Below are 57671 nucleotides of genomic sequence, written 5' to 3' on the forward strand. Positions count from 1 at the left end.
TGCAACGTATTCACATATCGTTCGATAATTTTAGGCAGCTTCTCCAGAAAAGGGAGTTTCTCATCAATAATAATACCCAGGTCAGGCAGCAGGCTGTCCATCAACTGGTCGAAAATCGCATCGAACAGCATATCCTTTGTGCGATAATAATAATGTAAAGCCGTACGCCCGATTCCTGCCTCGGCAGCCACGTCACCCATCTTGGTCGCTTCGTATCCTTTCCTCACAAAGACTATCTTTGCCGCTTCCAGGATTCGGTTCTCCATTGTGATTACTTCTTCTGTACCCATTGTATATCTTGTTTTTACTTCATTTGTCAATAGTGTCTGCCAAATATGTCTGACATTATTGTTTGACAGATATGTCAAATGTAGTATAAAAAAATAAGGGTGCAACTATTACACCCTTATTTTAATATATTTTACAGAATCTTATTCTCCGTACTTCTTGGCAAGACCGCCTTCGGAAGTCTCTTTATACAAGCTGGGCAGGTCGTTACCGGTCTGACGCATTACTTCCACCACCTGGTCGAAACTAACCCGGTGCTTTCCGTCCGAGAAGTTCGAGAATGTATTTGCATCCAGCGCACGTGCTGCGGCAAAAGCATTACGTTCGATACACGGAATCTGTACCAGTCCGCAAACGGGATCACAAGTCAGCCCGAGGTGATGTTCCAATCCCATTTCGGCAGCATACTCGATCTGGGCAGGTGTTCCACCGAACAGCTGACTGGCAGCTCCGGCAGCCATTGCACAAGCCACTCCGACTTCACCCTGGCAGCCTACTTCCGCTCCTGAGACGGAAGCATTCGTACGAACCACATTCCCGAACAGTCCGGCAGTCGCCAATGCTCGCAGGATACGGGAGTCGCGGAACTCACGCGTATCTTTCAGATGATACAATACAGCCGGCATAACCCCGCAGGAACCACAAGTCGGTGCCGTCACGATCTTACCGCCGCAGGCATTCTCTTCGGAAACAGCCAGAGCGAAAGCATACACCATGCCACGGCTTTTAATACTGCTGCCATATCCCTTGGCACGTATCAGATAATCCGAAGCTTTCCGGCGTATTCCCAGACCTCCCGGCAGGATACCTTCCGCTTCCAGACCGTTCTGTACGGCTTTCTGCATCACCTCCCAAACTTCCGCCAGGTAATCCCATATCTCAGGACCTTCACATTGCTCCACATATTCCCAGTAAGAATGTCCGGTCTTTTCACACCAGGCCTGAATATCCTTAATGGTACTCATCTCATAGACCTGAGCTGTTTTAAGCTCGTTAAAACTTTCATTCGCCAGTGTTCCGCCACCGATACTGTACACCGTCCATGATTCCAGCTCTTCATCTCTTTCATTGAACGATTCGAATAACATACCGTTCGGATGGAACGGCAGGAAGACTTTAGGCTCCCAGATAATATTCGTTTTAGCAACAGGCTGCAGCACTTCCAGAATGGCAGCATCGGTCATGTGACCTTTTCCGGTAGCAGCAAGACTACCATATAATGTTACGTTAAAGCGCACAGCTCCCCTGTTACGTTCCAGAAACATTTGTGCAGCACGCATCGGTCCCATCGTATGACTACTCGACGGACCATGACCGATCCGGTATATCTGTCTGATTGATTCCATTTCTCTTTTTCCCTAATTTTGTGTTTTCTATACTTTAAGAAATATGTTACGTTTATATAGCAGCCACAAAATTACATAAATAACCGATACGTTTGACAAGCTGATCAAAAAGGAATAATAATTGCCGAGATATTGCTCCAAACCATAAAATAAGGATTGCCCCAGGCAGCTGAAATTAATGACATTTGCCAGCATATAAGCGACGATCGAGTTCATTCCGTACACTTTCAGCCAGGTGATATTCTTATTATATCCTTTATAATCTATCAGATAATAGAACAACCCCATCAACAAGAAGCAATAGCCGCTGCTCACCAGCACCATCGAACTGGTCCAGATCGTCTTGATCACCGGCATCTGCAATCCCCATAGCCATCCGGCAGCAACCATCGCCGCACCTGCTCCGAAATACCATTTCAGTTTATAGATATCGCTTGTTTTATCTTTGGCAATATAGCCTGCAAACAAACCGGTCAGCACCGTCACCCCAAAGTTCAGCGTACTTAATATCCAGGTATAGTAATATCCTCCGACAAAAACGACTTCACCGTCCACCACTTTCGCTCCATCGCGGAAACGTCCCAGTACGGTACGGTCTATCCATTCCGCCAGGTTTCCTTCGGGTGTATAATTACCTCCGCCATAACCGCCGACCGTGATAAACTGCATCGCCGCCCAATAGACAAGCAGCAAAGCTACCGCCACTCCTATCTGCGTCCGCCGGCTGGTATACAGAAACAATACAGCCGTGATCAGATAGCCGGCAGCGATCGACTGCAACGTATTTGAATATAGATAAATCCGGTCCGGATCGAATCCCAGCAAATTACCCTGGCACATCATACCGAATATCCACAGTAACAGGATACGTTTTCCCAGACGACGGAAAAGAGCTTTCTTATCGGAAACTCCTTTGTAGCGCGACAGCGCAAAAGGCATGGAAGCTCCTGACATAAAAAGGAATAACGGCATGATCAAATCCCAGGGAGAGAAACCCTCCCAATGTACATGGCTAAATGCCCACATACAATCGTTCAACCATCCCACATCAGCAGCCCTTGCCAATGAATGAGCCAACGGTCCCAATGCGACCAGAAAGAATAAATCAAATCCGCGTAAAGCATCAAGCGACTCCAATCGCTTGTAAGTAGTTTTTTCCATTTGTTATTATTTTAGACCTTTAAGAAAATACGTTGACGATACAGGAAATACAGGAATCCCCAGCAGACGGCAATATAGGCAACCGCCCCTAACAATGGCTGTGCCGTTTCAGGGAACAAACCGATGAAACCTCCGAAAATGGCATTCGCTGTAAAAGTGAAGTTAATGAATACTTGTGCCAGATAGATAGTAATCGAATTAGTTCCGATCACCGTAAAGAAAAGCGTCCATCCCCGGCATTCTTTCACATCGACAATATAATAGAATAGCGCAAACAAGATGGCAGAAATGCCTCCTACCGTACAAACGAACGAGCTGGTCCACAAATATTTATTAATCGGAAAGAATAATCCCCACAACAGACCGACCACCAACAGGCAGCCACCTGCAACCAACATATATCCTACTTTCTTCGTTTCGCTCAATCCTTCTTTACGTAGTTTTATAAATTCGCCGGTAAACATCCCCAACAAGGCGGTACCGATAGCCGGCAAAGTAGACAAAATACCTTCCGGATCATAATTACCTCCATGCAAACGTCCCGGCAACAGCAGCCGGTCGATATAGCAAGCCAGATTTCCTTCGCGCGTAAACAGTTCTGCCCCATTCCCGTCAGGTGCCGGAATAAACAGCAACAACCAGTAGCCGATCAAGATAGCCGCCACGATCCATACTCGTGTGATTGTCCGTGTATTGACAAAGATCAATGCACCGAACATCCATCCCAGACCGATACGGGCGAGTACACTGGCATAGCGTTGGGTCTCAAAATTCAGATTCAGCAATCCGTTATAAACGAATCCCAATACGACAAGCGTAATTCCACGCCGGACAATCTTCTTATAGATAGCCGCTTCCGACATGCCCCGCTCCCGCTGCTTCTCCAGTGAAAAAGGAAAAGAGATACCGGCAATGAACAAAAACAAAGGAAAGATAATATCCTCGAAAGTGAATCCCGCTCCCCATTTGGCATGGTTCATCTGGTCCGCCAGCGATTGAAAGAAAGGAGTAGGTATCAATGTCGCCAGCCCGACAAACAGGGCCCCGCCTCCCATAATAAAAAACATATCAAATCCCCGTAAAGCGTCCAGCGACTGAAGCCGCTGGCTCTGTTTCTGTTTTTCCATGGTATTTAATTTAAATCGTATATAATTTAGAAATAAGTAAGCGCAAATATAGAAAATAATATAAGAACTGTCCTGCTTTTTCATTAGTTTTGCAGCCATTATGAAACAGCACTTAAAACCGATCATGTTCGTTGGCACTTGTTCCGATGCAGGAAAGAGTGTGATCAACGCTGCTTTTTGCCGCATCTTTAAACAAGATGGATATCAACCTGCTCCCTTCAAGGCGCAGAATATGTCGCTGAACTCCTTTTCCACCCCTGAAGGCGGTGAGATGGGGCGTGCCCAGGTGGTACAGGCGGAAGCGTGCGGTATTGTCCCGCATACGGATATGAACCCGGTTTTACTGAAACCGACCAACGATAAAAGCTCGCAGGTGGTCCTGAACGGTCGTCCGGTCGGCAACATGTCCGCCAAGGACTATTTCGGTGTGCAGAATCAGAAAGAAGCTCTTTTCAGAGAGGCCATCGAGGCATTCAAACGTCTGGAAGCCCGCTATAACCCGATCGTACTGGAGGGAGCCGGAAGTATCTCCGAACTGAACCTCCGCGACCGCGATATCACCAATATGCGCATGGCGATACAGGCGGATGCCTCTACCTATCTGGTAGCCGACATCGACCGCGGCGGCGTATTCGGTTCCGTTTACGGCACGATCGCCTTACTCAAACCTGAGGAACGGGCACAGATGAAGGGGATCATCATCAATAAGTTCCGCGGAGACGCATCTCTGTTCGAAGAAGGACGGACACTGTTGAAAGAGCTGACAGGAATCCCGGTCGTGGGTGTCATCCCCTGGTTCCGGGATATCAAAATAGAGGAAGAAGATTCGGTAGCGCTGGATATGAAAACGAATACCTGGCAGGACGGCAAGATCAATGTCGCCATTATCCTGTTGAAGCGTATGTCAAACTTCACGGATTTCGACGTACTGGATATGGACCCACGTTTCAATCCTTACTACACAAGCAATATAGACGAAATAGAAAAAGCGGACATTATCCTGTTGCCAGGGTCAAAGAATACTCTCGCCGACCTCCAAAGCATCCGCGCCAACGGTATTGCCGATGCTGTCGTTCGTGCATTCAAGAAAGGGAAAAAAGTGATCGGTATCTGCGGCGGCTACCAGATGATGGGTGCCCGCCTGGAAGATCCGGAAGGAATAGAAGGGAACATTCCTGCCGTGCCGGGATTAGGGTTACTCCCCCAATGCACCGTTATCGAGCAGGAAAAAGTAACGAAACAAAGCCGTTTCACCTTCCGTTCCGGTTCTCCAATGGCATGCAAAGGATACGAGATACATATGGGACAGACTGTACTTTTCGGAAATGCTCCCGAAAGCCCGGTCGCTTTGCTCGAAGACGGCAGGAAAGACGGTTATTATCTGAACGACCGCTGCTGGGGCAGTTATATGCACGGCATCCTCGACAACCCGGAAGTACTCGACAACCTCGCCGAAGGTTTCAACAAGGAAACCGATTCCGTCCCATTCGATTATGCGGCATTCAAAGAAGAACAGTACGACAAATTAGCAGAACTGGTCAGGAGACATGTGGATATGGAGTATATTTATAGTACTTTATAATCTATATAAAATATCACCTCCATAACCCGTCATTTCCATGCACTAATTTCTCCACCTCTCCATATTGATCTTTTTTGAGTTGAAGGGAGTTGTAAGAACGGCGATAATTCAGGGAATGGATATCTGAACCGACAAAATCATAATGGCTGTTTTTCAGTAGAGAAACAGCTGTCTTATGAGATAACGGGCCATAGAAGCCCATTAAGGAAAAAATATTCAATTGAAATTTACATCCGTGCTCTTTTAGTTTCAGCAACTCGTTTATATTCCAAAAACCATAACGCTCAGGATGCGCCATTACAGGAATATAACCATTCAGTTGCATATCATACAGCTTCTCAAACAAATCTCCCGGAGCCTGCAAGCAGGAGACTTCCACAAGGACATGTTGCCCGTCATACGATAACAGCCCCTCCTCCATCCGCTCGTAGAAACATTCATCCAGCATATATTCGGCAGCCAGACGCATATCCACATGTATCTGCGCACAACTTTCCCTGAAAGCCCCGAACCGTTCTTTCAAACTTACAGCACGGTTTTTCGTCAAATCAGCCATGATATGAGGCGTAAGGAATATACGTTCCACACCACGCTCTTCCAGGAAAGTCAGCATTTCCCTACTGTCATCCAAAGAGGAAAACCCATCATCCACCCCCGGCAACAAATGCGTATGAACATCTGTCATACCAGGCCATAACTCCTTCTTTCCGAAAAAAAGAGAAGAAAACAATGCACACATAAATATTTACTCTTATTGAATAATGAATCATACAAAAGTAATCTAAAATAAACATTTAGCAAATTATTCTCAAACCAAGAACCTAACTTCTCTAATGTCACACCAAATGTCCACTGGCGGTATTTTATCCAATCACCGTATTTTCAAAATCTTTATATTTGTACCGATGCATTTAGTTAGTATCATAATAACTATAGATAATTATTATTTTACTGTTTATAAAGGAAAATGTCCAAAATGGTATTACTTGTGAAAGTGATACCATTTTATTTTGTAGAAACTTTCCGGATATGCATCATTCCCAATACGATCCACACAGAAAGAACAAAGGGGGCAGTCAGTGTTGTCAAACCAGCCTTCATACCTGCAATCTGTAGTAAGACTGACAATAAGATCGCAATCGTAGCCCATCCTGCACTTTGCCAGTTATTTCTTCCAAGCGCAATCCCGCACAAAACTCCATTATACCCTAATAAGCCGGCATTCAATACCTCATAATCCGTCCAAAACGGCAAAACAATTCCTATCGGCAGCAAGGCACCCCAAACCGTATACAAAGCATCCCAACGGGAATTCACACAGATGGCTGCCAGGAAAAATAAGCCCGACAAGACCGTTCCCCCCTGAAACATCACCTGCCCTATATTCAAGCTGAAAGCACGGAAAAGGTCAGCATGCGATTCTGCATCTGACGCTGCGGAAAGGAATAATAATGAAGGAAACAGAAACCTGCAGCCAACCAGCAGCAACCAGACGGAAAGAATAAAAGGCGCAGTAAAACCCGGTATTTTATTTCGGCAATTAAACCCATGAGCAATCCAGGTCGAAAGCACAGACCCAAATAACAGCAGCAACACAGAGCTCACCGTCACCGGCATAAATACACCTACGGCAATTCCCACGAGGGTTCCGTTAAATCCATATAAACCATCCTCAATCTCCTGTCGGTCGTATCCGAACAACCAGGCAGTCAGCGTACTGATAAGATTCCCAACTACGGCCAAAACTGCCAACAGCCATGAATTACAAGCTATTCCGATCAGCATCAATAAACCGGAAAGCGCATTGTTCTGAAACATCACTTGCCCAATACCACGAGCTAAAACAAAAAAATACTGATACATAATTATTTAAGACGATTCACTCGGGCTACCTCATCCAGCTTCACGCATACGGTAGCTCCCAACTGTTCCAAATATAGTAATAAATGATTCTTCTTTATCTTCTTGACCTTTCCGGATACATGCTTCATGGCTCCCGCCAAAATTTCAACCTCTTCACCGGGGCAAAGGGCATGTTCGGCTGCCTGGTCCAGAAACTCCTGAATGGCATCTATCTCTTTCTGGCGGACTATCGCCGGTTTCTTGTTATAAAAGACAATACGGACAACGCCATAGACACGAAGCAAATCGCGCAATACATCATCGGGGCAACGGACAAAAATATAGGAATTAAACAATGGGACTTCAACTATTTTTACCCGGTCAGACCATACACGGGGTGTACGGTGCAATGGCAAAAAACATTCAACACCTAAAGCTTCAATGCGTTCTTTCACCTGTTTTTCTGCCCGGGGAGCAGTATATAGTACATTCCAGTTTGTAGTATTCAAAGGGGGTGTCATTATCTTTTTTTTGTTTAAAGGCACAAATATAGGACTATTTTTCGTATAATTGCAAAACTGTTTGCGAACACAAGAATTTAATACCATGAATAGAAGAAGTTTTTTACAGAAATCAGCCATATCAGCGGCTGGCCTCGGTTTATCACCGTTATTCGGAAGCGCTTACGGAACTGTTTACGGACAGGCGGCTCCGAGTAACAAAGTAAAAGTAGCCCTGATCGGATGTCGTTCGATGGGATTCTCCAACCTGAGCAATTTTCTGAAATATCCGGAAGTAGAATGTGTCGCCCTTTGCGATATCGATGACGAATGGCTGAACAAACGGGCTGCCGATGTGGAAAAAAGTACCGGAAAGAAGGTGCCCCACCTATATAAGGACTGGCGCAAGGTGATCGACAATAAGGATGTAGATGCAGTCATCATCGGAACGCCCGACCATTGGCATTGCCTTCCGACCGTTTATGCCTGCCAGGCAGGTAAAGATGTCTACGTCGAAAAGCCGCTCTCCAATACGATCGAAGAATGTAACCTGATGGAAAAAGCCGCCCGCAAATATAACCGGATCGTCCAGGTCGGACAATGGCAGCGCAGCGACCCGCACTGGGACGAAGCAGCCAACTACCTGAAAGCCGGAAATATCGGTCGTATCCGTACGGTAAAAGTATGGGCTTACCAGGACAGCAAACCGACATTGCCTGTTATTGCCGACAGCCCTGTTCCTGCCGGAGTAGATTATGACATGTGGCTCGGACCGGCTCCGAAACGTCCGTTCAATATCTACCGTTTCCATTATAACTTCCGTTTCTTCTGGGATTATGCCGGAGGACTGATGTCCGACTGGGGTGTCCATCTGCTGGATTATGCACTGGAAGGTATGGGAGCCGACCTGCCTGCTCGTGTTTGTTCCGGAGGCGGCAAGTTCGCTTATCCCGACGATGCGATGGAGACTCCCGATACATTGATGGCAACTTATGCTTACAAGGATTTCAATATAATCTGGGATCATGCCTGCGGAATCAATCACGGTCCGTTCGATAAGAAAGAGGGACTGGCGTTCTTCGGCGAAAACGGTACGCTGGTGCTCACCCGTGCCGGTTGGGAAGTTCTTCCCGTTATTGCCGGAAAAGAAGCACGCATGGAAGCTGTTCCGTTCAAAAAAGGCGAAGGGAAAGGACTGTATAACCATGTCGGGAACTTCCTGAGTTGCATCAAGAGCCGGGAATTGCCCCATGCCGATATTGCCATCGGCGCACGGGTTGCCAAGATGTCTCATCTGGCAAATATATCCTGCCGGCTGCAACGTGAAGTGCATTGGGATGATACCAATAGCGTGTTTATCGGTGATAATGAAGCGACTGCCTTATCAAAGGCTTATTACAGGGCTCCGTGGGAATTGCCTAAATTGTAAAGAGGGAAAATATAATTAGCAGAAAACGTTCAGTATCTTTTGAAAATCAATTATTATATGTACATTTGTTCCATATACACGAACATATAAAATTGATATACCTAAATGAACAGCGTATATGCTAATTATTCGAGAGAAGACCTGATCGGCGAAATCGAGAGGTTGAAAGCGACAGGCTCCTCCGTTACTGATGAAAAAGCATATAGAAATCGTATTCTGACCAATGCTATTGCATTGAGGAAAACCTTCTCGGATGTTTTGTCATTATTAATGAAACCAGGAGAAAAGGACATTATCGACCGGTCTCTACTGATTGTCCTGAAGTTTTTTGATGTAGACAGGGTCTATATCGGAAATTACAAAAATGACGAATCGACTTTCGGCTTCACGCATGAAGTTACCCGCCAGGGTATTATCTCCATGCGTGAAGATCTTTTAGTCGGTATGTCCAAGGATGATTTTCCCTGGTGGATAAAAACAATCGACGATAAGAAAGACATTGTCATCAACGACATTGCTCAAATGCCGGAGGAGGCTGCTGCCGAACAAAAAATAGTCATGCTTCAGGATGTAAAATCACTGCTCGTGATTCCTATTTTTTTCGAAGGGAATATCAATGGTTTCATTGGTCTTGATTCAGTAAAAAAGTATCGCAACTGGACTGCACTGGATATTGAAAACCTGAGAATGCTTACCGATATCATATCGATCGCCATCGAACGCGAGATGGCGCAAGGGATGATGGAACATTCTATGAAACAGGTTTTGAAAAGTGAAGCCAAGTTTCAGATCATCTTCGACAAACTGCCCTGGGGGGTCGAGTTGTATGATGAAAAAGGCATTTTGCTGGATATCAATAATGCCGACCTGGAGATATTCGGAACGACACGCGAGGCTGCAATCGGTCTGAATGCGTTTGAGAATCCTAATATACCGGAATGGGCGAACGTTAAACTGAAAAACGGAGAAGATGTTGAATTTCTTCTGGAATATAACTTCGGCAAAGTGGCTGAAAAGAAATATTTCTCCAGCACGGTAACCAACCAAATCAAACATTTAAGGGTGAAGGGCGTTGTGCTGAAAGACCAGCAGGGCGAACAGCTCGGTTTTTTCTACATCGTCTTCGATGATACCGAAAATTACCACAAGACAGAGGAAATACAATATAACCTGACCAAGCTGAAAGCTGCCGTAGATACCGGCGAATCAGTTATTTGGGAATATGATATCGCAACAGATAGACTGTCGGTCGATTTCAGCCTGAACGACGATGTGGAAAGCAGTCTCTTCCTGACTTATCTGAAACAGGACAGATTCGGCTGTATTGCGGACTTTATCGAGACGTTGCATCCGGACGACAAGTACAAGGTTTACGACCGGCAGTTCAAACGTCTTCTCACCGGAGAGATCGATAAATACGTGTCGGTATATCGCAGGATATTCGATGGCAAGGTGTACTGGCTTAATTCAAATGTTCGTGCTTACAGATATTCTGAAGACGGGAAACCCAGTAAGATTATCAGCTATACATCCAACATTACGGATCAGCGCGAAATAGAATTGGAGTTGCTGAAAGTGAAGGAAGCCGACAAGCTGAAATCCGCTTTCCTGGCAAACATGAGCCACGAAATACGTACACCGCTGAACGCAATCGTCGGCTTCTCCGACCTGGTGGCAGAAACGGACGATCCGGAGGATCAGGCTACTTACCTCGACATTATCCATAAAAATAATGACCTGCTGCTTAACCTGATCGGAGATATCCTGGACTTCTCCAAAATAGAATCGGGCATGCTGAAATACAATATCGAAGATGTCAACATCAGAGAGTTGTGCATGGAAGTATATATGGGAGCTACATTAAAGGTGAAGCCCGGAGTAAAACTTGTCTTCGACAGGAATTTACCACAGATTATCATACGAACAGACCCCCAACGGATCACACAGGTAATCACGAACTTCCTCAACAATGCGATTAAATTTACCGAGGAGGGCAGTATTACTATTTATTACGAGAAGATAATGGATACACTGAAGGTCAGCGTCCGGGATACCGGTATCGGTATTTCTGAAGAGAACAGGACACGTGTATTCGAGCGTTTCATCAAGATCAATGATTTTCATCAAGGGACAGGTCTTGGTCTGACCATCAGCAAAACGATCGTTGAATATCTAGGAGGTACCATAGGGGTAGACTCCGTGCAAGGCGAAGGTTCCACTTTTTGGTTTACTTTACCTTTACATTATAAAGGAACTCCCGTGAACTGAAAATAGAAAAGCCGGTTGAAGCAATTTTCAACCGGCTTTTCCATTTATACGGATATCTTTTTATTGAGGCATCGGAGCAGCTGAAGGAGGAGGTGTCTTTGTTCCCCATTCCTTATTGGCTTTCGGGCCCATCTCCAGTTCCAGCAAACCACCCTGTGCAATGTCACTATGATTGAACCACGGCTGGTTCAGCACTTCACCGTTCAGGCGGGCAGACTGTACATATTTGTTTTCCGGAGAGGCATTATTCGCTTTGACCTCGAAGGTATTGCCATTACCCAGGTCGACCTTTACATCCGTAAATACCGGGCTACCGACATTATAAGTCGGAGAACCTGGAGTAACCGGATAGAATCCCATCTGGCTGAATACCACGAAAGCAGACATACCGCCACCGTCTTCATCACCCGGAACACCCATCACGTCGTTACGGAACCATTGGTTCAACAGTGTACGGATACGTTTCTGCGTCTTCCAGGGTTGGCCGGCATAGTTATACAGATACGGGATATGCAGGCTCGGTTCGTTCGCCATCGAGAACATTCCCACGTTACCGGTATGGTCGGGCAGGAATGAATAGAAACTCCATTTAGACATTCCCAGCGGTTCGTTGAACATAGAATCGAGCGCCGAAGTGAAGACTTTGTCTCCGCCGATCATGGAAATCAGGTCGCCGATATTATGCTGTACGTCCCAGCGGTATACATAGCCGTTGTTTTCATCGTAGTAATCACGTGCACCCAGTCCACCGTCGTAACGGTAATCCATCGGTTCGATGAACTTGCCGTCCTTATCTTTCGGGTGGAAGAAACGGGTTTCCGGATTGAACACATTACGATAGTTGTACGATTCGCGCAGATAATGTTTAGCTTCGTCTGTCTTGCCCAGTTCGGCTGCGATCTGTGAAAGACACCACTGGTCGTAAGCAGTACCCAAGGTAACGGCTACCGGCTGGCGTTTCTCCCAGATAGAGACATTGGCTACGGTTTCTTTTTCGCCGGGCTTCAATGCCGGGATATAACCGTGTTCCTTATAGAAATCGTCCAGCCATCCGGCAGGAGCAGCAGACCAGGGGATCAGTGTTTTCTCTTCGATACCTTTCTTTGAGGCTATATAAGCCTTTTCGAGGTCGAAACCGCGTACGCCTTTCTTCCAGGCATCGATCACGGTAGCTACGGCATGATTAGAGTTCATACGACGGGAATCACCGGTTACTTCGGGGAAGGTAGGCATCCAGTTCGTACCCATCTGTTCCGCCATCAGCAGGAAGGAATTGATCATATCGCTTTCACGTTCGTTATCGATCAGGATACGCAACGGGTGGGTTGCACGGTAGGTATCCCAAATCCAGTCGTCGGTATAGAACGGACGACCGCCGTCTTCATGTATCTTACCGTCGAAAGCACTGTAATAGCGTCCGTCTTCGCTCAGGTTGACCGGACGTTCGTAGCAACGGTACAGGGAAGTATAGAACACCACCTTGTCGTCTTCCGTTCCGCCTTGTGCCTGTATCTTGCCGAGGGCTTCGTTCCAGTCGTTACGGGCGATCTTGGCTACCACATCGACATCATAGGCTGCTATTTCACGTTCGAGGTTCTTCTTTGCCTGTTCTTCGCTGATAAACGAGATACCGTAGCGGACACCCAGCTTCTTCACATCGTTTCCGTAAGAGAGAACAAGAGCCGCATCCTTTCCTTCTACCGACGTTTCACCGTATTTCACGGTGCCCACGCTTACTACGCCACATTGCTGCGGGGTCTTATCGGTTTCAGCATACAGGTAAACTTTCGTTTTCCGGTCGACAAACTGGTAACCGCTGACGCTTTTGCCATCGCTCTTCAACTGTCCGTTACGGCTGTTGAAGATCAGATAGGCAGGACCTTCTCCTTCAAACGTAATGCCATATACGGCACTCTGGTGAGACGGGGCAAAGTCGACATCGATATTGTTGTCGTCCAGGTATACCTGATAACGATACGGATAGATCTTTTCCTGGTCATAGCTGTAGTTGATCACCGGCTTCAGTCCGGATTCTTCTCCCTGGTACGGGCTCAGGTTAAAAGCGGAACTTCCGCGATGGCTGGTCACGATGACAGGCAGTCCGCTTAACATATCGCCGGTAAAGTCGGCACGCTCCGGATATACGCGCAGCATGCTGTTAGGCAGATGTACGGTCGGATAGGTCGGAACCAGCAGGTGACTGATATTTCCCATATACGGGTTCACATAGTCCACCGGACTTTTTTGCGAGGAAGACATTTCCCCGCCGGGGGTACAGGATGCCAGCAAGAATACAGAAGCCAGCAAAGCTATACCCGTTTTCACATTTTTGTTTACATTCATATACGTTTATTTCTTCTTTGTTTTACCGATCAGTTTGCTCAACCCCTCTTCATTGACAGAGAATGAATAAGGCAGATCTTCCGGATTGACACCTCTGTTCAGGTTAGGCTTGTCGCCCATTCTGATATCGAGTACGCCGCCTTTCAGCAGTTCGTTATGGTCGAGGTAGTTCTTGGTATAGTTCACACCGTTGAACGACATAGATTCGATATAGATATTCTTGTCGCTGTTCTCCGGTGCGTTGATCACCAGGTTCTTGCCGTTTTCGAAATGCAATGTCGCCTTTTTAAATAACGGAGCGCCCAACACATACTGGGTCGTTCCCGGAGCAACCGGATAGAAACCGAGAGCAGAGAATACATACCAGGCAGAAGTCTGACCGTTATCTTCGTCACCGCAATAACCGTCCGGTGTCGGAGTGTACATCTTGTTCATCACTTCACGCAACCAATACTGAGCTTTCCAGGGTTGTCCGGCATAGTTATACAGGTAGATCATATGCTGGATCGGCTGGTTACCGTGAGCGTAGTTACCCATGTTCATGATCTGCATTTCGCGGATTTCATGGATCACCTGACCGTAATAGCTGTCGTCGAACAAAGGCGGAACGGCAAATACGGAGTCGAGCATCATAACGAAAGAATCTTTACCACCCATCAGGTCGATCAGTCCCTGCGGATCGTGGAAAACAGACCAAGTATAATGCCAGCTGTTTCCTTCTGTAAAGGCATCCCCCCATTTCAACGGAGAGAACGGAGCCTGGAAAGTACCGTCGGCATTCTTGCCACGCATCAGCTTGGTTTCCTTATCGTACAGGTTCTTATAGTTCATGGCACGTTTAGCGTACAGCTCAAGTTCTTTTTTCGGACGGCCCAGTTCTTTCGCGATCTGGTAGATACACCAGTCGTTGTAAGCATATTCCAGCGTACGGGCTGCGTTCTCATGGATCTTCACGTCGTAAGGCACATACCCCAGTTTGTTGTAATATTCATGTCCCAGGCGACCGGTAGAAGAGACAGTCGGATGTACATTCTCCGTACCATGGATCAGGCCTTTGTACATCGTTTCCAAATCGTCGACCTTCACACCTTTCACATAAGCATCCACCAGAATGGAAGCCGAATTGTTACCCACCATGCAACCACGATGTCCCGGACTTGCCCATTCAGGGAAGAAGCCGCTTTCCTTATAGGTATTGATCAAACCTTCCTGCATCTCCTTGTTCATCGACGGATACATCAGGTTCAGGAACGGAAACAGGGCACGGAACGTATCCCAAAAGCCGGTATCCGTAAACATATATCCCGGCAATACTTCACCGTTGTACGGGCTATAATGAACGACGTTTCCGGCTGCATCTATTTCATAGAATTTACGCGGGAACAACAGAGAACGGTACATGCAGGAATAGAATGTACGGTACTGGTCTAACGTACCGCCTTCCACTTCGATCTTACCCAGCACATCGTTCCAGGCTTGTTTACCTTTGGATACCAGGGTTTCGAAATTGTCGTTATCCAGCTCTTTCATATTGACGGCAGCCTGGTCGAAGCTGATGAACGAAGAAGCTACTTTGGCATGAACGATTTCTCCTTTCCTGGTCTTGAAACCGATCACGGCTCCCACATGCTTCGAAGTCTGTTCTTTTGCGCCTTCTTTCAATGAATTGTCGGCAAAAGTAGCTTCGTATGTGAAAGGTTTATCGAACTCGATAATGAAATAGTTCTTGAAATTATCAGGTACACCACCGCTGTTCTTGGTCGAATAGCCGATGATCTTGTTCTCTTCCGGAACGACTTTGATATAAGAACCGTTATCCAGCGCATCGACAACGATGTAGGAATGGTCGTTTTCCGGGAATGTGAAACGGAACAGAGCCGCACGGTCGGTCGGTGTCAGTTCGGTTATCACGTCATGGTCTGCCAGATAGGCTTTATAATAATAGGGTTTAGCCACCTCGCTCTTATGAGAGAACCAGCTGGCGCGTTTATCCTGGTCGAACTCGGGAGCACCTACTACCGGCATAATAGCAAACTGTCCGTAATCATTGATCCAGGGACTGGGTTGGTGGGTTTGCTTGAACCCGCGGATTTTATTTGCCGTATAGGTATACTGCCATCCGTCTCCCATCTTTCCTGTCTGTGGCGTCCAGAAGTTCATACCCCAGGGGCGGGCAATAGCAGGATAGGTATTTCCCGTCGACAACTCAAAACTGGACTGAGTTCCCATCAACGGCATTGCATACTCTACCGGATCGAAAGCATTCGTACCGGAAGCTGCCATAGCAGGCTTCCCTACCCACGCCATCATCGTGACCAAAGCGAGAGCCAATACATTTTTCTTATTCATGTTTTTTGGGTTTTAAATACATTATTCACACAAATATAAAGACAATCCGGTACAGATGGTACACAAATATATTTAATTCGCATACAAAATCACTGAAAGGGGCTCTTTTTATGAAAAAAGGAGGAGTAAACCTACTCCTCCCCTCCCTATCCGGATGATCCGGATACTCAAATACCAACTAAAATGAAAACACTTTTTATCCTATTTTATTACCAGGATAATTTTATAAACTTATTCTCCCACGGAGCAAAGTCTGTCGATCCGTTACCTGAAACCGGATCTCCTACGACATCACATACAGTGATTTTCGTAAAGTTGACCTTGTCGGATTTAACGGCAAAGGCAGCCGGTTTACCATCTACCTCACGCAACTGGAGCATGACGGCTTTTTCTCCTTCGACCGGCTTCATATTTACCAGCAACAGGTTCGCAGGGGTAATCGTAAAGATGGATGCCGGGGTTATCACTTCGGTTCCTTTGGCTCCTGCCGGTAAGACACGGGTCAGGAACGGAATACGGTTCTCCCAGGCAAAACGGGTGGCATAGCCGATAGAGTTGTCTTTATCGGAATTGATGAAATAGCTCCATTGTAACTCACCCATCTGGTCGGCATTGAAATTGGTTACCCAATAGTTGTTCATCGGCCAGGAGTACATGTTGGTCGACTGAGGAACGGCCCCCGCTTTATAACGTCCCGTATTGATCGCACCGAACTGCATCAAAGGGATCTCAGGGCTACCCATAACAACCTGCGACTCGCTGTTGCGTGCCGTGGCAAAGTTCTGCACCGTATACCAGTCGTTCGATGATCCGGGGATCTGGTCGACACCAGCTTCGATGGTACCGCCGGGAACGTCGAGCATGATCTTCCCCTGATTTACCTCAAACGGGAACGAGATATAGACTGCTTCCGGATCGGTAATAGCTTTCTTACGGAGGCGGTACACGATTTCAATCTTCTTGGTCACGTTGAAGACACGGAACTCTACCATCAGGTTGTTCGGCTCGCGACCTGCCACTGTCTCACCACGGAAGCGGTAAGTATCCCAAATATCTCCCTTTTCGTAACGCTCGAAACGGATCCGTTCCGGACGACGACGGAGGAATTGCGGAACGCGGTATTGTTCCATCGGGTGACGGCTGTCGATGATCTCGTAGATGAACTCTCCCATCTCCCACTCTGCATTGGGAGTCGTCAGTTCCTTATTCAATTCTTTGTCGAAGAGTTTGCCGATAGTCCCCTTGCGCGGATTGAAGTCGATGGCATACCAGGGATTTTCCACATGTGCATTCTCCAACTTCTCTGCAGACTGTATGGCAGGACGAGGAGCGTCCTTTACCTTAATATAATACTGGGCATATCCCAAAGCCGGTACGTCTTTCACATAAAGAGACCAGTACGTTCCGTCCGAACGGCTTTCCGCCGGTTGGGCGGGAATGACATTACCCGAAGCATCCACTATCTCGAATGCCTTTTCACGCGGCAGGATCTGGTGGTCAATATAAACTTTGGCTATGCCGCTATAGGTCCAGTTCAACGTGTTGAAGACGGCGACGGACGGGTATTCGGCTTTCGGCACGAAAGACTGCAACAATCCCATCGTCACCTCTCCCAGCAGACCGGAATGGCGGTAAGCTTCCCAGGCATACGATTGCTTCAGGGAACGTTGTTCCCAGGTCTCCTTGCAGTAGGCATCACGCACACTTTCACTGTAGCCGAAGGTGTGTTCGTCATAAAACAACAGGGCTTTGTTGATATCATATATCTGATCGTCTATCTGCGCAGGAAGTTTGGCTCCGAGCATACCGGCAAAAGACAATCCTGCCTGATTGGCGATGATGTCTGAATGGGTGATACGGGAAATAGCTGCTTCACGTGCACCGGATCCAAAGCCGTCGGTCCACCAGTCGGGCCATGCGCCACGGATGGTTTGTATTTTATCGGCATAGTTCGATTCCACCTCTTTGATGAACTCGCTGGCTACGGCTGTACGTATTTTAGGCCATTCGTATTTCTCGTTCCACTTCATCAGCATCTCGCAACTCTTTGTCGAAGGGGGCGAGTTGTCCGTGAAATAACCGGAGTGCTGGGCGGCAACGATATCGTACGGATAGTTTTTCGCTTCCATCTCTCCCAGATAATTCAGTACACGTTCTTCGAACTGTTCGAAGTTATCGGTATGGATACCGAAGAAATTACCCTGGTTATAATGTTCGGCACGGTAGGTTAAGACCTTCTTTCCCGAAGGAGACTGCCACCAGAAGACAGTCGGGATATCGAAACAGATCAGGGCACGGTGACCATGTGTTCCCATATTGACATACTTCACACCGGCATCGGCAAAGAACTCGCTGAAACACCAGCCGATACCGTTCACATCGTTCTGCATGGCGACTTCCGCCTTCAAACCGGCATCACGGAATTGTTTCAGTGGATACAAGGAAGCGGCCAATGTCTGCTCGTCCGGCAGTTCGTCGAAGTTCAGATACATAGCAGCCAGTTCGATACGTCCTTCCGCTACCCGTTTCTTTAACCGGGCGATTTGTTCGGCCGGACGGCATTTCAGGTATTCACTGACAGCCCAGGCGATCTCGCAAGTCCAGCGGAACTTGGCAAAGTCTGGGTAATTGTCGGTTGCATCGCAATAGTCGAGGGCATAGTCGATGTAGCGGAGGTGTTCCGCCAGAATCTCGGTCTGCGAACGGGTGTAACCGATATCGGTATGGGTATGCTGTACCATATTCATCTGCCAATGGCGGACAGGTTTCACTTCTACCTGAGCAGACTTTTTTTCTTTTCCAACCGTTACCGTCAGAGGCAGTTGCACGGCAGACTGCACAGCCGGTATCTCAAAAAAGAATTGGTTAGTACCGTCATTCAGTTTTTCCTTTCGCGACTGGTTCCCCAACGTAAGTGTTGCAGTAACAGGCGCACCGCTATGCTTCACGGTTACCCGTACTTTCTGTACCGGACCTTTCGCCGTTTTATATAAGGCAGGGAAAAGATGAGTTTCGATCCCCGGAGGTGCGGTCGATGCACTCCACACGGCGGAAGACATCGTAAACAATGCCAGCCCTGCCAGGAACAAGTTTTTTAATGTTTTCATAAGCATCTATTTTTTATCTATTCGAAAAGAGATAAGACAAATATAAAGGAGACAGAGCAGGAGGATGGATAATCCCGCAACCTGCCCGAAGCCATCTGCTACGACTCCCATCAGCGGAGTAATCAGCGCACCTCCGGATACTCCCATGATCATCAGAGCCGATATTTCGTTTGCCCGTTCCGGTTTATGCTGAAGGGCGAACGAGAAGATGATCGAAAAGACATTCGCACAGGCCAGTCCTACAATAACGATCATCACGAACATGCTCCATGTAGCAGGGACAGCCAGCAACAGGATAAATGCCACGATTGCCACAAACATGCTATATTTCAGGAAGCGGCTTGCCGAAAGTTTTGCCAGCAGGAGAGCACCGACAAACGATCCGATCGTACGGGCTGCGAAGTACAGGCTGGTTCCCAATCCGGCTTCCGAAAGAGGCATACCCGTACGGTCTATCAATAATTTAGGGATAGTCGTATTCAGACCCACATCTATGCCGACAATAAAAAGGATTCCGAGGAACAAGGATACAATATATTTATCATTGAAAAGGGATACTGTCGTACCAAAGGTCACATGGGCTTCCTCCAGCTTTTCCTTTCCCGGAATAATGGAGATAAGCCAGATTGTAGAGATCAGTGTCGTTACAGCATATACGGCAAAGATTAGTTTCCAATCCCCACAGAAAGAAGCGGCAACACCGGCAATGATCGGGCCCAGGAAAGAAGAGATCGCCTTGATGAACTGCCCCAGGGTCAGTACACTGGTTATGCGGTCCGGATTGACGACATTGGCGACCATCGGGTTCAGGGAAACCTGAAGGATCGTATTGCCGATACCCAACAGCGCAAAAGTCAATAAAATACAGGGGAAGTCATAAAAGAACAAAGGCAGCAGCATGGCGAGGGCGGTTATGGCCAACGCTATCACTACGGTATTACGCCGTCCGACTTTCCCCATCAGGATACCTGTCGGAATGGAAAACAGGACAAACCAAAGGAAGACCATCATCGGCAACAGGTTGGCAAGCGTATCGGAAAGGGAAAAGTCCACCTTTACGTAATTAGTCGCAATGCCTACAACATCTGCAAAGCCCATCACAAAGAATCCGAAGAGGATGGGGTAAATGGCTTTTGAATTTTGTTTATTCATGGTATATATTCTTTATTTGTAATCATCCACTGCACGATTACCCATATCCATCTCCAGACGCCCTCCGGCAGTGATTGTTTCAAAAGGAATACGAATGGCAGGATACACCTCGCCATTCAGGCGGTATTGCTGCACATAGACATTTTCCTTACTATTGTTCTTTGCTTCGATAACGAACTCTTTTCCTTTATAATATTGGTTGTTGAGTTGGATGGTTATCTTGTCAAATACCGGACTGCCCAAAGCAAAGGAAGGCGTTGAATCCGTCAGGCCTTTCACGTCGAACATTCCCAGCGAAGCGATCACGTACCAGGCACCTAACTGGCCCTGATCTTCATCCTGTCCGTAACCGTAGCCATGTATTCCGTCCGTACCGTAGAACTCATCGAGGATGGCACGTACCCATTTCTGGGTTAGCGAAGGGCGGCCGGCTTCATTGAACAACCAGGAGATATGCAGGCAAGGCTGGTTACCATGGTTATACAGGGTTTGCAAGCCGGCAAAGGCACCTACTTCCGTACCACCGCTGAATATCAGTTTTTGAGAAACCGTAAAGATGCTATCCAGGCGCTGATTGAATACGTCCGCTCCTACCTTGCCGGCTAATGCTTCCGCATCATGAGGCACATAGAATGTGTACTGCCAGGCATTTCCTTCCTGGAAACCGCGCCAGACCTGCATCGGGTTAAAATCACCGATAAACTGTCCGTCTGCCTTTTTCGGGCGTACGAAATTGGTCGAAGGGTCGTAGATACGTTCCCAGCCTTTGGACAGCCACATCAGCCGATCGTAATCTTCCGTCTTACCGAGTTTCTTTGCCCACTGGGCTACGGCCCAGGCGCTATAAGAATACTCCAGGGTGTGGGAAGCTGAGAACATAAACGCTTCGTCCGGTCCGTCACCTTTATCCATGTGGGGGACATAACCGTATTTGAGGAACATGTCCGTATCGACCTTACCGGCACCCAGCGGACGGTTGGTTCCGTCGAGTTCATTCTTGAGGGAGGCTTCGTAGGCCAGGTCTACGTCAAAGTCGCGGATACCGCATTGGTAAGCACCTGCTACAATCGTACTCAGCAGGTTCGTGCCGACACCCGATACGTAACGGCTGTTGGCAATACCGTCCGCCAGCCATCCGGCATCTTTATAGACCAACAAATGGCTGCTGATGTAATCGGAAGCGTATTCAGGATAAGCCAATACCCATACCTGCGATAGGTTCCACTGGGCACCCCAGGCGGCATCGGTATTATACAGGTTATGCACCGGCTTGCCGTCTTTCACAGGAATCTGTCCGACACTGCCGTCGTTGCGGGGATAAGCTCCGTTCACGTCGCTCGCCAGCCCGCGTCCGAGCAGGGCATGATAGAGGCCGGTGTAGAATTTCACCTTGTCTTCTTTCACAGGAGTTTCTACGCGGATACGTCCGAGGTAGTTTTCCCATTGCTGATGGGCAGCTTCTTTCGCCTGGTCGAAGGTGAGTGTAGGTGCTTCCGTCGCCAGGTTCAGGCGGGCATTCGCTACGGAAGTGTATGAGAGGCCGACCTTGGCCGTAATACTTTCGCCTTCGTTCGTTTTATAAGTGAGGTACAAACCGGAGCCAATACCTGAAATATGCCGGGCGTCCGGCTGCACCTTTTCTCCGATAAATGTACCGTAACCTTCCGGCTGTTTATCCAGCCGAGCGAAGAAATAGAGAGGTACTTCTGCTCCAGGCTGATATTTCTTTACGTATCCCGGCAGAGTGATTACCCAGCCTTCTACTGTTCCATCTTCGTTCAGGGTGACGGAGGCATCTTTCACAGCACCGCTCTCCCCCTGCCTGTTACCGATATCGAATAGAATACGGCTCTCGTCGGATGCCGGGAAGGTATAACGCTGGAAAGCCACACGGGGCGTAGCGGTCAGTTCTGCACGTATATCGTAATCCTGTAGATTCACGGAATAATAGCCGGCCGTTGCGATCTCTTCCGAATGGTCGAAACGGGAACGATAGCCAGTTCCGGTTGAATCGTCCACAGCACCGGGGACAGTCTTCAACTCGCCCACTGTCGGCATCAGAACGATACCGCCTACCTGGAACTCATGCAGGCAGGGGAAACCTTCGATCGAAGTATCCCGATAATCATAGCCGGTAGCTTCCCAGCCGGAGTTATTCCCCAGATGCCCGTTAGTCGACGGGGCAGGCTTTGCCATTCCGAAAGGATAAGCTCCCGGAGTGAAATGGAACCAGCGGCAATGGGCTGTCCCGATACGCGGCTCCACATATTGGGACAGTTCTTCGGCAGCTTTCTCCTCCTTTACCGACGAACAGGCAATAACCAGTCCACCTGCCAGCAAACAAAGGGCCGCACTTAATAGATTGTTTTTATTCATGACGTAACTTGTTTATTATTTTAGTTGACAGTTGACAAGTGACAGTTGACAGATATTTTGGCTTTCAGCCGATTTATTTATCGAGCGCAAAGCTCATCTGTCAACTGTCATCTGTCAACTATCAACTGATTTAGAGCGTAAACATAAGCACCCAAAGCTACCGAACGGCTGGCTCCCTGCTTACTGATCATGACTCCGATACGTTTACAAGGGTCATAGTCCACTTCACGGCCTGAACCGGGGACACGTATCTTCACGGCTTCTCCTTTTGCAAACTGGTTGAACTCAGCCTCGTCATCCAGATTATAGGCTTTACTTTGCAAGCGACAGAAACGACTGCCGTCCATCATACCGGTCTGGCTGTTCATCTCCTGTAAAAGTGCAGGAAGGATATATTTGGCTGCACCGGTCAGACCACCGCCAATCACGACCAGGCCGTCGATCAACGTGATAGCTTGTGCAATGGCATCTCCTGCCATCTCTCCCAACTCGGCAAAAGCACGAAGGGCTGCTTCCTGATTACCCGGGCGGATACCTTCTGCCATATCGAATATATCTTTCGGAGTATAAACATGGGGGTCCCCGGAAAGCTCCCGGAACACACGTTGTACAGCACGGATACTCACGCTTTCTTCCACGATATAGGGGTGATATTTCTTATTGCGGAAACACCAGATGTCACCTCCGGCAGCATTATCGCCCATCAGCAGATTTCCGTCGATAACGACTCCGGCTCCGAAGCCTGTGCCCAGTGTGAGACCCAGCAGGTTTTTATAACGTTTGATACTGCCTGCTTTTTCCAGACGGTTGTTTATCTCCGGTAAAGCACCGGTCAATGCTTCCCCGTAGGCAAAAAGGTCACCGTCATTATTTATGAAGACAGGGATATTGAATATATCTTCCAAATACGGGCCTAACGCCACACCTCCCCGGAAAGAAGGGAAATTCGGCAGGTCACCGATGATACCTGCCGGATAGTCTGCCGGACCGGGAAAAGCGAAGCTGATAGCGACCGGTGGTTCCGGTAGTTGCTCGCGGATACGGGTAAAACCTGTTGCCAGTTGTCCCAGGCATTGTTCCTGACTACAGGCACAGGAGGGTAAAGTGATCGGGGTCACGATCTCGTCGCCCCCGCGGATAGCCGAGAAGACCAGGTTGGTTCCTCCGGCGTCGAGGGTCATTACTATGCGGTTATCGTTACTATACATAATTATATATGTGTGTGTGTTTAATATATGTGTTTTATTTTTGAAGTTGACAGTTGACAAGTGACAGTTGACAGATATTTCGGCTTTCAGCCGATTGATTGACCGAACGCGAAGCCCAACTGTCACTTATCAACTGTCATCTGTCAACTAAAATAGGTTTATCCTTTCACCCGGACATACGCTTTAATCGTTCCACAGGTTTTCCCTTCGGAAATACCATACGGGCGAATGGTGTAATCGCCGACGATGGCAGGAACGATAAACGTTTCGGCGTAATGGACAATGAAAGGTTCGAACGCATTCGTCGGACTTTCCACGATCAGCTCATCCCCTTCGATCACATTAAAAACGTTGACTCCCCCACCCGTATTGTGCGGTACCTTTCCGGTAAACCAGTGACGACGGGTTTCGATAAACTCATTCTCATGCAGGCCGGTACGTTCTTCCACCCAACCTTCGCCTTCTGCACGAGGTTCGAAATGGTTGACCAGCTGATCGCGTACGAAATCGGTCTGCCGTTCCCACTGGATCACATGGGAGCCGTGTTTGATATTGATTGGACGCGGCTTACCGTCCAGTCCCAAACGCCCCCAATCCCACAGTTTGAAGGTGAAAAGGCTGGGTGTCGCACTGATCTCAAGCACCATCGCATTCGAACCCGAACAATGGATAGTCCCGTTCGGGATCAGGTAATGGTCATGTTTCTTTGCCGGCCATTTGTTCACATACTTCTCCGTATCGAAGGGTTCGCCCGATACCTGTGCTTCATTCAAAGCGGCGATCATCTCTTCCGGATCGACACCGGTTTTCAGTCCGAGATAAACGGTTGCATCCTCTCCGGCATCCAACAGGTAGTAACTCTCGTCCTGCGTATAATAAATACCGAACGTATCACGTATATATTGAGTTGTCGGGTGAACCTGTAAACTCAGATTACCCCCTCCCATCGTATCGAGGAAGTCGAAACGTATCGGGAAGTCCTGTCCGAAACGCGATTCTACCGGACCACCCAATAAGTTACGAGTCTGATAGAACACCAGGTTATTGGAAGCCATCTCGAACAGTTCGCCTGCGACTTTCAGATACAGACTATTCTCTTCCGGCACACAGTCGAAGCACCAGCCAAAATTCTCCTGTTCCTTATCCAGGTCGCATACTTCTTTCATCCACTGGCCGCCCCAGGGTGCAGGGTCGAAGAAGGGAACCACACGGAACGGCTGATGGGCAGTCTTTTCCAGACCGGCGCGCATCGTCTCACCGGTGATCATCTTCGGCATATCAGGAATATGGGTATCCAACCAGTAATCGACCTTAGGCAGTAATTCTTTCTTCAGGGCATCACAGACATTCCAGTCGATGAAATACCCCCGTTTATAATGGTATGAAGGAGCCTCTTCACGGTTCTTCACGCCTAGTCCGTCGATCTCGCCCCGACGGAAACGCTGCTGGATCTCCCAGCGTGCCATATCGACATAGACCAAGACATCGGCTTCGCGGACAATCTCCGCCGCAGCATGTCCGTAAACAATAATCAGGCCGGTAGCCGCTGCAATCTTTTCGCGGCATTCTTTTACTTTGTCTGCATCCAGGAAGTCCGCATAGTAAAACGGTGCGCGACGTCCAAAAAGGCGATCGTCTGTCAGATAAGGATAAGTCATCTTCTCAATGTCTCTTACGCCTTTAAAACACTGATCCGAATGAATCATCAATGAAGGTTCCAACGCTACCAGGTGTTCAGCCAGTTTATCTGTATACACACCATGATAACACTCGATAACAACGACCTTTCGTGCCAACTCTTCCGGGACGTTGCATACTTCCTTCAACTTATCCAGAACAGACTCCCAACCTTTCCAAAGAGCCCCGTCGACTGTTGTCGAGGGACTTTTATCGTAATTACTCTTTCTCATTATTTTATTTATTTTCTTCTGACCATTCATTAAACATCTCGATAGCTTTCGCCAGTACTCCTGCCGATCCTTTGAAATGACCGGAACCACTGGGCACACCACCCATGCCGTACCATTCATAGAAACCCTTATTTTTGATCACCCGGTCGATCATCGGTCGTACCTCCTCGTAGGCTTCCTTTACCATACCGTTAGCAATAAGCTGCTGGATCATACGGCCACCGAACCAGGTCCAGTCGCCACCATTCTGATAGATATAGACTTTCGACATTCCTCCACGGAAAAAGTTTTCCGGATAAGTAGGATACAGGGTCAAACCGATACTCGGCATACCTGACAGGCGGACATTTTCCAACATCTGTGCATTGACAGTTGCTATCTCTTCCGGTGACAAAAGTCCGGCTTCGATGGCAATGGCAGTGCCTCCGTGATAATGCACGTCCAGCTCATTGAAACCTTCGGGTATCGGGGAGTTTTCAGGATAGATATGCGGGATAAACTTCTGCCGCTGTGCATCCCAAAGGTGCTTACGTACATTCGCTGAGATATGCTGGCGGAGTTCTTTCCAACGGAGCTTATCGGCTTCATCGGTAGTCATCTCATCCATATAGTTGAGAGCGATGATGAACATGGCATTATCGTATACGTCGATAGCCGGGTCGGACAGTTCGTTCATATCACAACCAAAATCGTCGTTAGGTTGAACGTCTCCCCAGTCCGCCGTCATAGCACCGTAGAGAAGGCCGTATTGTTCATTATACCGTTCCCGCATCAGATAGTCGATCATTCCGACCATACGCTGGTAGACGGTACGACCGGCAACCGTTTCATTCAGGATAGAGGTATCACCGGTCTTACGGATATACTTTCCTACGATATGGATCAAAGAGGATTCCTGGTCGGTCTCTACCGTATTCTTAAAAGCGACATGATCGGGGGCTGCCTCCGAATAATACGGATGGTCATCACCCCAGTTGAAGTCTGTTTTCAGGACATAACCGTCTATCATTTCGTCGTTCGGCTGCTGCAATGCAAAGAACAGCAGGATGGCATTACGCAGGTCGGACGGGTTGCTTTCCTCGCAGGCTACTTCGATAAAAGTGTTCATATCGCGTGCCCAGATTTGGGAGTAACCGCTTCCGGCGTTAAAACCGCTACGGATAACTGAACGGGCCATACTGTCGACCACATGGAAACTCTGATCGGCAAGAATTTCTTTGGCTAACTGCTGTGTCTCCGTAGGGGCTGTACAAGATAAAAGTCCCCCACAAAACAGGGTAAATAGTAAGTGTCTCTTCTTCATGAATCTGTTGTATAAATATATTGCAAAGATAGAGAGGTTGCTTCTGATTAAAGCATTCATTTGTTTCGATATACTTATACTATCTTACGATTCTTATAACTATAAAAAAAGACTTACGGCTTTTGAGTAAAAACCGTAAGTCTTTTTCCTGATTTCCCGGCAGTATTTTATTCAACGACTACCTCTTTCCCTTCCGTATTCGCCCGGATCAGATTATCATACATCGCTTCACAATAGACCGGCGGCAGATAGAACCGTCCCGGATAGACGGCACAAAGGTTGATCTTGACCGTCACCTGGCGACCGGAAGGCAGCTGATCGATATAACTATATACCTTGTCATCGCGGATATCCTGATAGTTGATACCGGCTGTCTTGCTGTCGGCTGCCCCTTCGTTAAGGAAGCGGGTATTGAGGATTTCCCAACCGGCAGGGAAGATTTCTGTCAACACCAGGTTGTTGTAACCACGTGCAGACGGGTTCTTTACGGTGACTACGCAGGCGAAGTTCGTTCCCTGCGGCAGCTTGGTGATATCTACCGCACGACCATTCGGATCGGTATAGCTGACTGCCATCGACAGACCGTTGGCATAGGCTTCCTCCTTGCCTTGTGCCGGAATGCCTTCGGTAATGACACGGGCGAACAAGGTCGATTTACCCGTATTCTTCAATTCCAGAGAAGCAGATACTCCGGCTTTGTCGAGCAAGACTTCCGTCCAGATATTTTTAGTTGTACTTACTTGGCTCGCCGTACTGCCATAAGCATAGGTAAACTCCATCGTTCCGGATACCTTATATTTAGTCATATACTCAGAAAGCGAAACGAGGGCAAAGGCTGTCGACTGCGTACTCAGCCAGTCGTCCGATGAAAGCACTTTCGAGATACCGCGGGTCAATATGGCGGCCTCTTTGCCGTCACCCAATAAGGTTAATGTCATCAGCCGGATGGCTTGATCGCGCAGGTCGCTACCGAAAGTCAGGTCGTAATCGGAATAATCCGTTTTCACTTCCGTTGTTTTCTCGATCAGGCCTTTCGCCACATCGGTACGGCCCACCAACGCATAGGCGGAAGCCAATAGCCAACGGCTCATCGGAGCCAGCGATTTGTTTTCCTTCAGACGGTTCATCGCCCCTACTTCGGGCACCTGTCCCAGAGCCAATACATATAAACGATAAGCCTGTGTCATTTCTTCCGAACGGGAATAGTAAGAGCTTACCGGCTTCCAGTCGCGGGCAACGCGGCGCAGGTTGTTCAAGACGTTACGCTTCATTCCGTCGGGAACCAGATATCCTTTTGCTTCGGCCGACAACAGGAAGTGGGTTGCATAGACTGTTCCCCATCCGTTGCTGCTCGTACCACCGGGCCAGTAAGAGAATGCTCCATCTACGGTCTGATAAGAACGCAGGCGGCGGATCACCTCTTTCACTGCATTTTCGGTCGTATTCTGTTGCTGCTTCGTCAAGGCGGCAAACTCACCTACATAGAGTTGCGGGAAACCCTTCGATGTGATCTGCTCCACACATCCGTGCGGATATCCGATCAGGTATGACAGGCGGGAAGAAAGATTCAACGGCGGCACATCCGACATTTCCAGCGACAAGGAGTTGGTTCCTGCCATGCCAGGGAGCTTAACGGTTTCTTTCCAGGACTTGCCGGCTTCGAGGGTAACAGGCAGTACCTTCACCTGCGGACGGCTGACGGAACGTATCTCGATATCGGTCGTGTAGACGGACTTGTCGCCCTTACCCGAGGCCGTAATAGTCACCCGACCGGCACCAGGCTGGTCTTTTACCCGAATGCGGAACAGGGCCTGTTTGTCACTCTTCTCCGTAAAGTGAAGCTGCTGGCTGGGGGCTCCTATCACTTCCATATTAGCGGAACAGGTGATGGAGACATCGACATTACCTACCCCATTTTCAGTAGCAAAGACAGTGGCCGGAACAACCATCTCCTCTCCTACACCGATCACACGCGGCAAAGTGCCCAGCAGCATGACCGGCTTACGTACGAATACGCTCTTGTCGGCATGCCCGTAAGCCTCACCGTTTCCGGCTACGACCATTACTTTGACACGACCGTTATAATTCGGCATCGTATAGATATGACGCTGCTGCTTTCCCTTCCGCAACAGGAACGGGCCTTCGAACTGCACCACCGGTTTGAAACGGTTGACGATGGCTTTCGGCCCTTTGTTCAGGGCATCGTCGCCACCGATACTGAACAGTTGCTCGATGCGTCCGCCGTAAGCACCGACTACATAGTTATACATATCCCAGGTACTTACGCCCAATGCTTCACGGGCATTAAAGGCTTTCCAGGGTTCGGGTGTGCGGAAGCGGGTAAGGTCGAGCAGGCCTTCATCGACGATAGCCAGCGTATAAGCCATTTCGCGACCGTCCTTTTCCGAGACGACCACTTCGTATTTGGCTTCCGGCTTGATCTCGTCAGGCACACTGATCTGTGGATACAGATGGCTTTCAGGAGAAGTCACCGTGAAAGGTACAACGCCGTACATACGGATCGGCAGGTCGTTCTGCGTAAGCCCGTGAGGCTGCAACAACGTGACGTAGACGTATGCATTCGGCTGCATCTCTTTAGTTACATCCAGCTTGATCGTTGTCTGCTGGTCGTCGCAGGTATGTTCGGTAACGGATAGTACCTTCGTCCCATTCTCGATACTGACAACGGCACGGCTTCCCTTGGCGGATGGGATGGTGATAACCAGTTTCTCGCCCGGTTTATAGTTGTCTTTATCTGTCTTAAAGCTCAACATATTAGCCGACTCGCTGCCATCAGCGTTGCGGCGTCCTTCGTTATACGGCCAGTCGAAATAGCTCATTACTCCGGTGGAGTGTTTGCTTTCCTTATCCTTCACGGAGATAAAATAGGTACCCCATTCTTCGTTGCTGAACGAGAGTTGGAAGGTACCCCGACCGTTCTCGCCGGTGCGGACGGTTAATTGCTTAACCGGCTTATTATAAGAGTCGGATACGTAGTTAGCCAAGCTGCTGTTGTCCGAACTCCACCACCAGTACCAATATACTTTATATACCTGCACATCCAGTTCCGTGTTGGCCTGCGGATTTCCCTGATAGTCGGTCGAAGCGACTTCGTAGGTATAATTGCTTCCGGTATTCAACTGCTCACGTGTCTGCTGCGGCGATTTGATACCGGCATACCGCTTGTAAGGAGAATAAAGCATCCTGTTCGCATCGATACTAAAATCGCCCGACTCTTCATAGACACGGGTCACGAAGTTAGCCATCAACATGCCCGGGGCGGTCGTACCGATCTCGAACCTGGCCTGTATGGTAGCATCCCCTTTGTCGTCGGTCGTACCGGAGATCAGTTTACTTTCTTCACTGTTGAATGTCTTCGACGGATCATCGAAGTAGAAATCCTTATAGCCTTTAAAGGTGGTCGGGGTCGAGATAAAGGTGCCTTGAATGTCGTATTTCAGATTTCTAGCCGTTGCTCCCTGCAACCATTCCACATGCAGGCGCCCGTTCAGAGGTTCGCCCCGCAATATCGTAGGGGCGGTTCGCGAACCGCCCGTACCGAGGCTGGCCCTATCAATGCTGGCCCTATCAATGCTGGCCCTATCAATGGCGCCATCATCCATGCTGGCCTTATCCATGCTGCCTTTATTGGTTCCGCCGGCAAATGTTAAATCTATTTTCAGCCGGTTCGGTTTGATCGATTCCACGCGCAGGCGTTTGGTAAAGCTGACACCGCCGACGTTTACATTCACATTCCAGGCTCCGGTCGGTGCATCCGGTTCGGTCGGCATGGTGAAAGAGTAAACGCCCAGTTCGCCGCGTGTCTGTGTCTTACGCTGGTAAAGCTGCCCCAACGGATTATAGAGTTCCATCACTACCGGATGGTTCGCCGGAAGTTTCTTTGCCCGGTCGTTCAGCATAAAGCTAAGGAAAAGCGTATCGCCCGGACGCCATACGCCCCGGTCACCGTAGATAAAACCTTTGATGCCTTTCTGTACCACTTCACCGGACACGTCGAACGAGCTTAACGATAAGGCCGAACCTCCATCCACACGCAAATAGGAACGTTGGTATCCCTGCGAAGCAATCACGTAGAAAGGTTTGCCGGAAGCGATCTTCAATTTCACCTCTCCTTTGCTGTCGGTCGTACCGGAAGCCAGTACCTGGTTCTGATAATTATAGATGGATACATTGACACCGTTTTCGGGAGACGTACTGAGCAAGTTATGTACCAATACCGTCATTTCGTTGTCTTCGCCGGCCATTGCCATCAGTCCGAGGTTGGTGGCCAACACGTTCTTGCCTTCTACCTTATTATAATAGTAACTGTTCGAACAAGGGTCATTCCGTTCGCTGTAGTTGTAATCGTTCCAGTTGAAATCGCCGTTATAATAATAGTAACCGCCATCATCGAAGCGGGAGCTTTCTTCTTTGAACTTGATCTCGTCTTCAGCCAGAAGTTGTTCGCGCGATACTTTTATCGAGTCGTCACAAGGGTAGGCCGACAGGTCTTTATTGAAAGAAAGCTCTACCCGGTAGATGGCTCCGGGCTCCGGCTCCATGAGTTTCTTCAAGTCGACCGCGTATGTGTTCCATTGGGAAAGGTCGCTACCATCCTCATCCAGGAAGATCGTCTTACGGGCAACCAGTCGGCCTACGCGCATCAGGTCGGAAGTCCCATCCAGGTTGTTCACCTGCAGGAACTGGCCGATATTCTGTTCCAGTATCTTTATCACGCGAACCACCACTCCCCGAAGATAAACGGCCTGGAACGGTACCAGCAGTTCGGTGGATTGCGGGATGACTACTCCCTGTCCGATAAACTTAACGTCGGGCAAAGAGGTGTTGATCTCGATCTGGCGGGTGACGTCTTCTTTCAGCGTCAGCCCGTTCTTACTACGAATCTGACGAGTCAGGTGTACATTCATAACGCCCTTACGTTGGTTGTCGGGATATAAACGTAGGCGGTTGCCCTCCACGTTGACCGTCTCAGATGTATTTCCTGCGATGAAAGCCAGTCCCTGCATGTCCTGCGAAGAGTCCAGGTCTTTGGTAAACGTCACTTCCACATAGCGTTCAGGCTCTGTCACATAGGTCACGTCATATACGTCGAAATCGTTCATATCCGGAATAGAGACGGTTAGCAATTTGTCTTCGGCTACCCCTGATTTATTAGGAGCTACCGAAAGGGTGAATGTCCGCGTGCCGTCATTCCCGGCTTGTACATTCTGCAAGGTAACCTGATGTTTCTTACCGTCGGGACTGTGCTGCCATACCGCATCCGCTTTCTCCGAGTAGCGTACAAGTGACTCGACCGTCTCTGGTGTTTCCTTATCCGGAGTAAGCAGGGTACAGACTATATCATAACCGTTCTCATTTTTTGCATTGATATCCATCGACTCCAGGTTTGCACGAAGTGCCAGCGGGAAGGTGGAAAATTCAAAGGCGAACTCTTTATCTTTACCTGTCACGTCGAACCATTCGGAAAGGTTGGCAGTCAGCTTATAGGTTGTATTCCGTTCAAATGCTTTTGTTGGTTTGAATACGATAGTCCGGTTATTCTCAAAAGAAAACCCACCGGCCACCTCGGGCTTTATACGGACAAGCTTACTCAACCCGTCACTCTTCAGTTTATCCTGTGCGATATCCTGATTAAAGATCAGATAGACCGGCATATACCGGGATATCTTGCCGGAAGTAAATGCTTCTACATGCGGATTGAAAGGCAACTCCTCCGCCTCTCCCCCGCCACTTTTTGTATTACAACTACTAAACAAGCACAACAAATAGCATAAACACACCCAATAAAGATACCTTGCCATAGTTTATTCAATTAACGGTTACTACTTATTCTTAGCCAATGAGATAACATTACGAATGTACACATTTATTTTTTAAAAGGAATGAGTTATTTGCAAAAAAGGACTACATTTGTAATAACTAAAACAAAATATATGGGAAGAAAAAGAAACAATATTGACCGATCACTGAATGATATTGCTAAAGGAAGAGTATATACGGCAAAAGATATTGATGACTTAATGGATCATCTCGCAAAAAGCACTAACGATCTAGCACTAATCAAGCGAATCAAAGAAGCAGAAAAAGAAATCAGTAACGGGAAAACAACAAAAGTGAAAGACATCAACAATATATGGAAAAGTATCATCCCTTAGGTCATTATGACGATAAATAAAACCCGGATACTATATCCTATCCTGTTTCTCCTATCCCTATGGGGCATCATGTTCCTCCTGGTTCCCCGTGTCTTATTCTCCGTTCCCTACTCTACTTTACTTTATTCTTCGGAAGGCAACCTGTTGGGAGCACGTATTGCGCCGGACGGACAATGGCGGTTTCCGGCTACGGACTCGTTACCGGAGAAATTTGTCACCTGCCTGACCACCTATGAAGACCGGCATTTCTTCTATCATCCCGGGATCGATGTGACAGCTATTTTGCGTGCCGCCTACCTCAATGTCCGGCATCACCGTGTCGTCAGCGGAGGAAGTACACTGACGATGCAACTGGCACGTATCGCCAGAGGAAACAAAGACCGTACCGTTTATGAGAAAAGCATCGAAATGTGCTGGGCCCTCTTCCTCGAAACGACCCACAGCAAAAAAGAAATACTGAACCTATACGCCTCCCATGCCCCGTTCGGCGGCAATGTAGTCGGCATCGAAACAGCCGCCTGGCGTTATTTCGGACGCAATGCCTCCGAACTGTCCTGGGCGGAGAGCGCCACACTCGCCGTCCTGCCCAACTCCCCCGCCCTGATCCATCCGGGGAGAAACCGCAGACAACTGAAAACCAAACGCGACAACCTCCTTTTTACTCTAAAAGAAAGAGGTATCATCGACAACACCGAATACGAACTGTCCTGTATGGAACCCCTACCGGAGGCCCCTGTCCCCTTGCCCGACGAAGCCCCTCACCTGTTGGAACGGCTTGCCGCCCTTACCCCCGGAACACGTATCACGACTTCGGTACACTACTCCCTGCAAAAACAGACACAGGAGCTGGTCAACCGTTACGCCCTTGAATATAGCTCCAACCATATCCATAACCTCGCCGCCATCATCGCCGATGTCGAAACCGGCGAAGTACTGGCCTATGCCGGCAACGCCAGCTTCAAAGCCGACGAGAAACGTGGAAACCAAGTAGATGTCATCACCTCTCCCCGCAGCACGGGAAGTATACTGAAACCCTTCCTCTATGCCGGAATGCTCCACGACGGACAGATACTCCCTTCCACCCTCGTTTCCGATGTCCCGCTGAATATAAACGGCTTCATGCCACAAAACTATAACAAGACATTCAACGGAGCCGTCCCTGCCCACCGGGCTATCGAACGTTCGCTGAATGTTCCCCTCGTCCGCATGTTATCGCAATACAACACCGGACGTTTCATGACACTGCTGAAAGCATTGGGAATGACCACCCTCCGCTTTTCGGAAGAACACTATGGGGCTTCGCTCATTCTCGGAGGAGCCGAAGGAACCTTATGGGATCTCTCGGGGATGTACGCATCCCTCTCACGCGTGCTCACGCATTACCGCCTTTACAACGGACGATATAATCCGGGGGATATTCATCCATTGACAGCCCTGCCATATGCGGGCGGGGCAGGTACGGGCGGTTCGGGTAAGGGCGGTTCGCGAACCGCCCCTACGGGGGCAATCCAATCAATCGCAGACCCACGTCTCACCGACAAGCCCCTTCTTTCAGCCGCTTCCATCTGGTTCACCTACGAAGCGATGTCCGCCCTCAACCGCCCGGAAGAGGAAGCCGACTGGCAACAATTCGAATCGATGAAACAGATTGCCTGGAAAACAGGGACCAGCTACGGAGGACGCGATGCCTGGGCCATCGGTACAACTCCCCGTTATGTGGTCGGTGTATGGGTAGGAAACGCATCGGGCGAAGGCCGCCCGGGACTGACCGGTGTAGGCAATGCCGCCCCTGTCTTGTTCGATCTGTTCTCCTTGCTTCCCGGCGGTGATTGGTTCGACATACCTTACGACGAACTGGAAGAGGTAGCCATCTGCCGTAGCAGCGGTCACAAAGCATCGCAGATATGCGACCAGGTGGATAGCTTGTACATTCCCCGTTCAGGCATCAATACCCCCGTCTGCCCTTACCATCAGTTGATACATCTCTCGGCTGACGGACGTTTCCGCGTAAACAGCTCCTGCGAGTCGGTCGACCGGATGATCACCCGTCCCTGGTTCGTCCTCCCACCGTCCCTGGAATATTATTACCGCAATTACCATATCGACTATGTTCCTCTCCCGCCCATCAAACCGGGATGCGAACAAACAAAAAGTTCCGGGCAAATCGAACTGATCTACCCGGAACATAATGCCGTCTTATACCTCCCGAAAGGCTTCTCCGGCAAACCCGAAAAGTTTGTCTTCAAAGCCGCCCACGCCCGCGAAGAGGCAACCATCTACTGGCATCTCGACGACACCTACCTCGGCGAAACCACCGGCAACCACCAGATCGCCTGCCGGGTCTCGTCCGGCAAACATGTACTTACGCTGATCGACAACTGGGGCAATCAGCGCAAAATACTGTTTACATGCACGATGTAATTTTCCGAGCATCTACCGGGACGCCGGGCGCATCATCGATTCCCCAATTTGATATCATTTACATAAGAGTTACACTTTTACTTCACTTCTACCTTTTCACTTACGACTTGCGAACCGCTTTCGCCACGGACGACGTAGATGCCCGGTGCGAGGTGATCGACAGAGACGGTCGGGGTATTCAGGTTGCGCAAGGTGCGCAGGGCACGGCCGGAGATGTCGTAGACCGTCACTTCGCTGAGTGCATCGACCGAAGAGACGTCGATCCGTCCGGGGGCACTGTTGTAGAAGATGATGTGGCCCTGGGCGATGATTTCATTCGACGTGGCGATGGAGCCGTTCAGGAAGTAGCGTCCGTAGGTGTTGCCCGGGACGGTCAGCGTCAAGCCGTCGGTCACGTCGTAGCGCTTGCCGGTCTGTTTGTCTACCAGCTTCACGTTCTTCATGGCACCTGACAGTTTGAAGCTCAGCTCTACCGGGGTCGCGTCTTTGCCGTGGATGCCGACGGGGATTTCAGCCAGGTCGGGTGTCACGTTGATGGCTACCATCTGATTACCGGCAAGAGTATACACCTGTGGTGCGGCGACTTCCTCGTTGATCAGCAAGGCAGCGTCTTCACCCTCCACATAGCTGTCCGAAGCGGTAGCAAGACCGGCTACGACGGCGGTGTTGCGTATGCCGTCACGGGTGGCGGTGATGCGCAATTGCGGCAGGGGTTCTTCGGTCGGAGCGACGGTGGCAGAGCGCAAACCGAACTTTCCGGTTGTCGGGGCTTTCGCAATCATATCGGTTGTGAAAGTGGCAGAAGCCAAATCTTTCACGATGAATGATTGAAGAGGGGCGACGTATTGACCATTATAGCCGTCTGTACTTGTTGATAAAGTATAATTATCCCCAAACAGCACAGTTTCTGTTGCACTCTTGCCCATAATGTAATATACTTTTTCCGTAGATGTAGTCTTTTTAAAAAACTCCTCCATATTCAAATGCGACATGAACGGGTTACCGAACATACCACCTGTAGAGGAAGCCGAACAAGAGGTAACAGCCTTCTGTCCTTTTTCATCCGGGCTGATATGGAAACGACCGTTACCGACGCGATTTGTCAATGTTTTTTCATCTCCGCTACCTGTCGTACTACCATAATATGTATATTTATCATCTGCTTTCGGCAGACGGAACAATACTTTATTGGCATTATCTAAAGTTGCTTCATTCGCTTTTGTCCCAATCGAGAATCCAGTACCCGGCGTAAACGGAACATCTACATCATTGTAGAGGTTTGACCAGCTACCCTTAATTCCGTAATCGACTTGATTATTAGAACCTATACCTGGACGAACAACTATTGCACTAGCTTTATCCCATCCGCGCATATAGACGGCAGGTTGCCAACGGGTATAGTTTGTGTTATCATAGTTGATCTCCCCAAACGCCGGTGTCTCCTGACGTGCATACTTACCTACGTTACTTGTTTCTGTCGGCAAATACATATCCCCCGACACTACGCCTTTCAAGGGCGAAGCGAGCATGTACCAGCGGTTCGGAGCCATTTCGTAATCTACGTGTGCCTTGTTGTAAGTCAGGTATTCCGTATGCAGGATTTCCGATTCGGGCTTGATGTAGATCTCGTCGCAGGTGTTGCCGTAGAAGCGGACACAGGCGTAGCTGTGATTCTCTGAACCATCTTTTGGTATATCCGGATTCGTAACACATCCAAACAACTCCCGTTCATAATCCGGATCGGCAAGCAAGTCGTATTCGATATTCTTGGTGGCGGCACCGATGTTTTCGGTTGTTAAATTTGTTGGAACATCCATATTCAGCAAAACGTTCTTTGGATCTTTTTCCTGACTTCCTGTATTTTTCTTTAATTCATATAAATACGGATAAGCGGAATAAGCCTTACCGTCTTTATTGCCGACAACCGTCACTTTTGTAAAGCGCATCGGGGTGTAGGCTTCGTTATGAGTACCGTTTGCACTTGCGACACTCGTTGTGTACAGTTCCGCATCATTAGACCGTCTCCAATGCATTAGACCGTCATTGTTCCAGTTGTGCATACCGCTTTCGCTTCCTACCCACGTCACATATTCGGGGACGATTTTGAGGGTGAGTTGCATGGAACCTGTATAAGTAACCTTATTTTCGCTATTATCCTTTACGGCATAAGGTATATTGACCATATACCAGAAGCCTTCTTTGAAGTTATTAACTGCCTCTTGGGTGAATTTGATTGTGAAATAATTCGTACCCCAAGCTGCTGTTGTTGCATCATCGTCAAGTTTTACCAAAGTAGCAACCGGTTTATCGTTACTATATTTCGTGTCAGAAGTCTTTAAAACCTTTATGTTTGCATTGCTGTCATCCTTAACAAATTTCTCCCCATCTGCCGATTTACGGAAATGAATCGGAATACGCAATGTACCAGCACTAGCTTGCATATCCTTTATCTGAGTTAACATAACACGGACAGAGCGGACGTGTTTGTCTCCCCATTCATCCGGTTGAGGTTGGTCAGGATTATCCGGATCTTTAGGGTCGGGATCTTCCGGGTCTTTGGGATCTTCCGGGTCCTTAGGATCGGGCACATCGGGGTCCCCAGGATCGATGGTCGGAGGATTTGGGCCTAATTGGATTACGACAGGGTCAGGGCAATACAAATTGTTATTAATCTCATTACTATGATCATCTTGTTGAGCTTGTGGCAAACCTATAATTGTTTGGTATTTGTTTGCCATTTTGTACTCAAAGGATGCTGCATTCAAAACAAATTTGCCATTCGTGTTATTATCTTTATCGTATAAAAGAGCGTTTAAAGCAGTTTTTATAGCTTCTTTTTGGTCTGTATCAGTAGAATGTAACTTCAAAGCTTCAGCATAAGTGTATGAATTCCCTTGCACTTCCACTGTAGCCGTATTAAACTCTACGACATCTCCTATAAACCAATCAAACTTGGCATTCTCCAATGTTGTCCATGTCCCATCATTCAAATAACGGAAATTACCGGCTATTTTATATGTTTTCCCTTGTTGTGCATCTGTCGGCGATGAGATTTCAGTTTCCAAATTCTCCCCTTCGAATATCGTAAAGCGATCTCCCGTAAGAGAAAGATAAAATGGATCTCCGGTTAAAGCACAAGCATCGCATTTAGCAGGTACACTTGCATGGCCTATCGGTTGAGTGGAAATTCGGGCGATATATTGTTTTTTAGGATCAAAAGACTTACCAATATTAAGAGGAAGAGAATAGATCTTATCTCCCGAAGTTTTTCCATCCGAACCAAAATCTAAATTTACCCATTTCATATCTTCCTTACGAGTGGAAAGATAAGAGACACGACATAGTTCCGTTTGATCATCACCATCATAGTCGATTGATAGAGGGGTGTCTTTCGGATTTCCATTTGCATCACATTCATAAACAGAATAATAGATTTTTGTAAAGTATTCTACAGCCTCTTTTTCATTATCTTTATAAGTTGAACTTATATAATCTTTCAACTCCTTAGGCAGTGGATCATTTGGATTATCCCATTCAACATCCTTATTTATCCCTGTCACTTTTTCATTTTCAGTCAACCCCATTACACTCATTATATTACTATAACTTGTCGCATATTTGACTGTTTTTAATTCCGTATCACACAAGTCACCGGCTTGGATAATTTCAACTTCCGGTTTTCTTTTAAAGATACGGATATCGTCAATGGCATAGTCGGCTCCATCGGTGTGGGGCTCGTTGTTTTGGACTTCCAAATAAAATTCGGTACAGCCGGCGATCTCATCTTCCGAAACGACAAATTTGTAATGGAATTGTTGCCATTTCATAAGGTTATAATTAAATTTATCTCTGGTCTCTGTATTTACATTAGAAGCATTTGAATGACCAAGCTTATTATCTTTATAATCCGTTAATGCATCTCCTGTTGTAAACCTGTGAAGTACAACTTCTTCTTGACCTTTTACTCCTTTTAATATTATATTCAAATTAGGAACCAACGGAAGAGGATTACCATCAGCCCATACGTCACATCCCGGGCGCGTCATATCGGCTAACCATCCGGTTACGGTCAACTCCGTATTTCCACAAATAGAACCTTCTATTGGTACGGAAACCAAAGTTCCCGGTTCATCAGTTGCATCAATATAACAAAAATAACCGTATTTTGTATCACCTGCTTCCTTGGTTACTGTATAAGTTCGATCATACAATTCTCTGTTTTCATAAATTTTACTTCCATAATTATACGCTTTTTCTATATAAGGTGTTACCCACTTATAGTATCTATTTACATCGCCAGTAGAACAAAGACCATCATGTTTAGACTTACCTTCAACATTCGCACTTCTAAACAAGCCATACATTCCAGGATATGAAGTATAACACTTTGAATTTTGGTCTAATAAGGACTTACCGTTTTTATATATAAATCCGTAACTTGTTTCAGACTGGTTGAAAGAACCCAAAGGATTATTTGACATATTATCACCTGCTTGAATCTCATTTACAATAGAATTTTGGTCAAAATCAACAATCCCTATTTGTTTATATTTCTTAATATTCCCTCTGGGCCATCTGTCACTATCCTTATTTATCTCATCTTCCAATATGAACTTAGCATTCTCAATCGGATGAAAATTGAAAGTGGCAATAACCCCACTCTGATGGGGAGTGTTTTCATTACAAATGGCTCGTATATCAACCTTAAAATCATTTTTAAGCGCATCGTTTATTTCTATTTTCTGCGTCTGTTGCAAATCCAAGTCTGCCTTTCTTGTTACAAGATGAAAATCTTTAAAATCGGCATTATCATCACTATTTATTCGATATTGAAATTTTGATCCTTGGTGAACCTTCCCATCATTCCAAAAATAATTATCCGGTGTATAAGGCATAGATAAGTTTATAGATTCTGCATCTTTCGGAAAATCGATATGATAAATTGTTTTCTCCTGAATATAAGAAGGACACTCTTCCGCTTTTTTTATTACATACTTGTATCGTTTAAGCAAGGTGGGTTCTGCATATGTTCCTTTGATGTCAGAAGAACTTGAAGGTGTCCAAGTTCCATCCTGATAAACACTTACATCACAATACACAACATCACCATCTGCATAGTCCTCCGGCAATGTATAGACAATGGTAGAGGCGTCGATTCCCAGACCACGCTTATATTCACTCAAAATCCCGTTGGTTTGTTCCGGAATGACATTCGAATCTTTTAATCGATTCGACCAAATTAAGCCATCGGTTTCTTTGACTTTGATAAAATAATCATGTGTTATGTACAAATCTGCATTTCCTGTATTTCCTACTGAGTTTTCATTACATATACTCAAAGATCCACCTCTATTAGCAGACATGTTTTTAGTAACAGTTACTGAGTGATGTCCTATTCTTTCTTTGACAAAATTATCCCCATTTTTCACATACCAATGAACAAACCAGTTGTAGGATTGGTCATTATTGTTCCTCGTATTTACATTCAACACTGGTATCGACAATACACGTGGCTTAGTTGGATCAACATAAATAATCTCTTCTTTCACATGAACTTTATCATGATCTTCTGAAAACATTAGGCTAATCACCGGTCTAGTCGTCGTTTCCTGTCCCCAAGCCATCCCGACACCTCCGCCTGTGAGCAGGGCAAACGACAGGAGTAACGTTCGGAGCCATTTGTCATATATTGTTTTTTTTCGTTTCATCGTATTCTGAATTTAGTTTTTATCTGTTGTCAGTTCAAATAGATCCGCAAATCGTAACTGGATTTGGAAAGTGGCTAAAACACTGTCGTCTTTCTTTGCAATCAATTCGAAGGTCGCGCTTTGATCCTTAGTGGCTGCACCGACCATGCGACCGCCTGTTATTTGATAACGTGATGCACCATCCATTGTGGCTTGCTCGATTTTATTAGGAGCTTCTGCCAACAAATCTCCCTTATCTACCTTTCCGATTCTCCAAGTTACCTGGTCAGAAAGATCTACATCTCCGTTTTCCTCCTGCGAAACTAACTTTTCGATTATAATAGTAAACGGACCACCGCCATATACAGTGCAAACCAAATCGGTTATACCTTTGCTTGTTACCGAAGATTCTGGATACCCGCCGATCGGAGGATTTTCATTACTTACGGCTAAAAGCGTCAATTTATAAGGCGTGAACTCGATACTCAGGTTCCAAAAATGGTTGCGGGGGATCTGGCGAAGAGCGGTGTACTTTGTTCCTTGATGGGGGTTATCACCTGTTAAATGTTTGTCACTACTCGTTTCCAACTCCACCTCAAAACCGTCGGTAGCTTCCGATTCGTTCACGTAATACCAATCGGAGTCTATGGATTCGCTTACTGCAAGTTGCTTGTTATCTTCGAAAGGCTTGTCAATCGAATAACCGCCTCCCGTCAGAGCCAAATACTTATCCGCTTCAAAAAGATTTCCTGCCGTGTTGAACTTGCCTAAAGTTAACTTTGTAACAGTAATCGTATGGCTCGTTCTGTTGAGCATCTTGACTTTCAAACGACTTATTAAACGAACCAAACAAATCGGTTTCCCCCCTTTTGCCGGAATCCACTCTTCCTGCACGCTCATGGGGAGGAATTTTGATGTCTTAGAAATGTCATTAACACCGGATTCCCAAGAAACGGATACGGGAAGCGACGGCATATCTTGTCCTTCCGGTATATTTACAACATTTTCCAACGGATTGTCTTTTATCGACTCCCAGTTGGCAAACGCATAAATCTTCTTCGGACCACCGGTAATCTCGAAAGAGCCGGACTTCCAGCTTGTCAATTCGCCTTTTTTCGCTTCCTCGTCACCAGTCAAATCCGGTTGGAATTTCTTTTCTATCTTACCGGAAGCATTGACGATAAACACGACCAAAGAGTTGATCTGTTCACCGGGCAACGCATTTGCATCTGCGGCTTTCGTCTGCAACGACTTCGAAGTCTCAGAGATACCCACCTGCAAATCCACCTCCAGCATGTCAGGAAGGTCGGGGTCGCCCCCCGCACCCCGTTCGCCGCTCACGCAACCGAACGCGATGAGGGCAAACAGGCTGGCAAGCAGTGGCAAGCTCTTGTATTGGTTCAATCTGTTTTTCATAATCCCATCTCCTCATTACCAAGTGTCACGTCTTCGAGACGGACGATCCAGTCGTCCACTACTACATAGAGGCAATGAGCCCGTCCGCCGGCGATATCCACGTATGCGGTGAGCACATATTCGTCCTGACGATCCAGATATTCCTGTCCGTCCAGTTTGTGCGAAGCGATCTGCGTCAGCTTCAACAGACCTGCCAGATCGACATTGATAAACGGCGTCTTTTCGCTTGCATAACGGACACTCAGCGTACCGGTCGCATTGTCGATCAGGCGTAAGGTGTTCAGCTCGGTGCAGACGGCATCGTAGGCAACGGTTGCATTATCAGCCGACTTGACCGTTTCTACCTGTTGCAGGTAGGGCAGCCAGGTGATGCGTGTATCGGATTGCGGTTCGTTGTGCGCATCGAGGTCGCCGTTGGTAGTGGTGACTACAAAGTCGAAGGCGTCTTTCGACAGCTCCGTACCCCGGTTGGCATCCACCAAGATGAAACGGATTTTGTTGGTGTTTTTCACGAGCGGAAACTCGGTGTCGGTCGCGCCGCCCGCCGGGATCGTATAGTCCAGCTCACCCTGGAAGAGTCCCGACAACTCGCGGTCCACACGGTTCTCCGCCGCCTTCACCGCCATACGGAAGTCTTCGATCGTAGAGCCTGCGGCGGGTTCCATCCAGGTATAATCCGTATCGTTCAGCCCCGCCCAAGCCAACAGGTGGTAATCACCCGGAGCCAGTTCGCTGAGGTCTACTTCGTTCTTTTTCAGTTCCTCGCCCTCGATCAGACGGGAAGAGAGGAACGCCCCCTTGTCGTCGTAGATGTAGAGGCGGACGTTCTTTTCGCGCTCCTGGTTCACCATTTCGTAGGCAAACGCATCGGCGTGTTTGATGTTATGCCGGTAGACGAAACGGAGCGTGTGCCGGCAAAGAGGCAGTTCGTCATGGATATAATCGCATGAAGCCAGTCCGGCGAGGCAAAACACCGCCAGCACCGGGAATAAAAGATATAGTATTTTATGGTAATTCATTGTTCTCCAATTTTGCACGTTAAAAATAAATCGTCTCGTCCTGAAGCGGTCCCCAAGGCTTGACAATCACTTCGATTTCGATTTTTTCCGGTTCATCGGGTTTGTTCGGTTCATCTGGATTGTCGGGATCTTCGGGGTCTTTCGGATCATCCGGGTTATCCGGATTTATCGGGTCCTTAGGTTCGGGATCGAACGGCGGTTCGTAGGGAATATCGTCTCCCAGGCCGTAGAAGTCACGGATGCGCAACTTGTAGACGTTGTTGCGCACAATGGCATACTCCATGATGCCCTTCGACGGAGCATTGTTGTTAGAATGGCGAATCCAGTGTGTGTAGAAACAAACACCGTCCACATAGGTATGCAGACCATAGCGTGCCAACAGACGACGCGTGTCTTTACCGCCCTGATTGACCTGCGGCGTGCCATCCGTGCGTGAGGCATATCCGAACGTCGTATACATATATTCCTTCCACGCCAATGCCGAAACTTCGGCAGCAGTCAGAGCAGCTGAAGAATCCTTGTCTTTCAACTGCCTTGAAAGGAAACGGCGGTATCCGGTCGGGTCGCCCTCCTTCAAGCTCGATGCCAGCGAACGCACGTCGCCCCAGGTCTTGCCCGTGAAGTCGTAGGTAGAGACGTCCAGTGCCCCTTCAGTGAAAGCCAGCATCGCTGCTTCGGGCGAACCGTAAATTACGCCTTTGAAAGCAAAGAAGGTAAACGGCGAACCGTCCAATCCTTTGCGATAGTCGGTCGTTCCGGTAGCGGGATCATAGAAGAGACACCTTCCGGGTCCGTATAATGTCCTGAACACCACGCCTGTGCAATAGTAAGGCGACTGGTCGGCACGCGCTACCGTATTTTCTTTCGTGTAGCCCACGCAGTACCATTCGCCCACGCGGTCACCCATACCGTTGGTGAAACGCCAGTTACCTGCCGAAGTACCGAAACTCATAAAGTAGTTTTCATAGAGTGCTTCGACCGGTTTGCCGTCCGAAGCGGGACGCTCCGGCCAGTTAGGGTTGAACATCTCGCTGTTCACATTCGCCATCGTCTTGTAGCGGCTCCACGGGTCGAGCACGTAGTTAGTCTGGTGGTCGCCCCATTCAGGCAACTCCAAGCCTAAAAACTCAACTGCGCTTGCCGGTCCGAACGCATCGTTGGCCACCGCTCCGACCACTCGTTTGACCATGAATGAACCTGCATCCAGCTTGTTGACGATCATGGCACCGGTAATCGACACGCGGGCTGCTCCCGCCGTCTTGTCCATCACATCGAAATAGTCATGTACCGGCAGGTAGTCGATGCGTGCCGCATGGCGTTCGACCTCGACCGTTGCGAAAGCGGGGTTATCGATCGTGTTGTCGCCACAGATATACACCTTCTCGTCCAGGTGGCCGTCCGAAGCCATCACGAAATGTGAATACTCGCCGTTTCTTTCCATCCACGCACGCTTTTGCAGGAAGTCACGTACTTCTCCGAGCGTCAAGTCTTTGAGCTGCGGGCGGATATTGCCGGTGTTGGTAATAACCAGCAGGTCGTACCATCCGGCGGGCAATCCCACCAACACCGGTTCGGTGCGGTTGTCGCCCTGCATAGCGTCGCGGTCGAGATAGATAATCTTGTCTATCGGGGTCAAGGCAGGCGAGTTCACCCCGTCTGTCCCTTGGTAGAAGAGCAACATCAGGTCGTCGATGCGCGTCTCGTAGTCCTGCCCCGGCTCGTAGCCGTCGCCGTTCTCGCCTCCTGTAGGATTCGAGCGGGTGAGCGGTGCCTTGGCATCCGGACAACGGAGCGTCAGTCGGAGATAGTTCTCCTCCACCGGCTTGTCGCCGTCGTCGTCCCGTTCCGTCCGGTACTCATCCGAACATGCGGCAGACAAAAAACAGCCCGCAGCACAGGCATATACTAATAATTTATGTGTAATATTCATACGCTATCGTTTTTTGAAAATATCTCATTCTTCGCGCTTCGCCTTGATCTGTTCGAGGTTCGCACGGGCGGCTTCGCCTGCTACCGAGCTGTTTTCCAATCCTTTCAGGATCGCTTCCGCACCGTCGAGATCGCCACGCAGCATCCGGACGGAGGCAAGTGCCAACTGTTTCTCGTCGCCTTCGACAGCTTTCGCAAGGTAGCTTTCCGCACGGTCGAGCTGGCCTGTCCGAATGGCGATGTTGGCGGCATTCAAATTAGACACCGGGTCGTCGGGGAACATGCGGACCGCGATTTCGAACACTTCGTTATACTTCTCGCTGCCGGCTTCGAAAAGCTGCGCCACCATGAACATTTCGTTCAAGCTGAGCTTCTTCGGGTCGGTGTAGATGAGCGACTTCGCCTCTTCGGCTGTGAAGTTGCGGATGTTGTATTTCACCACGTAATCCGAGTGGCGCAAGGCGGGATAGATGTCGCGCAACAGGATCTTGTAAGAGGTTCCGCCGTTCAGCGTCTTTAGCTTCCATTCCTTTTTGTCTAAGTCGCGCGGTTCCGGGTTGCGGATGATGGCGAGCAGTTCCGCCTTGTCGGGCAAGTTCATCTCTTCCAGCCGCTTTTCCAACCCTTCCCAGTCTTCCGGCTCGAAGTCGACGCTGAAGGTAGCATGTTCGAAGCGGTAAAGGCTCTTCACATAGTCGCACAAAGCCTTGGCACGGTTTTCTGCCAGATAGGTGTTGTTGGCGTAAGTTCCTTCGGGAGAGGCGAAACCTTTGATCCACACCTCCGTGATAGTGGCGTAAGGATCGTCCTTCACCGACTCGATCGTGGCACGGATGGCGGCCAGTTCGCGCGGGTTGTTGCGATAGTCGGGATAGATGGTAATCTTATTAACCGGGAAGTCAAGGAACGCCTTGCCTTCGATCGAACGCGCCTTGACTGCTTCGGCTTCGGGCGTACGGTAGGCAAGCAGCGGTTTCAATACCACCGGCTCTGCCATGTTAATCGGAAAAAGCGGTGAGCGGTCGTTCTGCAATGCCTCCCAACCGCAACCACATTCGTCGATGACGAGGGCGACTTCCGACTTCTTCATCCACGGTGCCATCGGTGTGCGGGTGGTGTATTCGAAGGTCTGTGGCTTGCCATTCTCGCGGAGCAGTTCGTATTCATCGTGTGTCGTATAGGTGCGCTCTGTCCGTTCATATAATATATGTCGGTCGCGTCCGCTCAGGATGACCGGTGTCAGGGGACGGATGCTGTCTCCTGCCGATATGACCGGTGTGCAAACCAGGCTACGGTCTGAAGGGACTTTGATTTCTCCGAAGTCGAGCGTCATGCCGATCAGCAGGGTACCGTCCGACTTCTCCACAATCTTATCTTTTACTTTAATCTCTTGTGCCTGCAAGGTGGCTACCGCCAGCAGACTTGCCACAATCCATGTATGCTTGTTCATTTTCATAAGGCAGCGATGTTTAGAATTGATAAATCAGGTTGATAGCGGCCTGCGTGGGACCGAAATAATGTTTCTTCACGTACTCTTGGCGGCGTCCGCAGTTAGTACAGGGGTACTTCTCCGATTCGAGGTAGAGGTAACCCACACCGACAGTAGCTTCTAAGTTCCAGTGTTTGGAGAGCAGCCAGGAATATCCGTAGCTGACGCCCACGCCTGCGCCCCACCCCTGGTGGCGTTCGTTTTCGGTACCGAGCAGTTTGATGTCCGATACATTATATAATATGTACGGGACATGCAACCCGATGAAATGTTTATAAAAGGTTTCACAGAACCAATAGCGCATCTCCGGATGGAGTCGCCAATGTTTGAGAGATTTGCCATAGCTCCCGTCGTCCTTCTTTCCGTCGAACGGATTGAGGCCGGTCTCTATGTCCAGACTCCAGTGACGTGCCAGGCGGAACTCCGCGCCGGCATTAAAAGTTACCATTGCTCCCCAATATGGAATATTGGTCTTGATCCCGACGGTCGAACCTTTTTCTCCGGTCAACCTGTCCTGTGCGTAGAACGACAGAGGGATCACAAACAGGAACATCATCAAGATAAGTTTTCTCATCATACTAGTTATGTTTTATTATAGTTATTTTATTCGCTGATTCAAAAATCGCGGAGTAAAGGTTCTAATACCAGGTAAACTCACCATGAACCTAAACTTATTTATGAAATAAGAAATAGCTTATTTATGAAATAAGTTTAGGTTGTCTATTTTAGAATATAAATTCTGAAGAAACGACAGCTATTATGAAGAGTAAAAAACCAACAATGGAAACTCAAACATGTTTAATTCTACAAAAATCGGTAAGGATATCTTTACTAAATAAAAGTTAAAGCGTGATGGGGTTAACCGGCTATGTCTAAACATTCTGCCATTTAATATTAGTATAGATTTAGCGGTTGAATTTATATAAAATATAGTATAAATTTCGAGAAGTCTTTATCTAACCTGAAAACAAACCTAAAGATGTAGATAAAATAGTAAGAAAATGTTTCTTTTTTAACAACTAATATCTTAACTTTGCATTCAGTAATCATTTTGAGATAAATGATAATGCGTGATTTTCAAAAGACTTTATGATATTATTCTTATTTCATAAATAAGTTCCTTCCATCCGAAAAACACCTCTACCTTTTTGTTTGTTTATCAGTATTTTACTAATGGGATCCGTAATCTTTTGATTGGCCTCATTCAGTTCCGGCTGTTCCATCCGATTAAAATATCCGCGGGTGGTCTTTTCATTGGTATGTCCTAATGCCTGGCTAATCACGGCGATGTCCACATGTAAACGACGAGCCTCCGAAGCCCAGGTATAACGCATTACATAAGAGGTCAGGTTATCAGAAATCGACAGAAGCCGACCCACTTCTTTCAATGCAGAATTATGATTAGAGAGCATCCCCTTGTATTGCCGATAAGTAGCAGATGCAAACATCACAGGAAAAAGATAATCCCTCTCGGAAGACTCGTATTTATGAATAATTTGCCACATACCGGAAGTAATCTCAATACATATCTCGATCCCCGTTTTATGACGGTTATATACTATAGCTTGTCCTCGGATATTCTTTCGAGTCAGACGAACCATATCAGCAAAAGGCATGCCATAAGCCATGAAACTGAATAGTGCCAAATCGGTAGCCAGAGTCAGATCGGGACGGTCACGAAAATCAGCTGCCGCCATTTTCTTTACTTGCTGATCAGATAAAGGTTTTTTGACTGTCAGATCACGTTTCAGTTTCAGCTTGCGAAACGGATGATACCTCATTTCAAACGGCTGTTCGTCGAAAGCTGCATTGTAGACAGCCCTCAGGCTACTCAGATAACTATTAATCGTATTGATCTTTAATCTTTTTGCCTGCAAATAGGCTTGAAAATCATTTAACAAGGTGGAAGTCAGATCACGAATCGGTATATCCTTGTTTCTTTGAAATCGGTAAAAATGACGACCGGCTGCCAAATAAAGGTCAGCTGTACTGTTTTTACCCATCAGTTGTTTACTTTCCGCCCGCTGCCGAATATAGTCGTACAACAAAGGACCTTTTCTTTTTCGATTGTTTTCTTGTGTTACTTTCATTTCCATACTATTTATAAATTACCCATTACCGTCCTTATAACAGCAAATACGCCCCCAAAGATATCTACCCCTACCCCCTTTTCCAAATAAAAAAGGAACCGATCCGGTTGGTCGTTGACAAATGTATTAGTTATTATTTGCACACTTCGATCTTTATTACGCAATTTGCGTTACGTAATTTACGCAATGAAGATATGTCAACAATTCAACCGAACAATCCTTTCCTGATAGCAGGATATTACGGCCCCGATTATTTCTGTGACAGACAACAGGAAACCGGGCAAATAATCAATGCTCTATACAACGAACGCAACCTGACGCTTGTTGCTCCCCGGCGTATGGGAAAAACAGGATTGATCAAACACGTTTTCTATAAGTTACATGAACAACAACCCGACATTATCACTCTTTATCTCGATATTTATTCGACACAAAACCTGAATGAATTTGTACAGGTGTTCGCCAGCACCGTATTAGGCAGTGTCAGTATCGATATTGCGACAGATAAAGAAGAAGCTACTTTAAAAGAGATATTCAATTACCTGCAATCGTCGGAAAAACGTTGCTATATCGCCATCGACGAATTCCAGCAAATCACGGAATATCCGGAAAAAGGGGTGGAAGCCTTGTTACGTTCTTACATCCAGTTTTTACCTAATGTCCGTTTTATTTTTGCCGGCAGTAAACAGCATGTTATGTAGGAAATGTTTTTGTCGACCAAACGTCCTTTTTATCAAAGTACGCAGACAATAACCATCGGGTGTATCGACAGAAAGGCTTATTACGATTTCTCCGCTACTTGGTTTGCCAGACAAAACCTTCTTATAAGTGAAGATACTTTTTCCAGCATTTACGATGAGTTCGAAGGGCATACATGGTATATTCAAGCCATATTAAACCGCCTGTATGGATATTCCTTAACCCCCGATCAGGAAATGGTGAGTCGTGCTATACGCGAAATCGTCGCAGAAAATGAATATGGTTATCAAAACTTACTGGCAGCTTATACTTCCGGTGCTATACGTTTAATCAAAGCGATAGCAAAGGAACGGATCGTACTGGAGATCAATGCCGGTTCTTTCATTTCCAAATACAAGCTGAAAGCCGCCAGCAGTGTAAATTCTGCTCTTCGTACACTTACGAAAATGGAAATGGTCTACCGGACAGAAGCCGGTTATATCGTTTACGATCGCTTCTTTGCTATCTGGTTACGCCAACAGCCTTATTAACATCCGACCGTATTATCGTCATTCATTCCATAGCTGTTTTATACTTATTTCACCTTAGACTGCTTGTGTCCCGGCTCATTGGCAATCAGAGTCTTGTCGTTCAACATATTGAGGTCTTCAGCGGTGAGCCATTCCTCACGCAGCTTATCGCCCAGGTACTCCACCGATCCCTTATAAGAGAGGGTCAGAAGCAGGGAAAAGGCCAGGTGGACCAAAGAGGGGTTGTAATCGGGTCTGCGTTTTTCCATTTGGGCGATAAAACGCAGGATGATGTCCGGTTGCTGAAGGTCGAAACGTAAGGTGCCGAGTACGGTGTATTCCAGCAGGAAATTAAGTGTCCGCTCCCAATCGCGGGTAAACAGACGGGTGAGAAAGACCTGGAAACGTACGGTCATTATATCCCATTCGTTGAAGGCTGCTTTGTAAGCTAAGCGGAGGTAATACAAACGGTAAACGTGCGCTTAACTTGAACATCGCTAAACGCTTACGAGATTGTTTCGGAATTCCTGCAGATTTTATACTTGACAATATCTAATACAAAAAACCGGCTAACTTCACAGTTTGCCGGTTTTTTTTGCTCAATCCACTATTCTGAATCAGATCCTTTAATTTATTGATATTCATTTGCAAGTTTATTCATCTGATTAACGAAAGTTTATTTGAAATTAACAGCAATTTTATTTGCACTTCATGAGACCTTGCTTTAATTTACACTATAAAGTTGACGCAATCCGTTGGGAATCGCCAAATAAAACGGATGCAAAATGACGCAAATAGATTATTAAACTCTATAAAAAAAGGAGATCACCCAACATTGATAGGAATATCAATCTTCCCAGAAGAGTAAAAATAAATATGAAAGCCTTTGTAGATAAACAAATGTTTATCTACCTTTGTTGTGTCAAGATCTTTTAGATGGATGATAACCAAAATGAGCTAAAGGCTCTGATAGAACATGAAAAGAACAATCTTCTGTTCTATTCTCTTTACTGGGATATTTTAGTACAAAGTACCTCGGAAAGAGAACTTGAAAAACAAATCGACCAGCATTTAGACCGGTTGATATTGTTACTCAAGTTGAAAGGTTAGCAGTTAGTACCCCTTCGGGGGTACTCTCTAAAAGATCTTTTCACTAGACTTTAAATACAAAATATATGGCAAATAAGGAACAAATCAATCAGGAACTGGAAGCATTGAAAAGTAAGTTCATGCTCTTGAATACAGACGAAGAACGTAACGCGTTTCGTTCTGAAGTGAAGGCGTTTGCCAACTCAAAAAGCGACGAAGAAAAGCAGTTGGTTAGTGAAGCTTTTATCGAAGGAGCGAATAAAGCTTGCGCAAGAGTCGATAAACTAATCGATGACGTGCTTAGGAATAAACTTGATGGCATATATGAATCAGTATCCTGGTCTTACATTGCCCGTACCTATTTCAACAAAAGTCGTGCGTGGTTAAGCCAGCGTATAAACGGATTAATGATTCATGGCAAAGAAGCGCAATTCACCAATGAAGAAAAACAAACATTATTACAAGCACTCCGCGACATAAGCGGAAAAATAGAACGAACAGCTCGGGTTATCGAGCAAACCCTCTGAAGATCTTGACACATTTACAGAGAACAAAAGCCCGGCTAACTTCACAGTCTGCCGGGCTTTTTTGCCAAAATTCAAAATTCGTCACTATAACCAAACATTCTCTACTCTATTTTAATATATACTATCACCGGACTATTATTCCAGATTGATCACTTTGTGGTTCAGTCTTTTCATTACGCCTCCGTCGAACGAATCCAGATAGATTTGCGTGGTCCGTTCGCTGGCATGTCCCAGGTAAGAGCTAATGACGGCTGTAGGCATCAGTTTATTACGTGCTGCCGTAGCCCATGAGTGACGCGCCATATAGGAGGACAGGGATTCGGTGATATCTGCCATTGCCGCAATCTTTTTCAAGTGGCGGTTGAAGGTTACCAACGCACTCCGATAGTGTTTATAGTTTTCCGCGTCGTCGGCATCGTCGGATAATACTGGCCAAACATAACGGCTATCGGTACGATACCTCTCGATGATTTCCTGTAGCGGAGATTCCGCAAAAAAGGGTTCATACGGGGCCTGATCACTTTCTCTTTCACGGCTTTGTTATAGATGGCTCGCAGGTTCCGCAGATAGTAATGTACGGTATTCTCACAACATCCTTCCTGCAGCAACCAGCCCTCATAGGCTTTCAGCATCTCGAACCGAAACAACTGAAACGGTACCCGTTGACTCCCGGTAAACTGCACCAGCGATTTCACGCTATTCCGATAGGCCTGTGCCATCCCATAGCGTCTTCCTCTCTCCATCTCATCTATCACCCCCAATGCATAAACCACAAACCCATTCCGCGCCATTCCTTTTTTCTTCATCTGATTGTTCTCTTCCATATTCATTTTCTTGTTTAAATTGTTATTGGCATGGAATATAACAGAAAAAGAGAGGGGATGGGTTTGGAGAGGATACCAAGATGGTACAATTAAGTTAATACTTCGATCCGGGCACGAAACTCATCTATGCGATTTTTAAATACCATTGAGGTACGATTAAACTTTGCTACGCTCTTACAATTCCGCGAATACGAATGGTTTTAAATACCACTAAGGTACAATTATACTATGCAAATATAAAAAACACTTGGACAAATTGGATAATAAAACTTACAGATATATTAATATAATGTATATTTGGAAGCGTTATTCTACTCTAGTGACCTATGATGTAAAATAGGTTTTTAGTACAGTAGAAACATATGGCTTGGAAGGTATAAGAGTTATATGATAGTTGTCGATCCCCGGGGTATTTTATACAATTGAAGGTCGACAACTTTCATTGATAAATAAAGAAGGGACAAACAGGCTTAGAGAGTGTTTAGAATAAGGAGAACCTAAAAATTTTATAGGGGTTTAATTGTACCTTAGTGGTATTTAAAGTCGCAAAGCACTCAAGTCGGTACAAACCGTATTCCGGTTTAATTGTACCTTAGTGGTATTTAAAGGAGACAATAGTGTCTCCATCTTCCATTTCCTTTTTGGTTTAATTGTACCTTAGTGGTATTTAAAGTGTTTATAGCGGATGTAGTCATCGGTGGCATTAATTGGTTTAATTGTACCGTATGGTATTTAAAACGGAAATAGATAGTCGGCAGTTCGTCGATAATGTACTTTAATCGTACCTTGGTGGTATAAATCTTATTCTAACTTTTTCTAATAGCGAAATCATCTGTTAATCAAAGACAATCCTCTCTTCAATGGGAGTACTCGTCATTTAAAGTCATAAATAAAGCAAGAGATTCATAGGTTATGCCAAAATTATAGTTATATTTGGGAGAAACACAGTATACTATTAACTTACTTAGATTATATCTATACATTATATAATATATAACCTAAATATAATACCAGAATTACTATATGAGAATACATCTATCAACGAGCGCCAACAACGAACTCGTTCCTTTCAATTACCAGCAGAAACTTATTGGAGTTTTGCACCGTTGGCTTGGGACAAACGAACTTCACGATAAAATATCCTTATACTCTTTCTCATGGTTAAAAGGAGGAAAAAGATATAAAAACGGACTCAATTTTCCTTATGGCGCCAACTGGTTTATCTCTTTTTGTGAAGAGAAATATGTCAAGACCATAATAAAAGCAATAATGGACTCACCGGATATGTTTTGCGGAATGAAAGTCGAAGGGATTATCATTCAGGAAACGCCCGATTTATCCACCCAAAATCATTTTCAACTCGGAAGCCCTGTCTTTATAAAACGCTTTTATGACGACAACCATAAACACTTCACCTATAAAGACGAGAACAGCGGAGAGTTGATGGCAGAAACTCTGAGGCATAAAATGCAGATTGCCGGATTACCGGAAGATCCTTCTCTAAAGATTGAGTTCGACCTTAGTTATCCCAATAAGAAAGAAAAACTCGTTACGATCCATAACATCAGTAATAAATGCAGTATGTGTCCCCTGATTATTCATGGTACACCTCTGACAAAAGCCTTCGCATGGAATTGCGGTATCGGATCTTTAACTGGTAGTGGTTGCGGTTCAATAATCTAATAGTCACATTATGTATTACGTAGTAAAATACTCAGGCCCTTTCGGATTTATTAAACCTTGGACAGCAGTCAGAGATAGCGAAACATTCAGTCTGCAATTTCTGATCACTTCCACGATAGAAGGGATTGAAAAAAAACTTTTCCCGGAATTGCTGAATACGACGGAAAGAGTTCAGAAAATAAGCAGATACCGCCTGAACTACTGCGGGCTGGATTCGCAACAGGAACGAACGTGGTCTAAAGGAGGATTTGTCAAAGAGAAAAAGAAAGACACGCAAGGGAATGTCTATTATCTTCCTAAAAACATTAGCATCATTACCCGAGGCGTTCTTCTATATCCTCATTTGTATCTCGCCTTCGAGAACAATGACGATGCATTGCGCGCCGCCAAACAATCTATCTGCTTATGCAGGAATGAAGATATATTACTGCCGGATCGTCCGATCGAAATGTCGGCTGACGAATTTGAACAGATAGAAGGTTTCGAATGGATACCTTCCGACGAAGTGAAAGGATTCAAAGCCGGATATAACAGATATCACGGAGGGGAAGAGATGTATGGCGTATTACATGTGAAAGGTAATCCGATTAGAAGTACCCTATGAAAACCATCGACGAAATACTGGCAAAAAGCCCTGACAACGGCCATGTTTCACTCCTTGAACATTGCCTGCATACCCGGCAGGCTATCGAGGTCTTTGCCCGGCGAATAGATTTTCCCTTCGATGTAGCGATTGCTCTCAAAGGGGCAACTTTACACGATCTAGGCAAAGCGCATACGTATTTTCAGGACCGAATGAACAAGATTATAAATGGCTCCCTCTCAAACAGATGTAATAATTTCATTCATCGGCATGAGTTATCGTCACTGGCTTTCCTGCCGGCCTTTCCTTTAGAGGAATGGGACACCTTGATAGAAATGGTTGTAGCCCATCATAAGTCCATCACAGACGATCCCCGGCGAAGAGGTATATTGGATATTGCTTCCTGCGATCGACATTGGATAGACAACCATCTGCAGGACTGGGAAGAATGGAGTCAATACGGCATACAAATATTGAATAAACTTGGGTATGCCTGCACCGGAATAGACCGGAATAAATCCAGGATGGCTTTACTTTATGCGGTAGATTATTGCGAATCGCAGACTTTCGGATGGTCTGCCTGGAGAGGGTTATTAATGGCGGCAGATCATTTCGCTTCGGCATTTACTTCATCTACCGCAAAAGAACTCGAAACAACATTCGAAGTTCCGGATCTGTCCGCCTATTTTAAACCGGAACGAACAAATCCTCTATACCCATTGTCACTGATCGGAGTAGATGACACCCGACCTCATACGCTGGTGGTTGCATCGACAGGTGCAGGAAAAACAGATTTTCTATTGAAAAGATGCAGAGGACGCATTTTTTACACCCTGCCATTCCAGGCTTCCATAAATGCCATGTGGGAAAGACTAAAAGCGACTATTCCCAATAAAGATATTCGTTTGCTACATGCGACATCGAAGATAGTCGTCGGAAATAATATGGAAGAAAAGATGTTACAGCCATTGATCGGGTCGAGTATCAAAGTATTGACACCCCATCAACTATCGTCCATCATCTTCGGTACTTCCGGCTTTGAAAGTGTCATACTGGATATAAAAGGATGTGATATTATCCTGGACGAGATACATACTTATTCGGACTATTCGCAAGCGATGGTACTGGAAATCGTCAAAGCACTTCTTAAATTCGGATGCCGCATCCACATCGGGACAGCAACGATGCCTACCGCTTTATACAATCAGTTGCTGGAGATATTAGGAGGGAAAGAGAATGTATACGAAGTCAAACTATCGGATGAAACACTGGATACATTCGACCGTCATCAGATATTCAAACTCGATAAGGAGGACAGCGTCTCCCCTATCCTGGTAAATGCCTTTAAGGGAAAAGAGAAAGTGCTCGCCATTTATAATACAGTCAATAAAGCGCAGGCTGCTTTCAAGGAGTTCAGGGAAGAATTTCCAGATATTCCCATGATGCTTATCCATAGCCGTTTCAAACAAAGCGACCGCGTTAAACTTGAAAAGCTGCTGAAAGAAGAGTTCAACGGCGACAGGAAAGAATATGGGAACGGGAAATGTCCCTGCCTGGTCATTTCGACACAGGTGGTTGAAGTCAGCCTGGATATCAGTTTCGACAGGATGATTACCCTGTGTGCCCCTTTGGATAGCCTGATACAGCGATTCGGAAGAATAAACAGAAAAAGGGTAACAAGTAATAACCGGATTTACAGGCCGATTCATGTAATCGCTCCCGAAGGAAATGTGCTTCCTTACAAAATGGAACTACTGAAACGCAGTTTCGACCAACTGCCGGATAACGGGGATATTTTGCAGGAAAGAAGTCTGCAGGAAAAAATAGACAAGGTATATCGATCGGTCGAAACAAAGGAGATCGATATTCATCTGGCCGTACAAGACGGAGACTTCTCGCTCATAAACCTGACCAGCCGGACTGAAGCCATTCTCCTGAAAGCGTTGGAAATAGAAAGTGCAACCTGTATACTGGCCGCCGACAGAGATAAGTATATCACTGCCACCTGGGAAGAGCGGATCAATATGGAAATACCTGTCAACTGGAAAACAATCTCCCGGTACCGGGATAAATACGAGCAGTTGCAGGATATAGGGGCAAATCCTTTTGTCATTCCTATGCCGCAGGAAGAATATGAGATTTATGGATTACAATTAGTGGAACATGATTAATTCATTTAGAATATGTATACAAGCTACATCGGTAAAAAGTTCCTGAAGATATATAATGAGAAAATGAA

37 protein-coding genes and 1 pseudogene (2 of these 38 running past the window's edge) are annotated in these 57671 nt (G+C 46.9%); 12 read left to right on the top strand and 26 right to left on the bottom strand.

Annotated features, from left to right (window positions below; translation table 11 throughout):
• The 4 genes from DXD68_RS18840 to DXD68_RS18855 form a co-directional block, all read right to left on the bottom strand.
• On the bottom strand, nt 1-290 hold the 5' end (the start) of the coding sequence (locus tag DXD68_RS18840) for a TetR/AcrR family transcriptional regulator (protein WP_122363037.1). The gene continues 352 nt to the left of window position 1, outside the view; the window shows 290 of its 642 coding nt (coding positions 1-290); it begins with the start codon at nt 288-290; its stop codon lies off the left edge, out of view.
• A 141-nt stretch (nt 291-431) separates the two neighbouring features.
• Nucleotides 432-1634, bottom strand: a complete 1203-nt coding sequence (locus DXD68_RS18845) for an L-serine ammonia-lyase (protein WP_122363038.1) — start codon at nt 1632-1634, stop codon at nt 432-434.
• Nucleotides 1635-1661: 27 nt separating this feature from the next.
• Nucleotides 1662-2795 (bottom strand): acyltransferase family protein, encoded by a 1134-nt coding sequence (locus tag DXD68_RS18850; RefSeq protein WP_122363039.1) that lies wholly within the window; start codon nt 2793-2795, stop codon nt 1662-1664.
• An 11-nt stretch (nt 2796-2806) separates the two neighbouring features.
• Nucleotides 2807-3922, bottom strand: coding sequence for an acyltransferase family protein (locus DXD68_RS18855; protein WP_122363104.1), 1116 nt, complete (start codon nt 3920-3922; stop codon nt 2807-2809).
• Between the two features lie 100 nt (nt 3923-4022).
• On the opposite strand from DXD68_RS18855, the gene DXD68_RS18860 reads away from it, so the two are divergent.
• Complete coding sequence (locus tag DXD68_RS18860) at nt 4023-5504, top strand: cobyric acid synthase (RefSeq protein ID WP_122363040.1); 1482 nt, start codon at nt 4023-4025, stop codon at nt 5502-5504.
• A gap of 13 nt (nt 5505-5517) precedes the next feature.
• On the opposite strand, the gene DXD68_RS18865 is transcribed toward DXD68_RS18860, so the two are convergent.
• The 3 genes from DXD68_RS18865 to DXD68_RS18875 all read right to left on the bottom strand — a co-directional run bounded on the left by DXD68_RS18865 (nt 5518) and on the right by DXD68_RS18875 (nt 7867).
• On the bottom strand, nt 5518-6243 hold the full coding sequence (locus DXD68_RS18865; protein WP_122363041.1) for a tyrosine-protein phosphatase: 726 nt from the start codon (nt 6241-6243) through the stop codon (nt 5518-5520).
• Nucleotides 6244-6509: 266 nt separating this feature from the next.
• Complete coding sequence (locus tag DXD68_RS18870) at nt 6510-7367, bottom strand: urea transporter (protein WP_122363042.1); 858 nt, start codon at nt 7365-7367, stop codon at nt 6510-6512.
• A 2-nt stretch (nt 7368-7369) separates the two neighbouring features.
• Nucleotides 7370-7867, bottom strand: coding sequence for a UpxY family transcription antiterminator (locus DXD68_RS18875; RefSeq protein WP_122363105.1), 498 nt, complete (start codon nt 7865-7867; stop codon nt 7370-7372).
• An 85-nt stretch (nt 7868-7952) separates the two neighbouring features.
• Between DXD68_RS18875 and DXD68_RS18880 the strand changes: the two genes are divergently transcribed.
• Complete coding sequence (locus DXD68_RS18880; protein ID WP_122363043.1) at nt 7953-9275, top strand: Gfo/Idh/MocA family protein; 1323 nt, start codon at nt 7953-7955, stop codon at nt 9273-9275.
• A gap of 105 nt (nt 9276-9380) precedes the next feature.
• Nucleotides 9381-11543, top strand: coding sequence for a GAF domain-containing protein (locus tag DXD68_RS18885; protein ID WP_122363044.1), 2163 nt, complete (start codon nt 9381-9383; stop codon nt 11541-11543).
• Between the two features lie 60 nt (nt 11544-11603).
• Here the strand turns inward: DXD68_RS18885 and DXD68_RS18890 are convergent, their stop codons facing one another.
• The 9 genes from DXD68_RS18890 to DXD68_RS24565 form a co-directional block, all read right to left on the bottom strand.
• Nucleotides 11604-13886: a GH92 family glycosyl hydrolase gene (locus tag DXD68_RS18890; RefSeq protein WP_122363045.1), complete on the bottom strand. Its 2283-nt coding sequence runs from the start codon at nt 13884-13886 to the stop codon at nt 11604-11606.
• Between the two features lie 6 nt (nt 13887-13892).
• The gene (locus DXD68_RS18895) at nt 13893-16235 is read right to left on the bottom strand and encodes a GH92 family glycosyl hydrolase (RefSeq protein WP_122363046.1); all 2343 of its coding nucleotides are present in this window, start codon (nt 16233-16235) and stop codon (nt 13893-13895) included.
• Between the two features lie 209 nt (nt 16236-16444).
• Complete coding sequence (locus DXD68_RS18900) at nt 16445-19342, bottom strand: glycoside hydrolase family 38 C-terminal domain-containing protein (protein ID WP_122363106.1); 2898 nt, start codon at nt 19340-19342, stop codon at nt 16445-16447.
• 6 nt (nt 19343-19348) lie between these two features.
• Entirely contained in the window at nt 19349-20494 is a 1146-nt protein-coding gene (locus DXD68_RS18905) for an MFS transporter (RefSeq protein WP_122363047.1), read from the bottom strand.
• Between the two features lie 12 nt (nt 20495-20506).
• Complete coding sequence (locus DXD68_RS18910) at nt 20507-22870, bottom strand: GH92 family glycosyl hydrolase (protein ID WP_122363048.1); 2364 nt, start codon at nt 22868-22870, stop codon at nt 20507-20509.
• 107 nt (nt 22871-22977) lie between these two features.
• Nucleotides 22978-24078: an ROK family protein gene (locus tag DXD68_RS18915; protein ID WP_199715763.1), complete on the bottom strand. Its 1101-nt coding sequence runs from the start codon at nt 24076-24078 to the stop codon at nt 22978-22980.
• Between the two features lie 158 nt (nt 24079-24236).
• The gene (locus DXD68_RS18920) at nt 24237-25988 is read right to left on the bottom strand and encodes a class I mannose-6-phosphate isomerase (protein WP_122363049.1); all 1752 of its coding nucleotides are present in this window, start codon (nt 25986-25988) and stop codon (nt 24237-24239) included.
• 4 nt (nt 25989-25992) lie between these two features.
• Complete coding sequence (locus DXD68_RS18925; RefSeq protein WP_122363108.1) at nt 25993-27291, bottom strand: amylo-alpha-1,6-glucosidase; 1299 nt, start codon at nt 27289-27291, stop codon at nt 25993-25995.
• A 167-nt stretch (nt 27292-27458) separates the two neighbouring features.
• On the bottom strand, nt 27459-33113 hold the full coding sequence (locus DXD68_RS24565; protein ID WP_233577219.1) for an alpha-2-macroglobulin family protein: 5655 nt from the start codon (nt 33111-33113) through the stop codon (nt 27459-27461).
• 132 nt (nt 33114-33245) lie between these two features.
• On the opposite strand from DXD68_RS24565, the gene DXD68_RS18940 reads away from it, so the two are divergent.
• Nucleotides 33246-33467, top strand: a complete 222-nt coding sequence (locus DXD68_RS18940; protein WP_122363050.1) for a hypothetical protein — start codon at nt 33246-33248, stop codon at nt 33465-33467.
• A gap of 69 nt (nt 33468-33536) precedes the next feature.
• Nucleotides 33537-35888, top strand: coding sequence for a penicillin-binding protein 1C (gene pbpC, locus DXD68_RS18945; protein ID WP_410510732.1), 2352 nt, complete (start codon nt 33537-33539; stop codon nt 35886-35888).
• A 77-nt stretch (nt 35889-35965) separates the two neighbouring features.
• On the opposite strand, the gene DXD68_RS18950 is transcribed toward pbpC, so the two are convergent.
• From DXD68_RS18950 to DXD68_RS18980, 7 genes are all read right to left on the bottom strand, one after another.
• The gene (locus DXD68_RS18950) at nt 35966-41596 is read right to left on the bottom strand and encodes a T9SS type A sorting domain-containing protein (protein WP_122363052.1); all 5631 of its coding nucleotides are present in this window, start codon (nt 41594-41596) and stop codon (nt 35966-35968) included.
• A 12-nt stretch (nt 41597-41608) separates the two neighbouring features.
• A complete protein-coding gene (locus DXD68_RS18955) occupies nt 41609-42991 on the bottom strand; it encodes a hypothetical protein (protein WP_122363053.1) in 1383 nt (460 codons plus the stop codon).
• Nucleotides 42988-44010, bottom strand: a complete 1023-nt coding sequence (locus DXD68_RS18960; RefSeq protein ID WP_122363054.1) for a FimB/Mfa2 family fimbrial subunit — start codon at nt 44008-44010, stop codon at nt 42988-42990. Before DXD68_RS18960 ends, DXD68_RS18955 begins: the two co-directional genes overlap by 4 nt.
• A 19-nt stretch (nt 44011-44029) precedes the next feature.
• Nucleotides 44030-45940 (bottom strand): Mfa1 family fimbria major subunit, encoded by a 1911-nt coding sequence (locus DXD68_RS18965; RefSeq protein ID WP_122363055.1) that lies wholly within the window; start codon nt 45938-45940, stop codon nt 44030-44032.
• Between the two features lie 24 nt (nt 45941-45964).
• On the bottom strand, nt 45965-47395 hold the full coding sequence (locus tag DXD68_RS18970; RefSeq protein ID WP_122363056.1) for a DUF3868 domain-containing protein: 1431 nt from the start codon (nt 47393-47395) through the stop codon (nt 45965-45967).
• Nucleotides 47396-47408: 13 nt separating this feature from the next.
• Nucleotides 47409-48002, bottom strand: a complete 594-nt coding sequence (locus DXD68_RS18975) for a DUF3575 domain-containing protein (RefSeq protein WP_199715771.1) — start codon at nt 48000-48002, stop codon at nt 47409-47411.
• A gap of 532 nt (nt 48003-48534) precedes the next feature.
• Nucleotides 48535-49518: a tyrosine-type recombinase/integrase gene (locus DXD68_RS18980; protein ID WP_233577221.1), complete on the bottom strand. Its 984-nt coding sequence runs from the start codon at nt 49516-49518 to the stop codon at nt 48535-48537.
• Between the two features lie 194 nt (nt 49519-49712).
• On the opposite strand from DXD68_RS18980, the pseudogene DXD68_RS18985 reads away from it, so the two are divergent.
• A pseudogene (locus DXD68_RS18985) lies at nt 49713-50747 on the top strand (AAA family ATPase).
• Nucleotides 50748-50791: 44 nt separating this feature from the next.
• On the opposite strand, the gene DXD68_RS18990 reads toward DXD68_RS18985, so the two are convergent.
• On the bottom strand, nt 50792-51193 hold the full coding sequence (locus DXD68_RS18990) for a hypothetical protein (RefSeq protein WP_147383010.1): 402 nt from the start codon (nt 51191-51193) through the stop codon (nt 50792-50794).
• A gap of 469 nt (nt 51194-51662) precedes the next feature.
• Between DXD68_RS18990 and DXD68_RS24570 the strand changes: the two genes are divergently transcribed.
• Both DXD68_RS24570 and DXD68_RS19000 read left to right on the top strand, forming a co-directional pair.
• On the top strand, nt 51663-51836 hold the full coding sequence (locus DXD68_RS24570; RefSeq protein WP_165359921.1) for a hypothetical protein: 174 nt from the start codon (nt 51663-51665) through the stop codon (nt 51834-51836).
• A gap of 65 nt (nt 51837-51901) precedes the next feature.
• The gene (locus DXD68_RS19000; RefSeq protein WP_122363060.1) at nt 51902-52342 is read left to right on the top strand and encodes a DUF5053 domain-containing protein; all 441 of its coding nucleotides are present in this window, start codon (nt 51902-51904) and stop codon (nt 52340-52342) included.
• Nucleotides 52343-52477: 135 nt separating this feature from the next.
• Here DXD68_RS19000 and DXD68_RS24575 read toward each other — a convergent pair whose 3' ends face one another.
• Nucleotides 52478-52678, bottom strand: a complete 201-nt coding sequence (locus tag DXD68_RS24575) for a tyrosine-type recombinase/integrase (protein WP_233577223.1) — start codon at nt 52676-52678, stop codon at nt 52478-52480.
• A 32-nt stretch (nt 52679-52710) separates the two neighbouring features.
• Nucleotides 52711-53166, bottom strand: coding sequence for a phage integrase SAM-like domain-containing protein (locus tag DXD68_RS19005; protein ID WP_233577225.1), 456 nt, complete (start codon nt 53164-53166; stop codon nt 52711-52713).
• A gap of 1023 nt (nt 53167-54189) precedes the next feature.
• On the opposite strand from DXD68_RS19005, the gene cas6 reads away from it, so the two are divergent.
• The 4 genes in view from cas6 to DXD68_RS19025 are tightly spaced (at most 12 nt apart) and all read left to right on the top strand, a layout consistent with a single transcriptional unit that may run on beyond the window.
• A complete protein-coding gene (gene cas6 / locus DXD68_RS19010) occupies nt 54190-54849 on the top strand; it encodes a CRISPR-associated endoribonuclease Cas6 (RefSeq protein WP_122363061.1) in 660 nt (219 codons plus the stop codon).
• A gap of 10 nt (nt 54850-54859) precedes the next feature.
• Nucleotides 54860-55453 (top strand): hypothetical protein, encoded by a 594-nt coding sequence (locus DXD68_RS19015; RefSeq protein WP_233577227.1) that lies wholly within the window; start codon nt 54860-54862, stop codon nt 55451-55453.
• The gene (gene cas3, locus DXD68_RS19020; protein ID WP_122363063.1) at nt 55450-57603 is read left to right on the top strand and encodes a CRISPR-associated helicase Cas3'; all 2154 of its coding nucleotides are present in this window, start codon (nt 55450-55452) and stop codon (nt 57601-57603) included. The genes DXD68_RS19015 and cas3 overlap by 4 nt, the downstream gene beginning before the upstream one ends.
• A gap of 12 nt (nt 57604-57615) precedes the next feature.
• Nucleotides 57616-57671, top strand: partial view of a hypothetical protein gene (locus tag DXD68_RS19025; protein ID WP_122363064.1) — the 5' end (the start) only. 1264 nt of this gene lie beyond the right edge of the window; only the first 56 of its 1320 coding nucleotides appear in the window; it begins with the start codon at nt 57616-57618; its stop codon lies beyond the right edge, outside the window.

This window comes from Parabacteroides sp. TM07-1AC (assembly GCF_003480915.1).
Taxonomy (GTDB): Bacteria; Bacteroidota; Bacteroidia; order Bacteroidales; family Tannerellaceae; genus Parabacteroides; species Parabacteroides chongii.

Excerpts from the sequence above, each read along its gene's own strand:
- DXD68_RS18845 (WP_122363038.1), bottom strand. The coding sequence starts at position 1,634 with ATGGAATCAATCAGACAGATATACCGGATCGGTCATGGTCCGTCGAGT.
- DXD68_RS18850 (WP_122363039.1), bottom strand. The coding sequence starts at position 2,795 with ATGGAAAAAACTACTTACAAGCGATTGGAGTCGCTTGATGCTTTACGC.
- DXD68_RS18855 (WP_122363104.1), bottom strand. The coding sequence starts at position 3,922 with ATGGAAAAACAGAAACAGAGCCAGCGGCTTCAGTCGCTGGACGCTTTA.
- DXD68_RS18860 (WP_122363040.1), top strand. The coding sequence starts at position 4,023 with ATGAAACAGCACTTAAAACCGATCATGTTCGTTGGCACTTGTTCCGAT.
- DXD68_RS18865 (WP_122363041.1), bottom strand. The coding sequence starts at position 6,243 with ATGTGTGCATTGTTTTCTTCTCTTTTTTTCGGAAAGAAGGAGTTATGG.
- DXD68_RS18870 (WP_122363042.1), bottom strand. The coding sequence starts at position 7,367 with ATGTATCAGTATTTTTTTGTTTTAGCTCGTGGTATTGGGCAAGTGATG.
- DXD68_RS18875 (WP_122363105.1), bottom strand. The coding sequence starts at position 7,867 with ATGACACCCCCTTTGAATACTACAAACTGGAATGTACTATATACTGCT.
- DXD68_RS18880 (WP_122363043.1), top strand. The coding sequence starts at position 7,953 with ATGAATAGAAGAAGTTTTTTACAGAAATCAGCCATATCAGCGGCTGGC.
- DXD68_RS18885 (WP_122363044.1), top strand. The coding sequence starts at position 9,381 with ATGAACAGCGTATATGCTAATTATTCGAGAGAAGACCTGATCGGCGAA.
- DXD68_RS18890 (WP_122363045.1), bottom strand. The coding sequence starts at position 13,886 with ATGAATGTAAACAAAAATGTGAAAACGGGTATAGCTTTGCTGGCTTCT.
- DXD68_RS18895 (WP_122363046.1), bottom strand. The coding sequence starts at position 16,235 with ATGAATAAGAAAAATGTATTGGCTCTCGCTTTGGTCACGATGATGGCG.
- DXD68_RS18900 (WP_122363106.1), bottom strand. The coding sequence starts at position 19,342 with ATGAAAACATTAAAAAACTTGTTCCTGGCAGGGCTGGCATTGTTTACG.
- DXD68_RS18905 (WP_122363047.1), bottom strand. The coding sequence starts at position 20,494 with ATGAATAAACAAAATTCAAAAGCCATTTACCCCATCCTCTTCGGATTC.
- DXD68_RS18910 (WP_122363048.1), bottom strand. The coding sequence starts at position 22,870 with ATGAATAAAAACAATCTATTAAGTGCGGCCCTTTGTTTGCTGGCAGGT.
- DXD68_RS18915 (WP_199715763.1), bottom strand. The coding sequence starts at position 24,078 with ATGTATAGTAACGATAACCGCATAGTAATGACCCTCGACGCCGGAGGA.
- DXD68_RS18920 (WP_122363049.1), bottom strand. The coding sequence starts at position 25,988 with ATGAGAAAGAGTAATTACGATAAAAGTCCCTCGACAACAGTCGACGGG.
- DXD68_RS18925 (WP_122363108.1), bottom strand. The coding sequence starts at position 27,291 with ATGAAGAAGAGACACTTACTATTTACCCTGTTTTGTGGGGGACTTTTA.
- DXD68_RS24565 (WP_233577219.1), bottom strand. The coding sequence starts at position 33,113 with ATGGCAAGGTATCTTTATTGGGTGTGTTTATGCTATTTGTTGTGCTTG.
- DXD68_RS18940 (WP_122363050.1), top strand. The coding sequence starts at position 33,246 with ATGGGAAGAAAAAGAAACAATATTGACCGATCACTGAATGATATTGCT.
- pbpC (WP_410510732.1), top strand. The coding sequence starts at position 33,537 with ATGTTCCTCCTGGTTCCCCGTGTCTTATTCTCCGTTCCCTACTCTACT.
- DXD68_RS18950 (WP_122363052.1), bottom strand. The coding sequence starts at position 41,596 with ATGAAACGAAAAAAAACAATATATGACAAATGGCTCCGAACGTTACTC.
- DXD68_RS18955 (WP_122363053.1), bottom strand. The coding sequence starts at position 42,991 with ATGAAAAACAGATTGAACCAATACAAGAGCTTGCCACTGCTTGCCAGC.
- DXD68_RS18960 (WP_122363054.1), bottom strand. The coding sequence starts at position 44,010 with ATGAATTACCATAAAATACTATATCTTTTATTCCCGGTGCTGGCGGTG.
- DXD68_RS18965 (WP_122363055.1), bottom strand. The coding sequence starts at position 45,940 with ATGAATATTACACATAAATTATTAGTATATGCCTGTGCTGCGGGCTGT.
- DXD68_RS18970 (WP_122363056.1), bottom strand. The coding sequence starts at position 47,395 with ATGAAAATGAACAAGCATACATGGATTGTGGCAAGTCTGCTGGCGGTA.
- DXD68_RS18975 (WP_199715771.1), bottom strand. The coding sequence starts at position 48,002 with ATGAGAAAACTTATCTTGATGATGTTCCTGTTTGTGATCCCTCTGTCG.
- DXD68_RS18980 (WP_233577221.1), bottom strand. The coding sequence starts at position 49,518 with ATGAAAGTAACACAAGAAAACAATCGAAAAAGAAAAGGTCCTTTGTTG.
- DXD68_RS24570 (WP_165359921.1), top strand. The coding sequence starts at position 51,663 with ATGGATGATAACCAAAATGAGCTAAAGGCTCTGATAGAACATGAAAAG.
- DXD68_RS19000 (WP_122363060.1), top strand. The coding sequence starts at position 51,902 with ATGGCAAATAAGGAACAAATCAATCAGGAACTGGAAGCATTGAAAAGT.
- DXD68_RS24575 (WP_233577223.1), bottom strand. The coding sequence starts at position 52,678 with ATGGCAGATATCACCGAATCCCTGTCCTCCTATATGGCGCGTCACTCA.
- DXD68_RS19005 (WP_233577225.1), bottom strand. The coding sequence starts at position 53,166 with ATGGAAGAGAACAATCAGATGAAGAAAAAAGGAATGGCGCGGAATGGG.
- cas6 (WP_122363061.1), top strand. The coding sequence starts at position 54,190 with ATGAGAATACATCTATCAACGAGCGCCAACAACGAACTCGTTCCTTTC.
- DXD68_RS19015 (WP_233577227.1), top strand. The coding sequence starts at position 54,860 with ATGTATTACGTAGTAAAATACTCAGGCCCTTTCGGATTTATTAAACCT.
- cas3 (WP_122363063.1), top strand. The coding sequence starts at position 55,450 with ATGAAAACCATCGACGAAATACTGGCAAAAAGCCCTGACAACGGCCAT.